The sequence below is a fragment of the Pseudoxanthomonas winnipegensis genome (assembly GCF_004283755.1).
GTDB lineage: Bacteria > Pseudomonadota > Gammaproteobacteria > Xanthomonadales > Xanthomonadaceae > Pseudoxanthomonas_A > Pseudoxanthomonas_A winnipegensis.
The window spans coordinates 341,630-390,212 of sequence record NZ_SHMH01000006.1 but is presented as its reverse complement, the minus strand read 5'-3'; the positions used below and the strand labels follow the sequence as shown (position 1 = coordinate 390,212).

Genomic DNA, 48,583 nt, shown 5'->3' with positions numbered 1-48,583 from the left:
ACTACATCGAGATGTTCTACAACCCGATTCGCCGGCATGGTTCCGCTGGCGGCATGTCACCGGTAGAGTTCGAAAAGCGCTACGCGCAGAGCGGCGACTGAGTGTCTATGGAACTCTGGTCGGTCCACCCCAGCCTTACCCAGACCTTGGTCAACGGACACGCTGTAGGCACTGGAGATTGGTTCGTGTTGAGCCAGGTCCAGACCGTGGGCCGCAGCGTTAGCTACTCACTGCTACCTTCTGAAATCGTCAGCCAAGTGGTAGTGCACAAAACCTCCGAAGCCAAGCTGGTGGAAGGCGGTGCCGCCGGCTCTGTCGACATCATTACCCGCAAGCCACTGGATTTCGATAAGCCGTTCACGGCCGAACTTTCGGTGGGCACGGTGTACTCAGACTTGCCGGATAACAAAAAACCGCAACTCGATGCCTTGCTGAACTGGAAGAATGACAGCGGCAACTTCGGCATCCTGTTTCAGCCGTTCTATGAGAAGCGCAGCCTGCGGCGCGATGGCCAAGAAGTCGTCGGTGGTTATGCAGCTGTGCCGGGAACGACTTCTGTGGACGTCAATGGGGATGGCACTCCTGAAACAATTCCATCGGCTGTCTCGCAGGCCAATCCTGGCCTAGTCGGACTGCTGTATCCGAACGAAATCGGTTCTGTACTGTTTGAGCAGCAGAGGGAACGCAAGGGCGCGACTGTAGATATCCAATGGAAGGCCAGCGACACACTGAGCTTCAACCTAAACGGGTTCTACAGCAAGCTCAAGGCTGACAATTACAATCGCAATTACATGATGTGGGCAAGCCACGCGTTAGCTAACGGCGCGACGTTCTCTGATGCCACGGTGAAGAATGGCGTCATTACGTCCGGCAAGCTCAACGGCGACGGTGTCGCAAACATTTATAACGGCGCGGCGTTTGCGAATGATGGCGCTTACGGCATCTACGACATGATCTCGCGCCCAGGTGCAAGTTCGCAGACTAATTACATCACCTTGGATGCGGATTGGCAGGCCACCGAAGCACTGGGCTTCAAGTTTCAGGCCGGCACAAGCGAGGGTATCGGCAAGAGCCCGACCCAAGACGTGATCGAGACCGGCACCCAGTACGGTTCGGGCGCTAGTTGGGCCATGAACGGCATTGGCAAGCCCATCGACTGGTCGATGGGCAACGACTATGGCAACCCCGCCTCGTCCATCCCTGCAGCAGGCTGGATCTTTGGAGGGCAGGACATCGAGGTGAAGGACAAAGAAGACTGGTTCTCCGCGGACGGTACCTTCACCTTCACCGACGGCGCACTGGCCTCGCTGGACTTCGGCGTGCGCTATACCGATCACAACCGCCACAACGACTACGAAATCGCCCAGGGTCCGAACTGGGCAACGCCCTGGAACGATCCTAGCTCGTACCCGACCAGCGCCTCGCAGTACCCGGGCAATTTTGGCAACGCACTGGGCGGCAACACGCCGTCAGGTATCTGGTACTACACTCCCGAGCAGTTGGCAGCCTTCAACGCGCAGTACGCTAACCGCAACTATCCGGAACGTTTCTACTTCTCCGACGTCTACGGCGTGAAGGAGAAGAACGCGGCCGCTTACATCCAGGCCAACTTCCAAGGTGACTCCTGGAGCGGCAACGTAGGCGTGCGCTATGTGCACACTGATGGCGACATCCGGTACAACCAGGCCCTTGCGGTCAACTCAGGCCTCCCCGGCGCGGTTACCGGCTCTGCCTTCGGCGATTACCTTCCCGTCAAGGTAGAAAACAATTACGGCAAGTTCCTGCCCAGTGCCAACATCAAGTTCGACCTGGCCGACGATTTGGTGCTTCGCTTCGCCGGCTCACAGACGCTGACGCGTCCGGATTACTCGGCCCTCGCCGGCTCGCTGTCGCTGGATGATCTGACTCACACCGGCAGCGGCGGCAATCCGGAGCTGAAGCCACTGGTGTCCAGCAACTTCGATACCTCCATCGAGTGGTACTTCATGCCGCGCGGACTGCTCGCCGCCAGCGCCTTCTACATGAAGATGAAGGACTACGTGGACGTTGGCGGCTCGACGGTCATCCAGTACAAAGACCAGCAGGCCAGCCATGCCGCCGGCACCGACGTGTATTCCAACTACACGGTCACCGTCCCGGTCAACACCGATGCAAAAGTCAAAGGCATCGAGCTGACCTACCAGCAGCCGATCGGCGAGCACTTCGGAGTCAACGCTAACTACACCTACACTGACGGAGACACCGATACAGATACGCCGATGTTCGGCACCTCGAAGAACACCTACAACGTGGCCGGCTACTTCGAGAACGACACCTTCAGCGCGCGTGTGTCGTACAGCTACCGCGACAAGTTCTACGCTGGCGCCAGCCGTGCCACGCCGTTCTATCAGGACGACTTCGGCGCGCTGTCTGCATCGCTGGGTTGGAAAGTCACCGATCACTTGTCGGTTAGCCTCGATGGTCTGAATCTCAACAACCCGAAGTACAAGTACTACACCGACACCACGGCCGGCTTCCTGCCCTACGCGGTGTACTCCAACGGGCGCCAGTACTACCTCAACCTGCGCGCCAAGTTCTGATCGGCGCCAAGTTGTTGCATGCTTGACCCTTGAACGGGCCCGGACATGTCCGGGCCCGTTCACTTTTCGGCGGATCGCGCCCCGGCGCGGTCCCATGTCACGCACGAGGTGTTCAGAAGATGTCCCTGCCCCGCCGTCTTGGTCCTGTCCTGCGCACCGCCGCCCTGCTGCTGGCCCTGGTCGCGCCCGCCGCGCTGGCCGCGCCGCTGCCGCTGATTCCCGCCCCGCAGTCGGCCGTGGCCGGCCAGGGCCGCTTCGCCCTGGGCGCCGGCATGCGGGTCGGTGCGCAGGGCGAGCCCGCGCGCCAGGCGGCCGAGCAGTTCATCGACCTGCTGCACAACAGCGGCGGCCCGGCGCTGGAACTGGCCGAGGAAGGCGAGGCGGCGCAGGCCCCGATCCAGTTCGTGCTCGATCCGGCCGCCGGCCCGGCCGAGGGCTACCGCCTGCAGGTCACGCCCGAGCGCATCAGCATCCGTGCCGCCGACGGCGCCGGCCTGTTCTACGGCGGCGTCAGCCTGTGGCAGCTGCTGCCGGCCGGCAAGGGCGCCACCGGCCTGGCCGCGGTGGACATCACCGATGCGCCGCGGCTGAAGTGGCGCGGGCTGATGCTCGATTCGGTGCGCCATTTCCAGAGCGTGGAAGAGGTCGAACGCCTGCTCGATGCGATGGCGGTGCACAAGCTCAACACCTTCCACTGGCACCTGGCCGACGACCAGGGCTGGCGCATCCAGATCGACCAGTACCCGCTGCTGACCCAGGTCGGCGGCTGCCGCATCCCGCTGGGCGAGGCGGGCGTGGGCGAGGACGGTCAGCCGATCCAGGAATGCGCCTTCTACACCAAGGAGCAGATCCGCGCGGTGGTGCGCTACGCCGCCAAGCGCCACATCACCGTGGTGCCGGAGATCGACATCCCCGGCCACGCCACCGCCGCCATCGCCGCGTATCCGGAGCTGGGCGTCGACCGGCCGCAGCTGCAGGTCGCCAACGGCGCGGGCGTATATCCCAACCTGTTCAACGCCGACGAGGCCACGCTGACCTTCCTGGAGAACGTGCTGGGCGAGATGCTGCCGCTGTTCCCGGGCACCTTCTTCCACATCGGCGGCGACGAGGCGGTCAAGGATCGCTGGAAGGCCTCCAGGCACATGCAGGCGCGCATCAAGCAGCTGGGCCTGAAGGACGAGGAAGCCCTGCAGGGCTGGATGATCGATCGCCTGGGCACCTGGCTGGCCCAGCACGGCAAGCGCATCATCGGCTGGGACGAGATCCTGCTGGGCGGCCCGCTGCCCGAGGGCGCGGCGGTGATGTCCTGGCGCGGCACCGAGGGCGGCATCGAAGCGGCGCGCAAGGGCCACGACGTGGTCATGACCCCGGCCTCGCACCTGTACCTGGACTACCTGCAGACCGCCTCGCCGGCCGAGCCGCCGGGCCGGCCGCTGCAGATCCCGCTGCAGAAGCTGTACGCCTTCGACCCGGTGCCGGCCGAGCTGGACGCCAGCCAGCGCCAGCACATCATCGGCGTGCAGGCCAATGTCTGGACCGAGCACATGCACAACTTCGCGCGCGTCGAGCACGCGGTGTTCCCGCGCCTGGCCGCGCTGGCCGAGGTCGCCTGGTCGCCGCAGGCCAGCCGCAACTTCGAAGACTTCAAGGCGCGCCTGCTCAACCTGCTGGCGCATTACCGCGCGCTGCACATCGGCTACGCGCGCACGCCGTTCCAGGTGCTGTTCGACACCCAGGCCAACGACGCCGGCACCCAGGCCACGGTGGCCCTGTCCGACCCGCTGGGCTATCCCGACATCCGCTACACCCTGGACGGCAGCGCGCCGGCGGCCGACTCGCCGGCCTATACCGCGCCGCTGACCGTGCCGGTGCCGACCACCGTGCAGGCGGCGGTGTTCTTCGACGGCAAGCCGCTGGCGCCGCCGACCGTGCTGGGGCTGACCACCGAGGCCCTGCGCACGCGCAGCGACGAGCAGCTGGCCATGTGCACCGACCAGCTGATGCTGCGGCTGGAGGACGACGGCCCGCGCGAAGGCGCGCGCGCGATCTTCAACGTGGACATCTTCAACCCGTGCTGGCTGTGGAAGGGCGCTCCGCTGAGCGGCATCGGCAAGGTGACGGTGCGCGCCGGACGCATGCCGTACTTCTTCGAGCTGGCCCACGACGAGTCCAAGCGCAGGTTCAAGCCGGCCAGGACACCCTACGGCGAGCTGGTGATCCGCAACGGCTGCGACGGCCCGACCCTGGCCAGCCTGCCGCTGCCCAAGTCGCCGGCGGCCGACGGCTTCCTGACCCTGGAGGCGCCGCTGACCAACGCGCCGGCCAAGGCCGACCTGTGCGTCTACTTCACCGGCGACACGCGTCCGGAGATGTGGGTGCTGGATCGGATCACGCTGCAGCCCGCCGCGCCTTAAGGCGGCGGCGCTGACGCTGCGGCGGAGCGAGCTCCGGGCGAACCCTTCGCCCCGGTAGGGTTTCCGAACCGCCGAGGCAACGGTGCTCGGCGGGAGCGACTGTGCCCAAAATCTCGCCTGTAGAGCGGAGCTTGCTCCGCTGGGGTCTTCCCCGCGAACCGAACGAAGAGCAGCGGAGCAAGCTCCGCTCTACAGGTGGGAGCCGCCATGGCGGCGAGGGGCTTTCTCGGGAAAGCCTCATCGCCGCCATGGCGGCTCCCACCGAGCCTTGCCTTTTAGTTACCGGCGCGGGAACAAGCGCAGCAGCAGATCGCGCGCCGGCGTCCTGGCGACGAGCAGGCCCAGCGCCACGCCCAGCGCATCGGCCAGTGCATCGAAGGCATCTGGCGTGCGATCGACGGTGAACCAGCCCTGCAGGAACTCGATCAGCACCCCCAGCATCACCAGGCCCGCCCCGGCGCGCAGCAGCGCGCGCCGCGTGGCGAACAGCTGCACCGCGCACACGCCCAGCACGAAGAACGCGCTCGCATGCTGCAGCTTGTCCACGCCCGGCGCGACCTGGGGAATGTCATCGCCCGGCAGCAGGCAGGTGGTCACCACCACCGCCATCGCCAACACCCACAGCCCGACCCAGAAGGCCGGCCAGCGCAGCGGCTTCAGGGCCGGCGCGCTCACAGGCGCCACGTCAGATCGCCGGTGAGGAAGGCCGCGTCGAAGTTGCAGTCGCGCGCGAAGCCCATGCACTGGAAGCGCTCGCCCATCTCGTTGGGCAGGGTGAGCTTCTTGAACGCATTGCGCAGGCGCAGCGCGCCGGCCTCGTCGGCCTGCGCCTCGGCCTCGGCCAGGCGGTCCATCAGGCCGTTGCCGAGCAGGAAGCCGGCCTGCGTGGCATAGCCGGCCAGTTCGAAGCCGGCCCCGGTGCCGGCCTCGGCCAGCGCGGTGAAGTCCACCGACGCGGTCAGGTCCTGCAAGCCGGGCCAGCGGAAGACATCGCCATGCATGCGGTGCCGATAGAACGCCCGCAGCGTACCGCTGCTGCGCTGGTCCAGGTAGTACTCCTTGCGCGGATAGCCGTAGTCGCAGAACAGCATCGCGCCGGACTTCAGGCCGCCGATCACCGCCTGCACCCAGTACGGCAGCTGCGGCAGCAGCTCTGAGCGGTAGCCGTCCTCGAACAGCACATCGCGATAGCGCTCCACGTGACGCACCGCTGCGGCCAGCAGCGGATCGGCCGGCCGGTCGGTGGTGACGAAGGCGCCCTGCCCGTCCAGCGCCACATGCTCCTCGAACACCTCACCCTCGCGCAGCACGAAGCGCGGCGTGGGCAGCGCATCGATCACTTCGTTGGCGAACACCACCCCGTTCCAGTCCTCGCCCGGCGGACCGTCCAGCCATTCCACGCAGTCGAATACCGGCGGGATCAGGCGCTTGCCCAGGCGTTCGCGCTGGCGCTGGCGCAGGTCGGCGCTGGGCTCCAGGATCCAGTACTTGTCCGGCATCGCGTCCAGCTGCAGCAGGCGCTTGAGCATGACCTCGGCGAACGCGCCACTGCCGCCGCCGATCTCCAGGAAGCAGGCCTGCGGCCCCAGCTGCTGCAGCACCGGCGCCAGCGCCCCGGACACGGCCGCGGCGAACAGCGGCCCCAGCTCCGGCGCGGTGACGAAGTCGCCGGCCTCGCCGAACTTGGCCGCCCCGGCGCTGTAATAGCCCAGCCCCGGCGTGTACAGGCAGCGCTCCATGAAGCGCGAGAACGGGATCGAACCGCCGGAAGCGGCGATTTCGCCGCGGATCAGCGCGGCCAGCTGCTCACTGTGCGCCAGGGCGTCGGCATCGGGCGTCGGCAGGTCGGTCATGCTTAAGGGGAGGGCCTGATGGGAGAGATCGGCCATGGTACCTGCCCGGTCCTGAGGGCTCGCCCACAGGCGGGCCGATGCTGTCCGCAGTTCGTCCGCCTGCGACCTGGTCGTTGCTGGGGTGCGCTCCGGGCACAGCCGCGCATCCGTCACGGTGCTGTCTTGACGTTGCTGACTGCGACGCGCAACGGCGGATGGGTGCCTGCGCCGACGCAGATCGAGGCGATCGCCCGTCGCATCAGGCGTGGAGATGCCCGTGAAGACCGCGACCTGCGCATGAAACGCACTGGTTCCTCGTGCAACCACCGCGCAGCCCTAGCCAGCACCGGCGGGGCTGCCTATGATCGTGAAGCCTATTTCCCCGGTTTCCCCATGACCTATTGCGTCGGCATCGAAGTGGACGAAGGCCTGGTCTTCGCAGCGGACACCCGCACCAGCGCATCGTTCGACGATGTGCGCGTCTACCGCAAGATGCATGTGTTCGAGTATCCGGGCGACCGGGTGTTCGTGCTGCTCTCGGCCGGCAACCTGGCCACGACCCAGCTGACCATCTCGCGGCTCAAGCGCGACGCCGAGGATCCGGACTGCACGCGTAGCCTGCGCACGTTCAAGCATCTGTTCGAGGTGGCCGAGTACGTGGGCGAGGTGCTGGTGGCCAGCCAGGCCGCGGTGACCGACCAGGCCCAGCAGAGCGGCGTCAGCGTGCAGTCCACGCTGGTGCTGGGCGGGCAGATCGCCGGCGAGCGTCCGGGCCTGTACATGGTCTATCCGCTGGGCAACTGCATCGCCACCTCGCCCGAGACGCCCTACCTGCAGATCGGCGAGTCCAAGTATGGCAAGCCGATCCTGGACCGCATCCTGCGCCCCGGCACCACGCTGGAGGACGCGGCGCGCTGCGCGCTGGTCTCGCTGGATTCGACCATCCGCTCCAATCTGTCGGTGGGCATGCCGCTGGACATGGCGATCATCCGCGCCGGCGATCTGCGGATCAGCCAGCAGCTGCGCCTGGAAGCCGACACGCCGCTGTACGCCGAGATCCACGACACTTGGTCGCGCAAGCTTGAAAACGCCGTGCGCACGCTGCCGCGCTTCCCCTGGGAGCCCCCGCGCGCAGGCGACGAGGCCGATGAACGCGGCCCCGCGCCGGTCACCGCCCCGCCGCGGCGCATGGCGGCGCGCCTGGATCCGGGCGACGAGGCCGGGCAGCAGTAAGCCTAGCGAACTGAGTCGAAGCAGCGCACTCGCGCTGCATTCACTCCTCAGTTGTAGAAGTAACCCTCGACGATGGCCTGATGCAGATCGCTCAGGCGCGTCTGGATATCGTCCATGAAGGCGGCCGGATTCTGCGCGGCCAGCCACACCGGGTCGGCGTTGCGGGTCATGCCGACCACGCGGTTGAGATGACGGTCCACGCTCGGGCGCGGCGGCATGGTCGGCAGCACGTGCTGGGCGCGGGTCAGGCAGAACTGCACGCTGCGCGGGAATTCGGTGTTCTGCAGCAGGAAGCGCAGCGCATGCTCGCCGGTGACGCGCTGGCGGATATGGCGGCGATACATCTGGTAGGCGGCCAGCGAGCGCAGCACCGCCATCCACTGCATGTTGCGGAAGGCCTCGCGGTCTTCCTCGGTGCGCGGCGTGATCAGGCCCGAGGCGCCGGCATCGATGATGCGCGTGGTCATGTCGGCCTGTTCGATACCGGTGCCCAGGCGCAGGAACTGGTAACCGATGTCGCGGCTGACGTTGGCCGACAGCAGGCCGGACACCTTCAGGCAGCCATCGACGGTGCGGTTGATGAACTCCTCGCGGTAGCGCCGCTGCAGCGCGCGCTCGCCGCTGGCCCCGACGTACAGGTGCAGGTCGTTGACCGCCTCCCACACCTCCTGCGGCAGCGCATCGCGGATGCCGCGCAGGATCTCGCGCGCCTGGGTCAGGGTGACGCGCAGCGAGGACGGATTGAGCTCGTCCAGCAGCAAAAAGCGCACCACCTCGGCATCGGCCACATCGGTGCCGGCGTCGGGATGCAACGCGTTGAACACCTCGCCGGCGCCGACGGTGTCGATCATCGGCCGCCAGGTGAAGCGCACCGAGCGCGGCAGGTCCAGCTGCAGCATGCTGCCCACGCCGACCAGGCGCGCGGTGTTCTCCGCGCGGCGGATGTAGCGGCTGAACCAGTACAGGTTGTCTGCGACGCGCGAGAGCATCAGGCGTCCCCCTCCTCGTCGACCACCCAGGTGTCCTTGGCGCCGCCGCCCTGCGAGGAATTGACCACCAGCGACCCGGGCGTCATCGCCACGCGCGTCAATCCGCCGGTGGTCACGTAGGTGTCCTGGCGCGAGAGGATGAAAGGGCGCAGGTCCAGGTGTCGCGGCGAGGGGCCTTCGTCGGTGACGATCGGCGCGGTGGACAGGTTGAGCGTGGGCTGGGCCATGTAGTTGCGTGGATCGTCCTGGATCAGCCCGCGGAACTTCTCGCGCTCGGCCGCGCTGGCGCGTGGGCCGATCAGCATGCCGTAGCCGCCGGACTCGTTGGCCGGCTTGACCACCAGCTGATCCAGGTGCTCGAGCACGTACTTGCGATCGGCCGCGTCGTGGCACAGATAGCTGGGCACGTTGGGCAGGATCGGCTCCTGGTCCAGGTAGTACTTGATCATCTTGGGCACGTAGGCGAAGACCACCTTGTCGTCGGCCACGCCGGCGCCCGGGGCATTGGCCAGCGCCACCCTGCCGGCGCGCCAGCTGCGGATCAGGCCCGGCACGCCCAGCATCGAATCGGGGTGGAACACCTCCGGATCGATGAACAGATCGTCCACGCGCCGGTAGATCACGTCCACGCGCTGCGGGCCGTACACGGTGCGCATGTAGGTGCAGTCGTCGTCGGCGACGAACAGGTCCGAGCCCTCGACCAGCTCGATGCCCATGGCCTGGGCCAGATAGGCGTGTTCGAAGTAGGCGCTGTTGAACACGCCCGGCGTCAGCAGTGCGATCACCGGCGCATCGCCCGGGCGCGGCGACAGCGCGGCCAGGGTCTCGTAGAGCTGGCTGGGGTATTCGTCCACCGGCAGGATCGAGCTGGTCTCGAACAGCTCCGGGAACACGCGCTTGGCCACCATGCGGTTCTCCAGCATGTAGCTCACGCCGGAGGGGATGCGCAGGTTGTCCTCCAGCGCGTACAGCGTGCCGTCGGCATCGCGCACCAGGTCCGAGCCGCAGATGTGCGCCCACACGCCAAGCGGCGGGGTGATGCCCACGCACTGCGGACGGAAGTTGACAGAGTCGGCCAGCAGCATCGCCGGGAACACCTTGTCCTTGACGATCTGCTGCTTGCCGTAGATGTCGCCGATGAACAGGTTCAGCGCCTGCATGCGCTGCTTGAGGCCGGCTTCGGTGACCTCCCACTCGCGGCGCGGGATGATGCGCGGGATCAGGTCGAAGGGCAGCGTGCGGTCGACGTTGCGGCCATCGGAATAGACGGTGAAGGTGATGCCCATGACCCGGGCGGTGACGTCGGCGGCCAGCTGGCGCTCGGCCAGTTCGCGCCCCGAAAGCCCCTCCAGGTACTCGACCAGCCGGCGCGCGGCGGGGCGCGGCTGGCCATCGGCCTGGATCAGCTCGTCAAACGTGGAAGTCCGATACTTCGCCCAGTCCATTCGCTCCGTTCCGATGCCCTTGCAGCCAGCGGAAAGCGGTCGCGACAGGGTTCTTCGGCAACATGCCCGCAAACCATGACCGGCGTCAAGCAATGCCAGCGGCGCGCGCGGCAGCCCGGCGCCGCGGCCGGCGATGCCACAATCGCGGTTCGTCCTCGCCGCGATGACCGCCATGTCCGACCAACCCCGCGTCGCCCTGATCACCGGTGCCGCCAAGCGCATCGGCGCGGCCATCGCCCGCGCCCTGCACGCCGACGGCTACGCGCTGGGTCTGCACTACCGCGCCTCGGCGCCGCAGATGCAGGCGCTGGTCGATGAGCTGGAAGCCGTGCGCCCGGGTAGCACGCTGATGCTGCAGGCCGAGCTGGCCGACACCGAGCGGCTGCCGGCACTGGTCGAAGACACGGTGCGGCGGTTCGGCCGGCTCGACGCCCTGGTCAACAACGCCTCGGCCTACTACGCCACGCCGATCGGCACGGCCACGCCGGCGCAGTGGGACGCGCTGTTCGCCTCCAATGCGCGCGCGCCGTTCTTCCTCTCCCAGGCGGCCGCGCCGCACCTGGCCGCCAGCGGCGGTGCGATCGTGAGCATCGCCGACATCTATGCCCAACGCCCGCTGCCGGAGCACACGCTGTACTGCATGGCCAAGGCCGCGCTGGTGATGATGACCCAGTCGCTGGCGCGCGAACTGGGTCCGCGCGTGCGGGTCAACGCGATCGCGCCGGGCAACATCCTGTGGTCGGAGAACCCGACCAAGGCCGAGACCGAGGCCCTGCTGCGCGAGCGCGTGCCGCTGCAGCGCCAGGGCGCGCCGGAGGACATCGTCTCGGCGGTGCGCTGGCTGCTGGACGGCAACGCCTACATCAACGGCCAGGTGGTGGCGATCGACGGCGGGCGCTCGGTGTTCGTGTAGCGCGAAGCGTGGGAGCAACCGTCCCCCGGACCAAGTCGCCACCTCGTTGTAGAGCGGAGCTTGCTCCGCTGCTCTTCGGCCAGATCATCGGGAAAGCCCCAGCGGAGCAAGCTCCGCTCTACAGGGGGGAACCGCGCAGCTGATCCAGCACGTCCTGCATCAGGTCCAGGAACAGCGCATGGCCCAGCTTGCGGTCGTCGCGTTGTAGAGCGGAGCTTGCTCCGCTGCGCTTCGGCCGGATCATCGCGAAAGCCCCAGCGGAGCGAGCTCCGCTCTACAGGTGGGAGCCGCGCAGCTGATCCAGCACGTCCTGCATCAGGTCCAGGAACAGCGCATGGCCCAACTTGCGGTCGTCGCGCCACAGCACGATGCCGTGGCCGTCGCATTCGCAGGCCAGATCGATGTCGATCACGCAGTCGGCCGCATTCGGCGTGCGGCCCAGCGCGGCCTCGATCTGCTTGAGCCGCGCCGGCAGCGCCTCGCGCGTCAGCGCCGTGGCCAGTACCACGGCCTGGTTGTGGAAATGGCGCGCATCGCCGGCGCTGATGCTGGGCCCGCTGACCCGGCGCGAGGCCGCCTCGATCAGGCCCTCGACCGCCAGCGATTCGATCGCCCGTTCCAGCACCAGCGGCGAGGCCAGGCTGGTGCCGAGCAGCAGCACGTAGCGGTGGGTCTTCATGCGGCGTGGCGCACGATGCGCACGCCCACGCCGCGCGCGGCCGGCACGGCCTGCGGCTTGGTCACGCGCAGGGCGACGGTGCGGATCGGAAACGCGCGCAGCAGCTGCGCGGCGATGGTCTCGGCCAGCGCCTCGACCAGCGCGAAGGCCGAGCCGGTGCAGAGCTGCTCGATGGTCTGCGCCACCACCGCGTAGTCGACCGTGTCGCCCAGCGCATCGCTGCTTCCGGCCGCGCGCGTGTCCATGGTCATCTCCACATCGAACACCAGCGGCTGCGGGCCGTTTCGCTCGAAGTCGTACACGCCGATCAAGGCCTGAGTCCGCAGCCCGTCGATGAAGACCACATCGTCCATCGCGCTCATGCGTCCACGCGCCCGCCGGCCATGCGCGCCAGCCGCAGCTGGAACAGCACCTTGGTCACCAGCAGGCGTTCCTCGATGGGCTTGAGCACCAAGTCGTTGGCGCCGTCGCGCAGCAGCTCGGCCTGGTTGTCGCGGTTGCTGTCGCCGGTCATCACCAGGATGGGCAGGCGCCGCTTGCCGTAGCCGAAATCCACGCGCACACGCTGGACGATGTCCACCCCGCTCAGCTCGCCCTTCAGGGTCACATCGGTCAGCACCACGTCGAAGCGGATATCGGACAGGCCCAGCGACTCGGCGGTCAGCAGGCCGAAGGCATCCTCGGCGCGCAGCACGTGGACCACCTTCAGCCCATGCCGCTCGAGCATGCGCGTGGTGGTCTCGGCCACCACGCGGCTGTCCTCGACGTAGAGCACGGTCGAGCCGGGCACCGGCTCGGGCTGCACGTAGCCGTGGATGAAAGCGGCCAGCGCCTCGTGGCCCAGCGCCTTGTCGAAGTAGTCGGTGACGAATTCGGTGAAGCGGCGCTCCTCCAGATGCTGCTGCGCCTCGCCGGAGACCACGATCACCGGCACATAGGCCTGGCCGGCGGATTCGCGCACCGCGCGCGCCACCTCCAGGCCGCTGCCGCTCTTGAGCGATAGCGCGGTGGTGACCAGGTCGACCGGCCCCTTGGCCAGCGCCTCGCGCGCCTCGGCCAGGGTCGCGCAGCCGACCACCTCGACCTGCGGCAGGTCGCGCTTGAGCACATCGGCGATCAGCTTGCGCACCATCTTGGAGCCGTCCACCACCATGACCCGTGGCGCGTCGCTGATCAGGTGCCGCAAGTCTTGGGGGGCCATAAGCGCGGGGGCGGTCAGGTGTCGGTCGGGCGGGTCTGGCGCAGGTAGTGCCCGGTCACCCACCAGGCCCCCAACCAGCCGATGATCAAGGCCGCCACCAATACCAGACCAGCGCGCGCCGGGTCCAGCCCGTCCAGCGCGAAGCGGCTGCCATAGCTTTGCGCCAGCGCCTCCAGCGGCGCGCGCAGGGCGGCCCCGGCCACCAGCACCAGGCCCAGCGCCAGCACCCCGGCGCCCAGGCCGTACCAGGCGCCCAGATAGATAAAGGGCCGACGGATGAAGCCGTCGCTGGCGCCCAGCAGCTGCAGCACGCCGATCTCCTCGCGCCGCGACTGGATGTCCAGGCGCACGGTGTTGCCCACCACCAGCGCCGCGCCCAGGCCGAACAGCGCCGCCAGCACCCACACCAGGCGCGTGCCGAAGCGCAGCCAGCCGTCCAGGCGCTGGCGCCAGACCGCGTCGTGCTGGACCACGTCGGCCTCGGGCAGCTGCTCCAGCGCCTGGGCCAGCGGCGCGTCGTCGCCGCTGGGGATTACCACCAGCTGCGCCGGCAGCGGGTTCTCGTCCAGCGCATCGATGGCCGCGTCCAGCCCGCTGAGCTTGCGGAAGTCGGCCAGGCCCTGTTCGGGCGTGCGCAGGTCCACGCGGGCCACGTCCGGGCGCGCACGGACCTCGTCGGCCAGCGCGCGGGCGCGCTCGGGCGAGGTGTCACGCTTGAGGAACACGTCCACCTGGCGCGAGGCCTGCACGCTGCCGGCGAAGTGCTGCACGTTGCCCAGCGCCAGCCACAGGCCCAGCGGCAGGGCCAGGGCCACCGCCATCACGCCGATGGTCAGGGCCGTGGACCAGGGCCGGCGCAGCGCGCGGCCCAGGCTGGAGACGAAGCTGTACAGGTGCTGGTCCAGCCAGATGCCCACGCCCGAGCGCGGGCCGTCGACGCGGCGGTTGGGTTCGATCTTCGGGCCCGGTTGGTCGCTCATGCGCGCCCCCCTGCGAAACTTGCGGACATCATGTCGGTCACTCGGCCAGGTCGTCGGGGCTGATGTCGTCCATCAGCCGGCCATGGTCCAGGATCAGCACGCGCTTGCGCATGCGCTTGATCAGCGCCAGGTCGTGGCTGACCACCAGCACCGAGGTGCCGCGCTCGGGCATGGAGGCGAACAGCGACATGATCTCCGCGGCCAGGGTCGGGTCGAGGTTGCCGGTCGGTTCGTCGGCGACCAGCAGGCGCGGCTCGGACACGATCGCCCGGGCGATGCCCACGCGCTGCTGCTCGCCGGCCGAGAGCTGGGTCGGCAGCGCGCGCTCACGGTGGCCCAGGCCCAGGCGGGTCAGCACCTCGCGCACGCGCTTGCCGATGTCGCCGCGGCGGTCGCCGCGCAGGATCAGCGGCAGGGCCACGTTCTCGGCCACGGTGCGGTCGGTGAGCAGGCGATGGTCCTGATGCACCGCGCCGACGTGGCGCCGGTGCAGCGGGATCTGGCGGCCGCGCACCTTGAGCAGGTTGCGCCCGTCGAACACCACCGCGCCGCGGCTGGGCCGCTCGCTCAGGTGCACCAGCCGCAGCAGCGTGCTCTTGCCGGCGCCGGAGTGGCCGGTCACGAACAGCATCTCGCCCTCGCCCACCTCGAAGCTGACATCGGACAAGGCCTCGTGGCCCCCGGGATAGAGCTTGCTGACGTTTTCGAAGCGCAGGACGGTCATGGCGCGATTATGCCCGCGCGACGCGAAGAACGAGTGCGTGACCCGTGGAGCGGGAAGCGGAGCGAGGAACGCGTGGCGGCGAAGCGGCCGCAGCGCCGATGCGTTGGCGCTGCTCCGCCCGCGTCCCTCTACCGTCAGCCGCCGACCAGCGACTTGATCTTGCGGCCCAGGCGGGTCAGGAACGAGTCGTTACCGGCGGACGACGCGGCGGCCGGGGCCGGCTTGGCCTTGGCGACGGGCGCGGCGGCCGACGGCTCGGGCTTGGCGCGCGGCGCGCGCGGGCCAGCGGCGCCGTTGCCGGAGCTGGCCGAGGGCGGCGTCGCGCCTTCGGCGCCTTCGACCGGACGGCCGTGGCGGCGACGACGGCGCTTGCGCGGGCGCTTCTCGCCCTGCGGCGCGTTCGGATCGTGCGGCGCCTCGGCGTCTGCGACGGCGGTCGGCACGGCGCGCGGCGCCTCGGCCACCGGCGTGTCGGCGACCGGCGCGACAGCCGCCTCGCCTGCGACCGGCTCGCTGCGCGGACGGCGCGGCGGACGCGGGCCGCGGCTGCCGGCGCCATCGCGGGCGCCGGGGCGGCCGCCCTCACGCGAACCGCTGCGCCCACCGCCGCCGGAGCCTGAACGCCCGCCACCGCGGCGCGCCTCGTCGGCGGCCTTCTGCTCGCGCGCCTCACGGAAGATCGCGCTGACGCTCTCGGCTTCCTCGCCCTCCTCGCCTGGCGGCAGCGGCGCGCGCTCGGGGCGCGGCAGCGCGGTCAGCAGCTCGGCGGTGACCGGCTCGACCGGGATCTTCTGCTCGATGTAGGCCTCGATGTCCGGCAGGCTCATCGCATAGCGCTCGCAGGCGAAGCTGATCGCATCGCCCTCGGCGCCCAGGCGCGCGGTGCGGCCGATGCGGTGCACGTAGTCCTCGGCGTCGAACGGCAGGTCGTAGTTGTAGACGTGGCTGACGCCATCGATGTGCAGGCCGCGCGCGGCCACGTCGGTGGCGACCAGCAGCTCGAGCTGGCCGGCCTGGAAGCGCTTGAGCAGGGTCTCGCGCTTCTTCTGCGGCACATCGCCTGACAGCACGCCGACGCGGTAGCCGGCGCGCTCCAGCGCCCGGGCCACGCGCTCGACGAAAGCCTTGGTGTTGACGAACACCATGGTGCGCGCGCCCTCGCTGCGCGACAGCAGGCCCAGCAGCAGCGGGATCTTCTCGTCGTCGGCCGGCAGGTACATGCGCTGGCGCACGCGCGCGGCGGTGACCGTCTCGGCCTCGACGACCAGCTTCTCCGGCTCGTTCATGTGCTCGTAGGCCAGCTCCAGCACGCGATGGCTGAGCGTGGCGCTGAACAGCAGCGTCTGGCGCGTGGTGCGCTCGGGCATGCGCCGCAGCAGGAAGCGGATGTCCTTGATGAAGCCCAGGTCGAACATGCGGTCGGCCTCGTCCATCACGCACACCTCGCAGGCATGCAGGGACACGACCTTGTGCTGCTTGACGTAGTCGATCAGGCGGCCCGGGGTGGCGATGATGATGTCCACGCCCTGCTGCAGCAGCTCGCGCTGCTTGTCGTAGTCCACCCCGCCGTAGACCAGCGCGAAGCGCAGGCCCAGCGACGAGCCGAACTTGACCGCGTCCTTGTGGATCTGGATGGCCAGCTCGCGGGTGGGCGCCATGATCAGCGCGCGCGGATCCTCCGGCTTGCGGTCGGCCAGGGCCGGCCGGGTCAGCAGGCGGTTCATCACCGCCACCAGGAAGGCCAGCGTCTTGCCGGTGCCGGTCTGGGCCTGGCCGGCCACGTCGCGCCCGGCCAGCGCCACCGGCAGGGTCAGCGCCTGGATCGGCGTGCAGCGGGAGAAACCGGCCGCTTCCAGCCCGGCCAGCAGGTCCGGATGCAGGGGAAAGGAGTTGAAGGTGACGTCGGTAAGAGGCTTGTCGCTCATGAATTCTCTTTACGCCGGGGCACGGGCCGACGGCGGGATGAAGGGGGCGGAGAAGTCCGCTTGCATCGCCGGCAACCCGGTCGCACACTGGCGCCCTCGATGCCGGGTGGCGCGGCCGCCCCCTAGAGCATGCAGGGCTTGATCGGGCCGCGAAACACCCCATTTTACCGCATCCGGCGGCCATCTTCCGGCCCCGCACCGCGAAACCTCCCACGGAGACCCCCTGATGAGCGACAAGGTGACCCACGTCGGCGACGCCGATTTCGACGCTGCCGTACTGCAGTCCGATGAACCCGTTCTGGTCGATTTCTGGGCCGAATGGTGCGGTCCGTGCAAGATGATCGCCCCGGTCCTGGACGAGCTGGCCAACGCCTACGAGGGCCGCCTGAAGGTGGTCAAGCTCAACGTCGACGACAACCGCGCCACGGCCATCAAGTACCACGTGCGCAACATCCCGCTGCTGCTGCTGTTCAAGGACGGCCAGGTCCAGGCCACCCAGGTCGGCGCCGTCGGCAAGGGTCAGCTGACCCAGATGATCGACAAGGCCATCGGCGCCCAGGCCGCCTGATGCCCCGCCCCGCGGCCTCCCGCGGGGCCTGAATCCGCTGCAAACCGACGCCGGGACGCGCTTGAAGCCGTTCCGGCGCGGTGTTAAGGTCAAGATATCCGGCGCTTGGGGTTCTCGCGCCGCACCCCTTCTGCAACACCACCCACCGTCACTCCAACAGCCGCCCGCGCCCTTTGTGCCGCCGGCAGGCTCGCAACCTCTTAAGCGAGGAATCGCCCTTTGTCCGACAGTAACGAAACCGGCGTCGCCACCGCCGAGAAGCGCGTGCGCAAGCCGCGCGTGAGCAAGACCCCCAAGCCCGACGCCATCGCCCAGCCCGATCTGGCCCTGGACAGCGCACCGCCTGCGCCCAGGCCCGCCCCGGCGCCGGAAGCCAGCGCGCCCGCCCCGGCAGCGCCGCCCGCCGCCCCGGCTGAAGCCAGCGCGCCGCGTAACGAAGGCGGCGGCGACGGCGCCCCGAGCGAGTCCCGGCAGGCCCCGCAGGGCCAGAGTGGTGAGGCCAACGGCAACGGCCAGCACAACAATCCGCAGCGCTTCCAGAACAACAACCAGAACAATCAGAACAACCAGAACGGCCAGCAGCAGGGCCAGGGCAACAACCGGCGCGAGCGCTTCCGCAACCGCCGCGACCGCGAGCGGGGCCGCAACGACCGCTACAACGACGGTCTGCCGCAGGACGCCGCCAGCGAGACCTTCGTGCCCCGTCCGCACCCGCAGGTGCCCGAGGGCTTCCCGCAGTACTCGCTGAGCGATCTGAAGAAGATGCCGGCGCACAAGCTGATCGAGATCGCCGACCAGCTGCAGATCCAGGAAGGCGTGGCCCGCGCCCGCAAGCAGGACGTGATCTTCGCCCTGCTCAAGGTGCTGACCCGCCATGGCGAGGGCGTGGCCGCCGACGGCGTGCTGGAGATCCTGCCCGACGGCTTCGGCTTCCTGCGCGCGGCCGAGGCCAGCTACCTGGCCGGCCCGGACGACACCTACATCTCGCCCAGCCAGATCCGCCGCTTCAATCTGCGCACCGGCGACCATATCTCCGGACGCATCCGCTGGCCCAAGGACGGCGAGCGCTACTTCGCGCTGAACATCGTCGACACCATCAACGGCGAGCCGATCGAGGCCAGCAAGGGCAAGGTGCTGTTCGAGAACCTCACCCCCCTGTTCCCGCGCAAGCGCTTCCACCTGGAGCGCGGCAACGGTTCGTCCGAGGACATCGCCGGCCGCATCCTCGACCTGATGGCCCCGCAGGGCAAGGGCCAGCGCTCGCTGATCGTCTCCCCGCCCAAGGCGGGCAAGACGATGATGATGCAGCAGATCGCCACGGCCATCACCACCAACCATCCCGACGTGCACCTGATCGTGCTGCTGATCGACGAGCGTCCGGAAGAAGTGACCGAAATGCAGCGCACCGTGCGCGGCGAGGTCATCAGCTCGACCTTCGACGAGCCCGCCGCCCGCCACGTGCAGGTCGCCGAGATGGTGATCGAGCGCGCCAAGCGCCTGGTCGAGCACAAGAAGGACGTGGTGATCCTGCTCGACTCGATCACCCGCCTGGCCCGCGCCTACAACAACGTGGTGCCGTCCTCGGGCAAGGTGCTTACCGGCGGCGTGGACGCCAACGCCCTGCACCGCCCCAAGCGCTTCTTCGGCGCGGCGCGCAACGTGGAGGAAGGCGGCAGCCTGACCATCATCGCCACCGCCCTGGTCGACACCGGCAGCGCGATGGACAAGGTGATCTACGAAGAGTTCAAGGGCACGGGCAACTCGGAAATCCACCTGGATCGCCGCATCACCGAGAAGCGCGTCTACCCGGCCATCGCGGTCAACCTCTCCGGCACCCGCCGCGAGGACCTGCTGATCGAACCGGAGTTGCTGCAGAAGATCTGGATCCTGCGCAAGCTGCTGCACCCGATGGACGAAATCGCCGCGATGGAGTTCATGCTGGACAAGATGAAGAACACCAAGTCCAACGACGAGTTCTTCAGCTCGATGAAGCGCTGAACCGCGCTTCTCGCAGCACAGCGAAAAGCCCCGCATTGCGGGGCTTTTTTTTCTCGCTGATGCGCGGGAACGACTCCAGACTGCGGAGTCGGTAAAGCTGGCTTCGGTGAGCAGCCTCGACCCGGCCGGGCGCGGCTCCGCGAGCGTGCAGATCAGGACTTCTTTCAACGAAGCCATCGAGCGAGCGCTCTGGCCCCTCCCTTTCGCCGCAGGCGGAGAGGAGGGCCGGGGTGGGGTGCCGTTGCTTCGGCGGCTTGTCCGGTAAAGCCCCGACCCCTCCCCATCCCTCCCCTGCGCTGCGCGCAAGGGAGGGGGCCTCAAGTCGATGACTTCCCGTTACTGGTCGCGTTGTGCGCGCGGACAGGTTCGACGCCCCTGCAGACCGAAGCCTCGTGACATGACGTGCGAGGCAGCGGGCTGGCGGGCGGTGTCCGCGACTAGCGAGGCAGGACGCTGAGCGCCCGAGTCAGGGCAGGATGCCCTGATCGAGGGATAAGCGGACACCGCCCGCCGGACCGCTGCCCTTCCGAAGGCGCACCGCCCGAATGCAAAGTGACTCAGGATTGCGAGAAAACCTGCTCTTCATGCTCCGAGCGAAAGTCCATGGGTTCCCGCGTTCGCGGGAACGACGATGGCGTGTAAGTCAGGGCAGATGACCCGACCGGAGGAAAGCGGACACCGCCCGCCAGAGCGGTGCCCACACGACGCAGTGACGCGCCCGCGCTAGCCCTGGCCGAGATCGGTGCGCAGGCGGATCGCGCCTTCGCCGACGGGGGCGAGCGTGCCGGACTGGGCGGCATCGACGTCCTGGGCACGGGCCAGCTCGGGGCGCAGCCACGGCGCCGGCATGTGCGGACCGGGGATGTAGGGCTCCCAGGTGCCGTAGCCGGGACGCTGGCGCGCGAGCGAATAGTCGATCGGCACGCGCGAGGTCCAGCCGCCCTCGGGATGCTTGGGATCGTTGGCGGACGGCGTGAACTGCCAGGCCCGCGTGGCGGCGATGGCCGACTGCTCCAGCACCTTGCGCCAGCGCGCCATCTCGCGCCCGTTGGCCAGCACGCGCAGATTGGTCTGCTCGGCGAACGCCTGCTGTACCTTGCCGTCCGCGCCGACCTTGATCAGCAGAAAGACCGTGCCCGACACGTTGGACGCCGCGGCCACCGCCGGATAGGCCGGCGGCGGCATCTTCTGCTGCTTGAGCCAGGTCGCATCGACCTCCTCGTCCTGGTCGCCGGTGAAGGAGGCGCTGCGGATGCTCAGCACGTAGTTGCCGTCCTCACGCTTGTACGCGACCAGGCGGATGCGCATGCGCGAGCGCACCTCCGCCGGCTTGCCCGCGACCAGGATCGGCTCGAACTCCCAGCTCGGCACCGCACGGTCGATCAGCTGCGTCACGTCGCCCGACAGCTTGTCCGGCCGATCAATCTGGAACGCCTTGACCTTGCCGTCGCTGGCGATGCGGATGTCGCCGGTCACGACGAGGCTGGATTCCAGCGTCTGCCTGACTTCGCCACGGGTCTGCGCGAACGCGGCATTCCCCACGGTCGCAAGCAGCGCACTGCACAAGAAGGCCGCGAGTCTGACGGCGATGCGCATGGTCGATCCCTGTCCACGATGAGGTGCCGAGCTTGCCGCCCCGGCGCAGCGGCGGCAAGTGCCATCCGGCCCGCCGGCGCCATGACAGTGCAGCCCACGCGCGCGGCCGGTCCGACGCGCGCGGCGGCGCATAATGGAAGGGGCGCAAAGGGAGTTTCGATGAACGACGGCGGTCTGCAACTTGCGCTGGTGTTCCTGCTGGCCGGCGTGGTGGCCGTGCCGGTGTTCAAGCGCCTCGGGCTGGGCGCGGTACTGGCCTATCTGGTCGCAGGCGCGCTGCTGGGCCCGCATGGCTTCGGCTTCGTGCGCGATGCCGAGCGCATCCTCAACGCCTCGGAAGTCGGCGTGGTCATGCTGCTGTTCGTGATCGGCCTGGAGCTCTCGCCCTCGCGGCTGAAGGTGATGCGCAAGCCGGTGTTCGGCACCGGCGGGCTGCAGGTGCTGCTGACCACGCTGGTGCTCGGCGCGCTGTGTCTGTGCCTGGGCCTGAGCTGGAAGAAGGCGCTGGTGATCGGCATGGGCCTGGCGCTATCCTCCACCGCAGTCAGCTTGCAGCTGCTGGCCGAACGCAAGGCCCTGGCCACCGACTACGGCCGCACCGGCTTTGCGGTGCTGCTGTTCCAGGACCTGGCCGCGATCCCGCTGCTGGTGGCGATCCCGCTGCTGGGCGGGGCCAAGAACCAGACCCTGAGCTGGGCCACCGGCCTGGAGGCGATCGGCGCGATCGTGCTGGTGGCGCTGTTCGGCCGGCTGGCGCTGCGGCATCTGTTCCGCATCGTGGCGCGCACCCGGATGCCCGAGGTGTTCACCGCCAGCGCGCTGCTGGTGGTGCTGGGCACCGCCTGGCTGATGCAGCTGGCCGGGCTGAGCGCCGGCCTGGGCGCGTTCCTGGCCGGCGTGCTGCTGTCCGACTCCGAGTTCCGCCACGAGCTGGAATCGCAGATCGAGCCGTTCAAGAGCCTGCTGCTGGGCCTGTTCTTCATCGCCGTGGGCATGTCCATCGACATCGACCGCGTCCGCGCAGAGCCGCAGATCATCGCCGCCGGCGTGCTGACCCTGCTGCTGGTCAAGGCCGGGGTGCTGCTGGCGCTGGGCCGCTGGCAGGTGCGCCTGAGCTGGCGCGCGGCGCTGAAGCTGGGCGCGGTGCTGTGGCTGGGCGGCGAGTTCGCCTTCGTGGTGTTCAACCAGGCCGCGCAGGCGGACCTGCTGAGCGGGCAGCAGCGCGACCGGCTGGTGGCGATGGTCGGCCTGTCGATGGCCGCCACACCGCTGCTGCTGATCGCGGCCAGCCGCTGGCTGGACCACGCGCCGGCCGCGCCCAAGCGCGCCTTCGAGGAGGTCGAGGACCTGCAGCCGCGCGTGCTGATCGCCGGCATGGGCCGCTTCGGCCAGATCGTCGCGCGCCTGCTCACCGCCCAGCGCGTGTCCTTCGTCGCGCTCGAACACAGCGCCGAGCAGGTGGACACCCTGCGCCGCTTCGGCAATGCACGGCTGTTCTACGGCGATCCCACCCGGCCCGACCTGCTGCGCGCGGCCGGCGCGCAGCACTGCAAGGTGTTCGTGGTGGCCATGGACGATCCGGACACCAACATCCGCTGCACACGCCTGATCCGGCGCATGTATCCGGCCGCCACGGTGCTCAGCCGGGCGCGCAACCGCCAGCACGCCTGGCGGCTGATGGACCTGAGCGCCGAGCCCTTCCGCGAGACCTTCGGCTCCAGCCTGGAGATGGGCGAGCGCGTGCTGACCGCACTGGGCGTGGACGAGGAGGAAGCCGCGCGGCAGGCGCAGCGCTTCCGCGCGCACGACGAGAAGCTGCTGCGCGAGCAGTATCTGGTCTACGACGACGACGCGGCGCTGATCCAGACCGCGCGCGACGCGCGCCGCGACCTGGAAAAGCTGGTCGCCGCCGACACGGCGCCGCCAGCGACAGCGGACGCCCAGACAGCTACGACGACGGAAAAACCGGCGGCCAGCGACTGAGGCCGCGCCGGCGCTCAGCCTAGGCGCGCGCCGTTGGGCACCGGGCGCTCCAGCGTGGTGATCACCACGCCCTCCTCGGTGTAGGCGCCGGTCAGCAGGAACTGCGACCGGAACGGGCCGATCTGTTTCTCGGGAAAGTTCAGCACCGCCACGATCTGTCTGCCGACCAGGTCCTCGGGCGCATACAGGCTGACGATCTGCGCGCTGGTCTTGCGCTGACCGTAGGGGCCGAAGTCGGCCCAGACCTTGTAGGCCGGCCGGCGCGCCTCGGGAAAGGGCTCGACTTTCAGGATGGTGCCGGCCACCAGCAGCACCTTCTCGAAATCGGCCCAGGTGATGGGGGCGGCATCGGCGGCGGGCGCGTCTGACATCGGCGAGGATCCAGAGCAGGACGAAGCGGTGCGCCGCCTTCAGCGCGGGTCGCGCAGGAAGCGCGCGATCGGCGCGCCGGCGCCAGGCACCACGGTCGGCGCCAGTTCGCCGGCCACATCGACGAAGCCGCGCATGATCGCGATATCGCGCGGGATGCGGTTCAGCGCATCGCGCTGGGCCGGATCGGCCCCGGCGCGCAGCAGGCGCTGGACCACGCGCAGCAGGCCGTGCAGCGCGGCCAGGTGCAGCGGGCCGAAGCCGCGCGGATCGCGTACGTCGAGCGCGACGTTCTCGTCGAGCAGGCGCTCCAGGCCGGCCAGGATCACGTCCTCGTCGCAGGCGGTGCCCGGCTCGGCGCGCGCGCCCAGCAACAGCAGCAGCGGGGTGACCGTGCCGCCGTCGGGCCCGTCGGGCTGCGCGCCGGCCAGCAGCAAGGTGTCCAGCAGCGCCAGCAGGCGCGGCCGGTCGCGGGCGATGAAGCCGAACAGCCCCGCGCAGTGGAGCGCGGTCAGGCCCTGCGCATCGACCGCGTGCACGTCGGCCCCGGCGGTGAGCAGGCGCGCGGCGACGTCGGGCAGGCCCAGCGCGGCGGCCAGCATCAGCACGCTGACCTCGCCGGGCAGGCGATATTCGATGCTGGCGCCGGTATCGAGCAGGGCGCCGACGATCGCGGTCTGGCGCATGCTCACCGCCGCCGACAGCGGCGTGGCGCCGGTGCGCGCGGGGCGCTGCGGATCGGCGCCGCGCGCCAGCAGCAGGTCGACCACCGCGCCGTGGCCGCCGCCGGCCGCGCGCAGCAGCGCGCTGCAGCCCTGCGCATCCTGCGCGTCCACGTCGAAGCCCAGGTCCAGCAGGCGGCGCACCGCGTCGGCGTCGCCGGCCTTGGCCGCGGCCGGCAGGTCGGCCGGCTGCAGCGCGCGGCGTGGCAGCGGCCACACGCGCCAGTCCAGCCAGTCGGCCAGGTCGCGGCGGCCGGCCGACAGGGCCACGCCCAGCGGGGTCTGGCCGTCGGCGGCGCGCGCGTCGGGCGAGGCGCCGGCCGCGATCAGGCGCCGGACCATCGCCACATTGCCCAGCGCGGTCGCCAGGTGCAGGGCCGACATGCCGCGCGCGTCGCGGGCCTCGCGGTCCACGCCGAGGGCGAGCAAGGCCTCGACCAGCGCCGGCCAGTCCAGCCGCACGGCCAGGGGCAGCGCGCGGTCGCCGCCGGGCGCGGGGGCGAAGGGATCGGCGCCGCGGGCCAGCAGCTCCAGCGCCAGTGCGGCCACCTCCGGCCGGGTGCGCGCATCGGAGGCCAGGCAGGCGGCCAGGAAGCGCGCCAGCCCGGCGCTGCCGGCGGGCGAGAGGCCGGCGTCGAGCAGGACCCGGATCACCGGCAGCGCCGCCGGCCCGCGCGCCATCGCCGCCAGCAGCGGCAGGTCGCCGCGCACGTCGGGCTGTTCGCCCGAGGCGCCGTGGCGCAGCAGCCAGGCCACCGCGTCGGCCTGCGCCTGCAGGGCCGGGGCATGCAGCAGGCTGCCCAGTTCCTGCGGCGAGCACAGCCGCACCAGCGCGTCCAGGCCGCGCCGTTCGCCACGCTCCAGCGCCTCGCGCAGCAGGCCCAGCGGCGCCTGGTCCGGCGGCGGGGCGTGGGTGTCGGCCGCCGAGACGGCGGTCGGCAACGGGTAGTCGGGATCGAGCTGGGAGACCAGGGCCCAGCGCCCGGCCGCGGCGGCCAGGTCGGCGGCGCGGTGGCCGGCCAGGTCGCGCCGTTCGGGGTCCACGCCCAGCTCCAGCAGGCGCTTGACCACCGCGGGCACGACCTGCTCGGCGGTGCTGGCCAGCAGCAGCGCGTTGCGGCCGCGGGCATCGACCGCCGCCAGGTCGGCGCCGGCGCCGGCCAGGGTGTCCAGCGCGGCGACCCGGCCGCTGCGCGCGGCCTCCAGCCACGGCGTGGCGCCGGCCTCGTCGCGCGCATCGACGCTGGCGCCGGCCGCGAGCAGCGCGGCCAGGATCTCGGCATGGCCGGCCAGGGCGGCCTCGTGCAGGGCGCTGCGGCCGTGCGCGCCGCGCGCGTCGACCTTGGCCTTGTGCTTGAGCAGCAGCTGCACGCCGGCCGCGTCGTCTTCCTCGGTGGCGGCGGCGGCCAGCAGCACCGGCTGCCCGCCGGCGGGTTCGGGGCGGGCGCCGCGTTCGAGCAGGAACTTGGCCAGGCGCCAGTTACCGGCGACGCAGGCGATGCCCAGCGGGGTGATGCCGTCGTGGTTCAGGGCGTCCAGCTCGGCGGCGGCGTCGCGCAGCAGCGCGGCCACGCCGGGGTCGGAACTGCGCGCGGCGTGGTGCAGGGCGGTGTTGCCTTCGCGGTCGGCCTGGCGCGGGTCGGCGCCGTTGGTCAGCAGCGTGGTGACCGCGTCGGGGCGGCCGTGCCAGCTGTCGCGGGTCGCCGCCAGCAGCGGGGTCATGCCGGCATGGGCCTGGTTGAGGTCGATGCCCTTGGCGATCAGGGTGCGCAGCAGGCGCAGGTCGGGCAGCACCGCGGCCAGCACGGCCAGGCTGCGCTGGTCGCGCGCGTCCGGCGGCGGCAGGGCGCGCGGGTTGGCGCCGGCCTCGATCAGCTCCAGCGCGCGCTCGACACGGCCGCTGCGCGCGGCCTCGTACAGCGCCGCCTCCTGGGCCGGACCCGCCGCGGCGGGTGCCGGCGTGGCGCGCGGCGCGGCGGCCGGTGCCGGGGCGGCCGTGGGGCGCGCGGCAGGCGCAGGCGCCGGGGCGAAGGACGGCGGCGTCTTCTGCGCCGGCCGGGCGGCCGGCTTGGCCGGCATGTCCAGCACCGGCAGGCCGCCGGCGCGGGTGGCGCGCTGCAGGCCGGCGTGCAGCAGCGGCAGGGCCAGCGCGTAGACGATCGCGCCGGCCGCGCGCAGGGTGCTGGGCCACAGCGCCGGCCAGGCCAGGCTCAGCCCGCCGCCGATGGCCAGCGCCACGGCCGCGGCCACGCCCAGCCCGCGCCAGTCGCCGACGTCGCGGTCGGCCATCGCCCGCCACTGGCGCGACAGCGCGCCGCCCTCGCGTTCGACCGCCAGCCACAGCGGCCAGGCCCGCCACACGCCGATCAGGCAGACGCCGACCACCGCACTCAGGCCCAGCGCGGCGCCCAGCGAGCCGCCGCTGCGCAGCGCCTGCAGCGGCCAGGCCAGCAGCGCGGCGGCGAGGGCGAAACCCGCGCCCCACACCACCAGCAGCGGCAGCAGATCGCGCCTGAGGAAATCGCGCCGCGCCGGCGCGCGGGTGCGCGCCTGCCAGGACACCGCCAGGGCCAGCGCCGGCTGGGCCAGCAGCGCGCCCACCGCGGCAATCGGTCCGCCGAAGAAGGTCAGTGCGGCCAGGGCAAGGCCGGCGAGCAGCGCCACCAGCGCCGCACGGATCGGCGGACGGACAGGATCAGGCATCGGGCATCGGATCCTGGATCGCCGCCAACGGCGGGAACTGCAGGTGGAAGCCCTGGCTGGCCAGGTTCTGCCGCACCACCGCGATGTCCTCGCGCGCCAGCTTGCGCTCGGGGGTCAGGGTCACTTCCAGCACGAAGGCCAGCTCGCCCAGCTGGGCGCGCACCGGCGCGGGCAGACGGGCGAAGTCGTCGCGCGCTGCCAGGTACAGGTACGTGTCGGCCTTGCGCAGGCTCTTGTAGACGAACGCATGCATCCGGTTGCGCGCGAATCCGATTGATCAGGAAAGTCGTAACGATTGTGCGGCAAAGCCCGCAGTGGCGAAACCCGAACCTGAAACGCCACCTGCGCGTGCACACGGTCACGCCGAGGCCGCTGGCTATACTCGAACGCCATCGACTGACACAAAGCTCTGGATGCCGTCCCCGTCCCGCATGAGGCCCCTGGCGATCACGGCCTATACCGCCACCACCGCCCTGGGCCATGGCCGCCAGGCGCAGGCGCAAGGCCTGGAAGCGCGCCGCAGCGGCCTGCGGCGCAACGACTTCGGTCCGACGCCGCGCCTGGACTGCTGGATCGGCCGCGTCGACGGCGTCGAGGACGTCGTGCTGCCGCCTGAGCTGGCGCAGTGGGACTGCCGCAACAACCGCCTGGCCTGGCTGGCCCTGGGCCAGGACGGCGTGCTCGACGCGGTGCAGGCCGCAGCAGGCCGCTATGGCGCGGCGCGCGTGGCGGTGGTGATCGGCACCTCGACCTCCAGCATCGGCGCCAGCGAGGAGGCCTATACGCGCCTGGAGCAGGATGCCGAAGGCGAGCGCTTCCCCGACGGCCTGGCGCGCCCGATCGTGCACACGCCGCACTCGCTGGGCGACTTCGTCCAGCACGCCACCGGCCTGGCCGGGCCCTGCGTGACCGTGGCCACGGCGTGTTCGTCCAGCGCCAAGGTCTTCGCCCAGGCCGCGCGGCTGATCCAGGCCGGGCTGGCCGATGCGGCGCTGGTGGGCGGCGTGGACACGCTGTGCGGCAGCGTGCTGTACGGCTTCAACGCCCTGCAGCTGGTGTCGAAGAATCCGTGCATGCCTTTCGATGCCCACCGCGACGGGCTGTCGCTGGGCGAGGCCGGCGGCTTCGCCCTGATCGAACGCGCGGACCAGGCGCAGGCCGGCCTGCAGCTGCGCGGCTACGGCGAATCCAGCGATGCCCACCACATGTCCGCCCCGCATCCGGAAGGCCTGGGCGCGCAGCTGGCGATGGCCGACGCGCTGGCCCGCGCCGGCATCGAGCCCGGGCAGCTGGACTATCTGAACCTGCATGGCACCTCCACGCCGGCCAACGACACGGTCGAGGCGATCGCGGTGGCCAAGCTGTTCCCCGATGGGCTGCACGCGGCCTCGACCAAGGCCTGGACCGGGCACACGCTGGGCGCGGCGGGCATCGTCGAGTCGGTGTTCGCGCTGATCGCGCTGGACACCGGCTATCTCCCCGGCACCCTTAACGCCCACACGCCCGATCCGGCGTGCGGTCCCCAGATCCGTTTCGCGCCCGAGCGGCGCCCGGTGCAGTACGCCATGAACAACTCCTTCGGCTTCGGCGGCAACAACTGCGCGCTGGTCTTTGGCCGCGCATGAGCGCCCCGGTCCTGAATGCCCGCGTGGCCGGCATCGGCTTCTGGTGCCGCGGCCTGGCGTCCTGGGACGCCGCCCAGGCCTATGCCCGCGGCGGCGCGCTGCCGCCCGACGCGCCGGCCAAGCCGGCCCCGCAGCTGCTCGCGCCCAACGAACGCCGCCGCGCCCCGGAGACGGTGGCCGTGGCCCTGGAAGTGGCGCTGGCCGCGTGCCAGGCCGCCGGCCGCGACCCGTCCGCCCTGCCCTCGGTGTTCACCTCGACCCACGGCGATCTGGCGATCACCGACTACATGTGCCGCCAGCTTGCCAGCGACCCGACCGGCATCTCGCCGATCCGCTTCCACAACTCGGTGCACAACGCCGCGGCCGGCTACTGGACCATCGGCGCCGGCACGCATGCACCGGCCACCGCGATCAGCGCCTTCCACGGCAGCTTCGCCCAGGGCCTGCTCGAAGCGCTGACCCAGCTGGCCACCGGCACGCCGGAGGTGCTGCTGGTGGGCTACGACAGCCAGTCGGTGGGGCCGCTGGGGCGCATCTCGCACAGCCAGGGGCTGCTGGGCGCCGCATTGGTGCTCAGTGCGCAGGGCGAAGGCCTCGCCCTGCGCGCCGCGCTGGGCACCGGCGGCGCCGACCGCGCGCCGGCCGGCCCGCTGGAAACCCTCGCCGCCGGCAACGCGATGGCGCCGATGCTGCCGCTGTTCGACGCCCTGGCGCAGGGCGCCGCGCACTGCCACCTCGACGCCGGCCACGGCGCGGTGCTGCAGGTGGAGATCGCCCGATGAGCGCGCTGACCATGGACGATGTGGCGGTGGTGATCCCCGCGCTCAACGAGCGGCTGCGCATCCGCGAAGTGGTCGAGGACGCGCTGGCGGTGTGCCCGCGGGTGATCGTGGTCGACGACGGCTCCGACGATGGCACCAGCGACTGCCTGGACGGCCTGCCGGTGACGCTGATCCGCCATCCGCGGCGCCTGGGCAAGGGCGCGGCGCTGCGCAGCGGCTTCGCCGAAGCCGCGCGCCAGGGCGCGCAGGGCGTGCTGACCATGGACGGCGACGGCCAGCACCGGGCCAGCGACTTCCCGCGCATGCTCGAGGCGGCCAACGCCTACCCCGGCTGGGTGGTCAACGGCGCACGCCTGCGCAAGCGCGCCAGCCAGCCGATCATCCGCCGCATCGGCAACGACTTCGGCGACTGGGGCATCGCCTGGGGCTGCGGCTTCCGCCTGGTCGACACGCAGAGCGGCCAGCGCTTCTATCCGCGCAGCGTGTTCACGCTGGACGGGGTGGAAGGCGAAGGCTTCGTGTTCGAGGCGCAGATGCTGATCAGTGCCGCGCGCCGTGCCGGTGCGCGCGTGGTGTCGGTGCCGATCGAGACGCGCTACGCCGGCACCGAGCCGGGCACCTTCCGCAAGAGCCATTTCCGCCTGGTGCGCGACCTGTGCAGGATCACCACGCACGTGGTCGGCCAGGTGCTGCGCCATGGCCGGCTGCTGTCGGTCTATCGCGGCATCCGCGCCACCCGCCCGGTCATCCACGACCCACACGGCGAGTTTGCTAGGGTGCCGGCTCCCTCCCCGGCGGCGGACGCCTGAAGATGAATGCGCGGACCGATGTGGCCATCCTCGGCGGCGGCCTGGCCGGACTGACCCTGGCCCTGCAGCTCAAGGCGCGCGATCCGGCCCTGGCGATCAGCGTGATCGAGCGCCGCGCCCATCCGGTGCGCGAAGGCGCGTTCAAGGTGGGCGAGTCGACCGTGGAGATCGGCGCGCACTATTTCAGCGACGTGCTCGGCCTGCGCGCGCATCTGGATGCCGAGCATCTGCGCAAGTTCGGTTTCCGCTTCTTCTTCTCCGAGGGCCAGTGGCGGATCGACCAGTGCACCGAACTGGGCGTGAGCCAGCTGCTGCCCACCCCGTCCTGGCAGATCGACCGCGGCCGCTTCGAGAACTTCCTCGGCGAGCGCGCGCGTGCGCTGGGCGTGAACTTTATCGATGGCGCGAGCGTGCGCGGCGTGGACCTGGCCTCCGGTGAGGCCGATCACGGCGTGCGCTTCGAACGCGACGGCGCGGCGGCCACGCTGGACGCGCGCTGGGTGGTCGATGCCAGCGGCCGCGCCGGCCTGCTCAAGCGCAAGCTCGGCCTGGCCCAGCCCAATGCGCACTATGCCAATGCGGTGTGGTGGCGCGTGGAAGGCTTCATCGATCCCAACGACTGGTCCGACGATCCGGCCTGGCTGGCGCGCTGCACGCCGCCGGACCGCTGGCGCTCGACCAACCACATGTGCGGACCGGGCTATTGGTTCTGGCTGATCCCGCTGTCCTGCGGCGCGCATTCGCTGGGCATCGTCTGCGATGCCGACGCGCATCCGCTGGAGACGATGAACACCCACGCCAAGGCGATGGACTGGCTGCGCACGCACCAGCCGCGCGTGGCCGCCGCGCTGGAGCAACCCGAGCATGCGCTGATGGACTTCATGTTCCTGCGCGACTTCTCCTACGGCTGCAAGCAGGTGTTCTCCGGCGACCGCTGGGCGCTGACCGGCGAGGCCGGCGTGTTCCTGGACCCGTTCTATTCGCCGGGCAGCGACTTCATCGCCATCGCCAACGGCTACATCACCGACCTGGTCGCGCGCGATCGCGCCGGGGAAGGGATCGCACCGTACGCGGGCATCTACAACCAGCTCTACAGCGGCTTCTACGAGAACACCCTGACCCTCTACCAGGGCCAGTACCCGCTGTTCGGCGATGCGCAGGTGATGCCGGTCAAGGTGATCTGGGACTACACCTACTATTGGTCGCTGCTGGCGCCGCTGTACTTCGCCGGACGCCTGACCGATGTGCCGCTGCTGGGGCGGCTGCGGCCGCTGTTCCAGCGCGGGCGCGCGCTCAATCTGGCCGTGCAGGCCTTGCTGGCCGAATGGGGCCGGCGCAACGCGCCCCACCCGGCTCCGCTGACCGACGGTCGCCTGCTGGACCAGTACGCGATCGACTGGTTCTTCGAACTCAATCGCGCCTTGAACGACACGCTCGACCCCGACGCCCTCACCGCACGCCTGGCATCCAACGTCGCGCGCATGGAATGGCTGGCCGGCGAGATCCTGGCCCGCGCCAATGCGGCGCATGTGGACCTCGACAACCATGGCCTGGCGGCCTTGCTGGCCGGCACCGCGCCGCCCATCGCGTCGCTGGAGCCCGCCTGGTACGCAGAGGCGGCATAACCCCCGCTGTGGGTTGTGGGTGTGCTGGGTGGAAGAGCGGAACTTGCTCCGCTAGGCCTTGCCGACGATCCGGTCGGAACGCAGCGGAGCAAGCTCCGCTCTACAAGGGGCCGCGGCGTGACCTGAGAGACAGTTGCTCCCACAAAAGCAGAGCGCTTCGCCCTCCTGTTTGCCCTGCTTGAGGCCGAGAGCCCATCGGCGGCCTTTCCTATGCCATCCCGCCATTGACGCCGATCACCTGGCCGTTGATGTAGCCGGCGGCGTCCGAGCAGAGAAAGGCCACCAGCGCAGCGACTTCCTCGGGCTTGCCGGCGCGGGCGGCGGGGACCAGTTGCTTGATCGCCTCGGGCGGGAACTGCGCGCCGATCATCGCGCCCTCGATCACGCCGGGCGCGACCACGTTGGCGGTGATGCCGCGGCTGGCCATCTCGCGGGCCAGCGACTTGGTGGCGCCGTGCAGGGCCGACTTGGCCGCGGCGTAGTTGACCTGGCCGCGGTTGCCGATCACCGCCGCGACCGAAGACACGCTGATGACGCGGCCCCAGCGCGTGCGCGCCATCGGCAGCAGCAAGGGCTGGGTGACGTGGAAGAAGCCGTGCAGCGAGACATCGATGACGCGATGCCACTGCTGCGCGCTCATGCCGGCCATCGGCGCGTCGTCATGGATGCCGGCGTTGTTGACCACCACCTGCACCGGGCCAGCTTCCAGCAGGGTGGCGATGGCCGTGGCGCAGGCATCGGCGTCGGCCAGGTCGAAGGCCACGACCTGCGCGCGTCCGCCGGATTCGGCGATGCGTTGCGCCACAGCCTGGGCGCGCGCCAGGTTGCCGTTTGCATGCACGATCACCTCGAAGCCTGCCGCGCCCAGCGCGGTGCAGATCGCCCCGCCCAGGTCGCCACTGCCGCCGGTCACCAGCGCGCGCCGCGCCGGCTTTGAAGTCGTCGATGAAGTCATGGGCGCATGGTAACAATGCGCTGCATGCGGTTTGGGGGGAGTACCTGTCTCTTCACACCACGTCGCGACCTCCTTGTAGAGCGGAGCTTGTGGCAATCCCCTTTTGGGGACTCCGCTGGGGCCTTCCTCACGAAACGAACGAAGAGCAGCGGAGTCCCCAAAAGGGGATTGCCACAAGCTCCGCTCTACAGCGATTTGGGAGGCTGTTGCTTCTCCCAAGGCCACCGCCCCACCCCTCGCGTCAGCCCAGCATCACCGAGGCGCGGCCTTCGGCCAGCAGGGTGCCGGCGTGCAGGATGCGGAAACCGTACTGCTGGCTGTCGGGCGTGTGCATCAGCAGCTCGGCATGGCCTTCCAGCGCCTGCTCGAGGCCATCGAGCGTGTCCACGTGCAACTGCACGCCGCGCAGCGCCACCAGCATGCCCGGTCGCACCGGCGCGCCGCTGGCCTGGCCGAGCAGGCCGCCGTGCACGGCCATGGCCTGGGCGCCGTATTCGCACAGGTGCACCGCGTGCAGCCGACCATGCCGGCGCAGCGGATGGTCGGGCGCGCGATGGCCGTGGCTGCGCAGGACCAGTGCCGTGTCGCTCCAGTCCAGCACTTCCTCCCACAGGCACATCAGGCCCTGGTGCGGCACCAGCCGTGCGATCTCCGCGCGCGTGCGCGGCAGGGCAACCTCAGCCATGCGCGGCTGCCTGCGCGCCCGGCGCATCGTCGCCGCGCGCGTGCTCGCGCGAGACCAGCAGCGCCAGCACGAAGTTGAACACCACGCCCATCGCCACGGTCGAACCGATCGCCCGCAGCACCGGGATGCTGGACAGGCCCAGCAGCACGAACACCAGCAGCGTCATCAGGCTGCACACGATCAGCGCGTGCAGGGTGCGGCGCTGGTCGGCCGCATCGTCGCCGGCATGGTCGAAGAACAGCGCGTAGTCCAGGCCCAGCCCGGCGCCGAGGATCAGCGAGATCAGGTGGAACAGGTTGAGCTCCACGCCCGCGCCGCGCAGCACCGCCAGGATCAGCAGCACGCTCAGGCCCATCGGCAGCAGCACGCGCACGATGCGGCGGCGCTCGCGCAGCGACACGCTGACGGCGATGGCCAGCAGCACCGCGGCCACGCCCATGGCCACCAGCACGCGGTGGTAGGTGAGCACCAGCGTGCGCGAGGCCTCGCGCAGGTCCATCAGCTGCGCGCCCGTGCCGGCCAGCGCGGCGGTGAGCGCGGCCGGATCGCGCAGGCCGCTGAGCGAGACCAGGGCGGTGGTGTGGCCTTCGCCTTCCAGCAGCAGGCCCTGCACGCCCGTGGCCAGCGGCGTGTCGGCGAGGTCCGGCGCGTCCAGCGGCCTGGCGGTGCGCGCCTGCTCCAGGTCGGCCAGGAACGGGGCGAAGACATCGCTGCGGAACGGCAGCCCGGCGGTGGCCTGTTCCAGCATCGCGCGCGCCGCTTCCGGCGCGGGCAGCTGCGCCTGGCGCTTGCGCTGGGTCGCGATGGTCGGCAGGTAGCGTGCGGCCATGTCGTAGCTGGCCAGGTTGCCGGCGGCGACCTGCGCGTCCAGGCGCGTGCGCAGGGCGGACGAGGCGGCCAGCGCGGCCTGCCGGTCGGGCGCCTGCAGGCTCAGCACGTACATCACGTCCGGCGCGCCCAGCTCGCTGCGCAGCTCCCCGTCCTGCATCAGCGACTCGCGCGGCACCGGGGTCAGCTTGGACAGGTCGTCCTGCCAGAACGGGGTCGGGCTGGCGACGATCACCACCGCCGCGACCACGGCCAGGCCCAGCAGCGACCAGCGCGGCCGCGGCAGGCGATCGATCAGCACGAACAGCCGCGCCATCAGGCGCGAGTCGGCATAGTCGCGCGGCGAGGGATCGATCAGCGCCGGCAGCAGCAGGCGTGTCAGCAGCGCCGCGCCGCCCAGCCCGCAGATGGTGAACACCGCCAGCTGACGCAGGCCTTCGACGCCGGAGAAGAAGAAGGTCACATACGCGATGCAGGTGGACACCACGCCGGTGGCCAGCGTCGGCCACAGATGGCGCGCGTTGGCGTAGGGCGAGAGCCCCGGACGCTGATGGCTGAACAGATGGATCGGATAGTCCTGCACCACGCCGATCAGGGTGAAGCCGAAGGCCAGCGTGATGCCGTGCACCTGCTCGAAGCACAGCATCACCGCGACCATGCCCACCAGGCCGGCGCTGGCCAGCGGCAATACGCCCAGCAGCGGGATCTTCCAGCTGCGGTAGGCGATCAGCAGCAGCAGGATCAGCCCGCCGGTGTCGAGCATGCCGATCCACTGGGTCTCGTTCTGCGTGCGCGTGCTGATCTCCACCGAGAACGCGCCCGGCCCGGTCAGCAGCAGCTGGCTGGTGCTGCCCTTGGCCACCGCCTCGAACGCGGCGCGGATGCCGCCCACCGCCTGCTGCTGGCCGCTGGGATCGAAGCCGCCGGCCACCGTCTCCACCACCAGCAGCGCGCGCTTGCCGGCCTTGTCGAACCACACCCCGTCGATCAGCTGCGGCGTGCTGGCCGGCTGCAGGCGCTGGGCCACGTACAGCAGTTCGAGCGTGGGATCGCGCGGCAGCATCGGCTCGATCATCTCGGCCGCCGGCGAGCCCAGGTCCTGCACGCGCTCGGCCAGTTCGGCGTGCAGCGTGGCCGCGTCCAGCGGATGGGCGTCGTAGCGGTCGGTCAGCAGGAAGCGGTACGGCAGCCACTTGGCCGGGATCGCATCGCCCGGCGACACGTCGCCGTTGGCGACCATCGAGATCGCCTCGCGCTGGCTGGCCAGGCGCGCGCGCAGCGCCTTGGACTGCGCCGCCAGCGTGGCCTGATCGCTGCCGGACATGGCCAGCAGCAGCAGGCGCGAACCGGGGCCTTCGCCCAGCTCGTCCAGCAGCAGCTTCTGCGCGGGGGTACGCGCCTCGGGCATGAACTTGCGCAGGTCGCCGGACAGCTTGAGCGTGCTGCCGATCCACGCGCCGAGCGCGAGCAGGAGCGCCAGCCAGAGCAGCGCCAGGCCGGTGCGCGCGACGGGCGGCAGACTCACCCGGCGTGGCCGCGGCACAGCGCGGTCAGGGCCGCGCCGTCATCCACGCCCTGAGCCGCATGCGCCGCGCCGGCCAGCAGCGTGCGCTGGGCCTGGCCCTTGGCGTCGGTGGTCTCGATGCAGCGCAGCTCGGCGCCTTGCCCGTAGAGCTGGATGCCGCGCACCGGCACCTTGGCCGCGGTGGCGTCCTTGGGGTCCAGGCGCAGCTGCCAGGCCTGGCGCGTGCCGGTGGCGCTGAGCGCGTAATGCTGCTCGAGCTGGCTGGCGTCGCCGCTCAGCAGGGCGCCGAAGCCTTTTTGCAGATCGGCCAGCTCCGGCGCGCGCGCCAGCGAGAAGGTGCGCGTGGCCTTGCCGTCGCGCTCCAGCGTGGCGGTCTGGCCCTTCAGCGTGATCTTCTCGTGGTAGGGCGCGGTGACCTCGCGCACCAGGGTGGTGTCGGCCTGGCGCGCGTAGCGGCCTTCCACGCGCAGCGGCGCCTTGAGCAGGGCCGAGCCGCGCAGCTCGACGAACGGGGTGGAGATATCGTCGCTGCGGGCGATCTTGGACAGGATCCAGGCCGGATCGACCGCGTCAGGCGACGCGGCGGACAGAGGTGCGGCGCTGCACAGCAGCGTCAGCGTCAGCGCCCGGAGCCACAGCGGCAGGATCCGGGTCGGGCTTGGTGTTCCAGAAATCATAGAAGTTGAACCAGTTGTAGGGCGCGGCGCACACATGATGCTCCAGCCGCGCGGCATAACCACGGATGAGTGCGCCCAGGGTCGCGGCGCGGTTGCGGCGCGGCACCTCCAGGCCTTCGCTGAAGGTCTCGAACGCCAGCGTGTAGCGCGCGCGGCCCTGGTACAGGCCGAAGGCCAGCACCACCGGCACCTTGAGCACCGCGCCGATCAGCCACGGCGAGGTCGGGAACTGCGCCTGCGCGCCGAGGAACTGCGCCGGCAGGCACGGGTCCTCAGGCCGCGCGCGGTCGACCAGCAGCGCGACCAGGTGGCCTTCGTCGGTGGCGTGCTTGATCGCCATGACGATCGAGGTGCTGTCCTGGCTGGCGTCGATGATGCAGTCGGCCAGGCGCGGGTTGAGCGCGGCCAGCATCTCGGTCATCGCCGGCGCCTGGGCCTTGTCCAGGACCACCTTGACCTGCACGTCCGGGCGCTCCTGGGCCAGCACGCGCAGCGCGTCGAAGCTGCCCAGGTGCGAGCCGAAGATCAGCACGCCGCGACCCTTGTCCATCTGCGCATGCAGCTGGTCCAGACCGGTGACGCCAACCTCGAACTCGCCCATGCGCCCGCTCAGCAGGAACACCCGGTCCAGGATCACCGAGGCGAAGGTATGGATGTGGCGGGCGACATCGCGCCAGCGCACCGGGCGATGGAGCACGCGCGCCAGGTAGGCGCGCGAGGCGCGGCGCTCGGGCCCGCGCACGGCCATGAAGTACAGCGTGATCGGCCACAGCAGTGCGCGCGCCAGGCCGCGCCCGCCGTGGCAGGCGATGGCGCGCAGCACGCGCAGGGCCAGACGGTTGCCGCCCTCGGGGCGTTGCTTCCAGGCCGTGCTCATGCGGCCACCACCTCGCCGCTGGCCAGCACGGTGTCCGCGCGCAGCACGCGGAACTTCCAGCGCGGCGCGGCGCCGTCCAGCTCCACCCGCGCGGTCTGGTCCGGCAGCAGCGGCTGGACGAACTTCACCTGCGGCAGGCGCAGCGCGCCGGGCAACGGGCCGTGCGCGGCGGCGATCGCCTCCAGCACATGGTCCAGCAGCACCACGCCGGGCACGATCGGCTGGCCTGGGAAATGGCCCGGCAGGGCCGGGTGGTCGGACGCGACGGCGAATTCCATGCCCTGGCTCAGATCCGCGGTTCCAGCATCGTGCGCACGGCGTCGTGGACACGCTGTGTGAGCGCCTGGCGGTCCAGCGGGTCGCCGGGCTGGTGCGGGTCGATCGGCGTGCCGATGCGAACGCGGATGGTGCCGGGCCGCACGCGGAACAGGCCCTGCGGCGGCAGCACCTTGCCGCAGCCGTCCAGCGCCACCGGGATCACCGGCACGCCGGCGTCGATGGCGGCCTGCAGCAGCCCGGCCTTGAACGGCGCCAGCTCGCCGGTGCGGCTGCGCGTGCCCTCGGGGAACAGGCACAGGGTCTGCCCGGCGGCCAGCAGCGCGGCGGCCTGGCGACGCACGATCGCCCCGGCGCGGCGGCTGTCGCGGTCCAGGAACAGCATGCCGGTGGCGCGCGCGTACCAGTTCACGAACGGCACCTTGCGCATCTCGTCCTTGAGCAGGAAGCGCAGCGGCACCGGCACGGCCATGTACAGCGCGCAGATGTCGATCACCGACTGGTGATTGGAGACGATCAGATGCGGGCGCGACCAGTCGATGTCCTGCCCGCCTTCGACCACCAGTCTGGCGCCCGCCCCGGCCACCAGCACCGGCGCCCACACGCGCGGGGCCATGCGCAGCAGGCGCGCGACCGGCACGCCCAGCACGTAGAGCAGCAGCACCAGGCTGCACAGGGTGGCCGTCCAGAGCAGCGTGAACGCCAGTTGCAGCAGGTTCCAGGCGCCCCAGGCCAGTTGGCCCAGGGACCTCGACGGCTGCACGTCCATGTTCTCTGTCGAAATGCTCATGCCCGACAGGATACCCGGCCGCCGCGCACTTGGGCGGCGGGATTTTGCGATTTTTTAACGCCGCTCCGGACCGCGCCCTTGGGCCGCGCGCAGCCGCCTTCAGCGCAGCACATCGCGCCAGAAGCCCGGCCCCAGCCGCGCCAGCTGGCGCACGAAGTCGACGAAGTTGCGGTACGGCCGCACCGGGAACCAGCGCGCGCGCAGCAGGTACTCGCCCAGGAAGAACCCACCGATCACCCCATAGCCGAGCAGGTTGGCGAACAGCGAGGCGTGCGCGTCGGAGATCGGCCAGGGCGAGGGCCGGCCCAGCTGCGCCAGCACGCCGCCGGGCACCGCGCACAGCGCCAGCACCAGGTTGGCGAGGGTCATGCCGGCCAGCAGCGCGGTCCAGGCCTGGGTCAGGCGCCGGGTGTAGCGGCGCTGGTCGTCGCTGAGCGGCTGCCCGGCCTGCGCGTACAGGCCCTCGACGATGCGCCCGATCAGCGGCACGCGCCCGGCGCGCAGGCTGCGGCCGAAGAACCAGGCCACCCAGCCGGTGAACACCACCGGCGGGGCTGTCAGCAGCAGCAGCGCGTGCGGCGAGCGCCACAGCGGCACCAGGGCGGCCAGCAGCAGCGCGCCCAGCGCCCAGGCCCACCAGCGCCTCCGGGCGATCGGTTCGATCAGCAGCATCAGTACCAGCGCCGCGCCGGCCAGCACGGCCAGGTCGCTGCGGCCGCTGGCATTGGCCCAGTGCGCCAGCGGCGAATAGACCACGGCCAGCACCAGCGCCGCGCCGATCGCCCAGGGCGCGGCGTCGGCCGGCGCGCCCGGCTCAGGCGCGCGCATGGAGGACCGGGCGGACCGGGACCTCAGACGGTCCGGTTGGCCTGGACATGGGCCGACAGCGCGCGCAGCGAGGCGAAGATGCGCTGGTTGTCCTCGTTGTCCGAGCGCAGCTGGAAGCCGTACTTCTTGCCGATCGCCAAGGCCAGTTCCAGCGCGTCGATCGAGTCCAGGCCCAGGCCGGTGTTGAACAGCGGCGCCTCCGGGTCGATCGCGCCGGCGTCCACGTCCTCCAGGTTCAGACTCTCGACCAGCAGCTGGGCCAGTTCGTGTTCTTCGGGCGTTTGCGCGGACATGCGGCAGCGGTTTCCAGGGCGTTGAAGGTGCGACACGATGGTGCAAAGGACGGCCGCGCGCAACCTTCGGGCAATGTGGCCGCGCAGGCTATGATGACGCCCTTGTCAGGACTGCCACACGCGAAGGTTCGCGCCGCATGACCCCCGCCACCGCTGCCCAGCCCGCCGCCGATCCCGGCGCCGCCGCGGCCCTGGCCACCGCCCCGACCGCGGCGCCCGATGCCACGCCCGACGTGCTGATCGTCGGCGGCGGCCCGGCCGGCAGCACCGCGGCCATCCTGCTGGCCCGCGCCGGCTGGCGCGTGACCCTGCTGGAGAAGGACCACCATCCGCGCTTCCACATCGGCGAATCGCTGCTGCCGATGACCATGCCGCTGCTGGAACGGCTGGGCGTGCTGGAGGACATGCGCGCGATCGGCACGCTCAAGCTCGGCGCGGACTTCCCCGACGAGCAGGGCGGCTACAACACCTTCAAGTTCGCCCGCGCGCTGGACGCCAAGAGTCCGTTCGCCCTGCAGGTGCCGCGCGCGGACTTCGACCGGATCCTGTTCGACAAGGCCCGTAGCGAAGGCGTGGACGCGCACGAGGGCACGGCGGTGACCGGCGTGGCCTTCGAGGGCGAGCAACCGGTGGTGCGGGTGCGCCAACGCGGCGCCGAGCTGACCCTGCGCCCGCAATGGCTGCTGGACGCCAGCGGCCGCGACGCCTTCCTCGGCGGCCGGCTCAAGCTCAAGCGCAAGAACCCGCGCCACCAGTCGGCCGCGGTGTTCAGCCACTTCCGCGGCGTGGCCCGGCGGCCCGGCGAGGACGCGGGCAACATCAGCATCTACCGCCATGCGCACGGCTGGATGTGGCTGATCCCGCTGCCGGACGATGTGATGAGCGTGGGCGCGGTGTGCTTCCCCGACTACCTCAAGACCCGCAGCGGCGATCTGGAAGGCTTCCTGCGCCAGACCCTGGCGCTGAACGACGAGGTCGCCCAGCGCATGGCCGGCGCCCAGCGCGTGGCCCCGGTCCACGCCACCGGCAACTACGCCTACGAATGCACGCGCATGAGCGGCCCGCGCTGGCTGCTGCTGGGCGATGCCTATGCCTTCGTCGACCCGATGTTCTCCTCTGGCGTGTTCCTGGCCATGCACAGCGCCGAACAGGGCGCGGCGATGGTCGATGCCGCGCTGCGCGCGCCGCGGCAGGCCACGCGCCTGCGCCGCCGGCTGCAGCGGCGGCTGGACGCCGGCCTGGACGAGTTCAAGTGGTTCATCTACCGCTTCACCTCGCCGACCATGCGCCACCTGTTCGCCAACCCGCGCGATGTGCTGGAGGTCGAATCGGCGGTGGTGGCGATGCTGGCCGGCGACGTGTTCGACAGCCCGCGCGTGCTGCGCCGGCTGCGCGTGTTCCGCCTGATCTACGCCGCGCACGTGGCGATCATGGTGCCGGCCGCCCTGCGCGCCTGGCGCAGGCGGCGGCGCCAGCTGGCCGAGGGCTTTACCGGCGACACACTGCAGGCCGATTAAACTGATCGCGTGAACTCGCTCTCCGCTTCCGTGCCCCTCGATGCGTCCACCTTGACGGTGGACTACCTCCACGACACCACGCCGCAGGCGCTGCTGGCCGACGACCGCGTGCTGGCGGTGTTCGGCTTCGGCCCCGAGGCGCCCGTCGACGACGATCCGCGCTACCTGCGCGTGCCGCTGGCGCCCTACGGCGCGGCGCCGCTGGAGGTCTGGCGCAGCACCCGCCCGGTCGTGCGCGGGCGCGACGGGGCGATCGCCTGGGCCAGCGACGGGACCCTGCAGTTCGGCGCGATCCAGATCGACGAGGTCGACGGCGACATCGAGACCGCCGCCGTCCAGGCCTATGCGCAGCTGTCCGGCTTCGTGCCCGACAGCGCCACCCCGCACCTGCTGCGCGTGTGGAACTACCTGGACGACATCACCGAAGGCGAAGGCGACGCCGAGCGCTACCGCCACTTCTGCGTGGGTCGCGCGCGTGGCCTGGGCCGCTTCGACACCGCGCAGCTGCCGGCGGCCACCGCGATCGGGCGCGTCGACGGCCGCCGCACCCTGCAGGTGTACTGGCTGGCCAGCCGCGAGCCGGGCACGCCGGTGGAGAACCCGCGCCAGGTCAGCGCCTATCGCTATCCGCGCCAGTACGGCCCGCAGCCGCCGAGCTTCGCCCGCGCCATGCTGCCGCCGCCGTCGGTGCACACCCCGCTGCTGTTGTCCGGTACCGCCTCGGTGGTCGGCCACCAGAGCCTGCACGGCGACTCCACCGCCGCGCAGCTGGAGGAGACCTTCGCCAACTTCGACAGCCTGCTGGCCAGCGCGCGCCGGCACCGGCCGACACTACCGGCCCAGTTCGACGCCAGCACCCGACTGAAGGTCTACGTGCGCGACGCCGCCGAGCTGCCCCTGGCCGCCGACCTGCTCGCCCAGCGCCTGCCGGCCTCGGTGCCGCGCCTGATCCTGCACGCGGCCGTGTGCCGCCGCGACCTGCGCATCGAGATCGACGGCGTCCACGGCTGAGCGCGCCATCGCCGCCACTGGCCGAAGAGCTACCAGAGTTCTCCCACCTGTAGAGCGGAGCTTGCTCCGCTGGGGCTTTCCCGCGAACCGAACGGAAAGCAGCGGAGCAAGCTCCGCTCTACACCGAGGCTGCGACCGGGTCAGGAGTCGCGTGGACTTTCGACCCAAACCCATCTCACGAAACGCACGAGGCAGCGGGCCGGCGGGCGGTGGCCGCGACTAACGAGGCAGGAAGCCGAGCGCCCGAATCAGGGCAGGATGCCCTGATTGAGGGAAAAGCGGACGCCGCCCGCCAGACCGCTACCCTTCCGAAGCGGGCAAGCGCAGCGCCCAGACCCATCGATCAGTAGAAGCGCCTTTTAGAGCACGCCTGCAAAGGTCAATCACCGCAAAGCTTCGGCGTGACATCAGGTACGCCGCCATCGGGCGAGAACGGCAGACCGCCTTCCTCGGGCGCGGGCGCGCTCCAGTCCTGCTGCCACTGACGTGCCAGGGCATCGGCCTGCGCGAGCTGGGCATCGGACATGTTGCCGCGCAGCCAATCGATGTTGCGCTGGAGCGCGCCGGCGCGGAACCGCTGCATCGGCGCCTGCGCCTGCGCGGACTGCGTGCTGGCCAGCGCCTGCTGCGCCCGCAGATAGAGCGCCAGCGACTTGCTCGGATCCGGCGTCACCACCTGCGCCAGATACGTGCGCCGGCCGGTATCGCGCTGCGGCGAATACGCACCGGCCAGCGCCATCGTGGCCTGGAGGCTGCCGCGCTCGGCCGCCTGCAGCGCCAGCCCTTCGGCCTCGTTGCGATAGATCTGCAGCTGCGGCAGCACCTGCAGCGTGTCGCGTGTCCGGAACGCATTGCCGACCGCGTACTGCGTCAGCGCCGGCAGACTGCCGCCCAGCGCCGCATCGCGCCACAGGCCCGCACGCTGGGCCGGCGACATCGCCGGCACCCCCTCGCAGCCTTCCGAATCCTGCAGCAGCTGCTGGCCGCGCGCGAGTGACGTGCGCTCCATGTTCTCCTGCGCCCGGGCGCGCCGCGCGGGCTCCATGCCCTCCAGCATGCGCTGCTGCTGCCGCGTCATGTCGTCGAACTGCGCCAGCTGCAGGCGCACGCGCTCGCACTGCTCCAGCTCGGCCGCGAGCCGGCAGGCCGCGCGCGCATCGCCGTTGCCGGCGCGCCGCTTGAGATCGTCGAACACCAGCCGCAGCGGAGTGCCCGTCGCCGGCAGCGGCGTGGTGCTGGCCGGCAGCGCGCTGACGGTCGGCGTGGAGACGGCGGGCACGGCAGTGTCGGGCGCGGCCACGGCGGCCTGCGTCGGCTCGGGCCTGGCGCGCAACGCCCACCACCCCAGCCCCGCGAGCGCCGCGGCGAGCGCGACACCGACGATCACCGCAGCCGGTTTCATGTCGCCTCCCCGAGCAGGCGCAGCACCTCGGCGCGCGGCAGCTTGCCGGTGTCGGTGCGCGGCAGCGCCTCGACGAAGCGCACCCGCCGCGGCAGGAACACCGGATCCATCGCCCCGCGCAGCGCGGCCAGCAGATCGCCCTCGGACAGGCCCAGCGCCACCACCAGCGCGGCGATGCGGCGCACCTTGCCGGGGCTGTCGAGCTGCACCATCACGCCATCGCGCACGCCGGGCACCGCGCGCAGGCGGCGGGTCAGGTCGGCCAGCGAGGCGCGCTTGCCGGCGATCTCCAGCAGGTCGGCCTGGCGCCCGTGCACGATGAAGCGCCCGTCGCCGAGCACTTCGGTCAGATCGGCCAGCGCCACCGGCTGGCGCAGATGCGGCGCGGCGATCAGCGTGCCGTCCGGCTGCGGCTGCACGCTCACCCCGGGCAGCGGGGTCCAGGCGCGTTCCATGGCGGTGCGGCGCCTGGCGAAGATGCAGGTCTCGGTCGAGCCGAAGATCTCGCGCACCTGGCCGCCGAAGCGCGCCTCGGCCTGGCGCGCCAGCGCCTGTTCCAGCGGCGCGGTCGCCGACACGCAGCCGGCGATGGCCGGCAGCGACACGCCCGACTCGACCAGGGCGCGCAGGTGCACCGGCGTGGTGATCAGCATGCGCGGCGCGGGCACGTCGGCCAGCGCGCGCGCCACATCCTGCGGGAAGAACGGGCGCGCCCCGTGCAGCACCGCCTCGGTCAGCAGCGGCACCATCACCGACTGCTCCAGGCCGAACATGTGCTGGGCCGGCACGGTGGCGACGATGCTCGGCCGCGCGCCGTCCCACAGGTCGGCCATCGCCGCGACCAGCTGCGCGGTGCTGGCGCGGAACTGCGCCAGCGTCTTGGGGAAGGCCTTCGGCGCGCCGGTGCTGCCTGAGGTGAAGGCCACGGCGAACACCGCGTCCTCATCGACCTCGGGCACCGGGCCGTCGGCCTCGTCCAGCACCTCGGGCAGGCGCCAGTAGTGCGGCGGCGCGACGGCCAGCGCCTGATCGCCCAGGGCGTAGGTGGCCGGCTGCCGCGCCATCACCTCGTCCACCACCGCCGGCGCGCGCGAGGGCGGCAGCAGGGTGACCTGCCCGCGCAGCGCCACCGCGCACAGGGCGACCATGAAGCGGTAGCGGTCCTCGCACAGGTTGACCGCGTGGGTGCCGGCCGGCAGCCGCGCCGCCAGCGCACGCACCTGCGCGTGGAAGGTGTTCAGCGCGATGTCGCGCCCGCCCGCGTGGGCGATCACCCGCTCGGGCGTTCCGGCCCCCAGCGCGCAGCGTCCTGCCGGGCGGGGCAGGGTTTCGATGACAGCCGACATGGCGTGGTGTGAGGTCCTCGTGCGTGACGCGCGCAGCCTGCCGGGCGCGTCCTGATGCGTCCTTGAATCAGTACTCCAGCAGGCGCAGCGCGGCATCGCGCGGCAGCTTGCCGGTCTCCCCGCGCGGCAGCGCGGCGACGAAGCGGATGCGCCGCGGCAGGAACACCGGGTCCATCGCCGTGCGCAGCTGCGCGAGCAGCTCGGTCTCGTTCATGCCCGGGGCGACCACCAGCGCGGCGATGCGGGCCACGCCCATCTCGTCCGGCGCCAGTTGCAGCACCGCGCCGTCGCGCACGCCGGGCACGGCCTGCAGGCGGCGGGTGAGATCGCCCAGCGAGGCGCGCTTGCCGGCGATCTCCAGCAGGTCGGCCTGGCGCCCGCGCAGGTGGAAGCGGCCGTCGGGCTCGACCTCCATCAGGTCGGCCAGCGGCACCGGCTGCGGCAGGTGGCGCGCGTGCACCAGCGTGCCGTCCGGCTGCGGCTGCACCCAGACGCCGGGCAGCGGCGTCCAGGCCGTGTCCAGCGCGGTGCGGCGCTTGGCGAAGATGCAGGTCTCGGTCGAGCCGAAGGTCTCGCGCAGCTCGCCGCCGAAGCGCGCCTCGGCCGCCTGCGCCAGCGCCTGCTCCAGCGGCGCGGTGGCCGAGACATAGCCGGCGATGGGCGGCAGCGACACGCCCGACTCGACCAGCGCACGCAGGTGCACGGGCGTGGTCACCAGCACGCGCGGGGCCGGCATCTGCGCCAGCGCGCTGGCCACGTCCTGCGGGAAGAACGGCTTGCCGCCGTGCACGCAGGCATCGCTCATCAGCGGCATCACCACCGACATCTCCATGCCGTACATGTGCTGCGGCGGCACGGTGGCCACCAGGCTGGGCGTGGCCTGGCCCCACAGGTCGGCCACGGCGCTGAGGTTCTGCGCGTTGCTGGTGCGGAAGGCCGCCAGGGTCTTGGGGAAGGGCTTGGGCGCGCCGGTGCTGCCGGAGGTGAAGCCGATGCAGACCACCGCGTCCTCGGGCACTTCCGGCACCGGGCCATCGAGATGGCTCAACGTCTCGGGCAGGCGCCAGTAGCCGGCCGGGGCCGGGTCGATGGGCAGGTCGCCCAGCGCGTAGGTGTCGGCATGGCGGTCCATCACGTCGGCCACCACCGCCGGCGCGCGCGAGGACAGCAGCAGGGTCACCTGCCCGCGCAGGGCCACGGCGCAGAACGCCACCAGGAAGCGGTAGCGGTCCTCGCACAGATTGACCGCGTGGCGCCCGGCCGGCAGCTGCGCGGCCAGCGCCCGCACGTGGCCGTGGAAGGTGGCCAGATCGATGGCCGCACCGCCGCTGCGGGCGATGATCCGCGTGGGCGCCCCGAGGCCCAGCGGGCACAGGCCGGCGCGCTGCGGCGCGGATTCGACGACGGCTGACATCAAGACATTCCCCTGGCTGCATCCCGGTCCTGGTCGCCGGGCGAACGGTACTGTCGCCGCTGGGGCCCGCCCGGGCAAGTCGCCGTGACCTTGGTCCGATGCGCCCCGCGCGATGCCGCTGCTACCCTTCGCGGCTCTTTGTCGTCGAGAAGCGCCTGTTCATGCGCCTGCCCGTTGCCGTCCTGTCCTGCCTGCTGCTGTCGCCCGCCGCGCTGGCGCAATCGCCCACGCCGCTGACCATCGAACAGGTCATGGCCGACCTGGACTGGATCGGCCCGCCGGTCGAGGCGCCGCGCTGGACCTGGGACAGCCACGGGGTGGAATACGACCTCAAGCGCAACGGCTCGCCGATCCGCGACACCTTCCGCCAGGAGCTCGGCGCCAGCGCCGCCACGCGCGTGTCCGACGACGCGCGCGACACCCTGGGCGCCCCGGATGCCATCTACGACGCCAAACGCCAGCGCCAGGCCTTCATCCGCAACGGCGATGTGTTCGTGCGCAACCTGCGCAGCGGCGCGCTGACCCAGCTCACGCGCACGCTGGAGGACGAAAGCCAGCCGCAGTTCGCCAGCGACGGCGCGCTGGTGTGGCGGGTCGGCCAGCAGTGGTTCCGCTGGAACGGCACCGCCGTGGCCCAGGCCGCCCAGGCCAAGGCCGAGGACGATCCGGACAAGGCGCCCGAGGCCGATGTCCTGCGCGAGCAGCAGCTGCGCACCCTGTCCACCCTGGCCCGCGACCGCGAGCAGCGCGAGGCGCTGCGCCGCCAGGAGGCCGCCTGGCGCAAGGCCGACCCCAGCCGCGCGCCGGCGCCGGTCTACCTGGGCAAGGACGTGCAGATCAGTCAGACCGCGCTGTCCCCGGACGGGCGCTGGCTGCTGGTGGTCACGCAGAAGAAGGGCGCCGACGCCGGCCAGGCCGGCGAGGTCCCGCATTACGTCACCGAATCCGGCTACGCCGAGCAGCAGGAGGCGCGCACGCTGGTGGGGCGCAACTCGCCGATCCCGCAGGCGCTGTGGCTGGCCGACATGGCCAGCGGCACGGTCAAGCCGCTGAGCCTGGACACCCTGCCCGGCATCGCCAGCGACCCGCTGGCCGAACTGCGCAAGGCCGCCGGCAAGGAGCCGCTGAAGGGCAACCGCGCCGTGCGCGTGGAAAGCGACGGCGACGCCAGCGGCGCGGCGATCCACTGGAGCGCCGACTCGCGCAACGTCGCCCTGCTGCTGCGCGCCACCGACAACAAGGACCGCTGGATCGCCAGCGTGGACCTGGACAACGCGCGCCTGCAGGTGCGCGACCGCCTCACCGACCCGGCCTGGATCAACTGGAGCTTCAACGAGTTCGGCTGGCTGCCGGACAACCAGACCCTGTGGCTGCTGTCCGAGGCCAGCGGCCATTCCCAGCTCTATACCCAGCGCGGCAGCGAGAGGACCAGGGCACTGACCAGCGGCGCGTGGGAGGTGTCCTCGCCGCAGGTGGCGGCCGATGGCGAGGGCTTCTTCTTCCTGTGCAACCGCGCCGCGCCGGGCCGCTACGAGGTCTGCCGGACCGAGCTGAAGACCGGCAAGGTCGCCGAGGTCACCGCGCTGGACGGCGGGGTGGAGGCCTTCAGCCAGTCGCCGGACGGGCGCTCGCTGCTGGTGCAGTACTCGGCCAGCTACCTGCCCAGCCAGCTGGCGGTGGTGCCGGCCGGCGGCGGCCAGGCCAAGGTGCTGACCGACACGCGCACGCCGGCGTTCAAGGCGATGAACTGGATCCAGCCGCAGCTGGTGCAGGTGCCCTCGCGCCACGGCGCCGGCGCGATCTGGGGCAAGTTCTACGCACCGGCGCAACTGGTGCCGGGCAAGCGCTATCCGGTGGTGATGTTCGTCCACGGCGCCGGCTATCTGCAGAACGCCATCGCCGGCTATCCGCCCTACCCGCGCGAGCAGATGTTCCACAACCTGCTGGTGCAGCGCGGTTATCTGGTGCTGGACCTGGACTACCGCGGCAGCGCCGGCTACGGCCGCGACTGGCGCACGGCCATCTACCGCAACATGGGCCACCCGGAGCTGGACGATTACCTGGACGGCCTGGAATGGCTGGTGCGCGAGCACCAGGGCGACCGCGACCGCGCCGGCATCTACGGCGGCAGCTACGGCGGCTTTCTGACCTATATGGCGCTGTTCCGCGCGCCGGGCACGTTCAAGGCCGGCGCCGCGCTGCGCCCGGTGGCCGACTGGATGCAGTACAACCACGAGTACACGTCCAATATCCTCAACACGCCGGACATCGACCCGCAGGCCTATCGCGTCTCCTCGCCGATCGAGTACGCCGCCGGCCTGCAGGACCGCCTGCTGATCGCGCACGGCGTGATCGACGACAACGTGTTCTTCAAGGACTCCATCGACATGACCCAGAAGTTGATCGAGCTGCACAAGGACAACTGGTCCATCGCGCCCTACCCGCTGGAGCGCCATGGCTTCACC

The 48,583-nt window shown here is 71.0% G+C and carries 41 protein-coding genes (1 of these 41 only partly in view); 14 read left to right on the top strand and 27 right to left on the bottom strand.

Annotated features, from left to right (window positions below; genetic code table 11):
* The first annotated feature begins 107 nt into the window (after positions 1-107).
* Complete coding sequence (locus EAT51_RS13925; protein WP_130561748.1) at positions 108-2,579, top strand: TonB-dependent receptor; 2,472 nt, start codon at positions 108-110, stop codon at positions 2,577-2,579.
* 119 nt (positions 2,580-2,698) lie between these two features.
* A complete protein-coding gene (locus EAT51_RS13920) occupies positions 2,699-4,993 on the top strand; it encodes a beta-N-acetylhexosaminidase (protein WP_130521692.1) in 2,295 nt (764 codons plus the stop codon).
* Between the two features lie 279 nt (positions 4,994-5,272).
* Here EAT51_RS13920 and EAT51_RS13915 read toward each other — a convergent pair whose 3' ends face one another.
* Positions 5,273-5,677 (bottom strand): VanZ family protein, encoded by a 405-nt coding sequence (locus tag EAT51_RS13915; protein WP_130521691.1) that lies wholly within the window; start codon positions 5,675-5,677, stop codon positions 5,273-5,275.
* Positions 5,665-6,846, bottom strand: coding sequence for a class I SAM-dependent methyltransferase (locus tag EAT51_RS13910; RefSeq protein ID WP_130521690.1), 1,182 nt, complete (start codon positions 6,844-6,846; stop codon positions 5,665-5,667). The genes EAT51_RS13915 and EAT51_RS13910 overlap by 13 nt, the downstream gene beginning before the upstream one ends.
* 372 nt (positions 6,847-7,218) lie before the next feature.
* Here EAT51_RS13910 and EAT51_RS13905 point away from each other — a divergent pair, with 372 nt between their 5' ends.
* On the top strand, positions 7,219-8,058 hold the full coding sequence (locus tag EAT51_RS13905) for a proteasome-type protease (protein WP_130521689.1): 840 nt from the start codon (positions 7,219-7,221) through the stop codon (positions 8,056-8,058).
* Between the two features lie 47 nt (positions 8,059-8,105).
* On the opposite strand, the gene EAT51_RS13900 is transcribed toward EAT51_RS13905, so the two are convergent.
* Entirely contained in the window at positions 8,106-9,047 is a 942-nt protein-coding gene (locus EAT51_RS13900) for an alpha-E domain-containing protein (protein WP_130521688.1), read from the bottom strand.
* The gene (locus EAT51_RS13895; protein WP_130521687.1) at positions 9,047-10,492 is read right to left on the bottom strand and encodes a circularly permuted type 2 ATP-grasp protein; all 1,446 of its coding nucleotides are present in this window, start codon (positions 10,490-10,492) and stop codon (positions 9,047-9,049) included. Before EAT51_RS13895 ends, EAT51_RS13900 begins: the two co-directional genes overlap by 1 nt.
* A 163-nt stretch (positions 10,493-10,655) precedes the next feature.
* Between EAT51_RS13895 and EAT51_RS13890 the strand changes: the two genes are divergently transcribed.
* A complete protein-coding gene (locus EAT51_RS13890) occupies positions 10,656-11,405 on the top strand; it encodes a pteridine reductase (RefSeq protein ID WP_425477750.1) in 750 nt (249 codons plus the stop codon).
* Positions 11,406-11,523: 118 nt separating this feature from the next.
* Here the strand turns inward: EAT51_RS13890 and EAT51_RS20810 are convergent, their stop codons facing one another.
* From EAT51_RS20810 to rhlB, 7 genes are all read right to left on the bottom strand, one after another.
* Positions 11,524-11,649, bottom strand: a complete 126-nt coding sequence (locus EAT51_RS20810; RefSeq protein ID WP_265937034.1) for a hypothetical protein — start codon at positions 11,647-11,649, stop codon at positions 11,524-11,526.
* Between the two features lie 30 nt (positions 11,650-11,679).
* Positions 11,680-12,084: a 2-amino-4-hydroxy-6-hydroxymethyldihydropteridine diphosphokinase gene (locus EAT51_RS13885; protein WP_130521685.1), complete on the bottom strand. Its 405-nt coding sequence runs from the start codon at positions 12,082-12,084 to the stop codon at positions 11,680-11,682.
* Positions 12,081-12,446, bottom strand: coding sequence for a dihydroneopterin aldolase (gene folB, locus EAT51_RS13880; protein ID WP_205953645.1), 366 nt, complete (start codon positions 12,444-12,446; stop codon positions 12,081-12,083). The genes EAT51_RS13885 and folB overlap by 4 nt, the downstream gene beginning before the upstream one ends.
* Entirely contained in the window at positions 12,443-13,285 is an 843-nt protein-coding gene (locus EAT51_RS13875; protein ID WP_130521684.1) for a response regulator, read from the bottom strand. Before EAT51_RS13875 ends, folB begins: the two co-directional genes overlap by 4 nt.
* Positions 13,286-13,299: 14 nt before the next feature.
* The gene (ftsX, locus tag EAT51_RS13870; protein ID WP_130521683.1) at positions 13,300-14,265 is read right to left on the bottom strand and encodes a permease-like cell division protein FtsX; all 966 of its coding nucleotides are present in this window, start codon (positions 14,263-14,265) and stop codon (positions 13,300-13,302) included.
* 37 nt (positions 14,266-14,302) lie between these two features.
* Positions 14,303-14,989: a cell division ATP-binding protein FtsE gene (ftsE, locus tag EAT51_RS13865; RefSeq protein ID WP_130521682.1), complete on the bottom strand. Its 687-nt coding sequence runs from the start codon at positions 14,987-14,989 to the stop codon at positions 14,303-14,305.
* 134 nt (positions 14,990-15,123) lie between these two features.
* A complete protein-coding gene (rhlB, locus tag EAT51_RS13860) occupies positions 15,124-16,914 on the bottom strand; it encodes an ATP-dependent RNA helicase RhlB (protein WP_130561747.1) in 1,791 nt (596 codons plus the stop codon).
* Positions 16,915-17,140: 226 nt separating this feature from the next.
* Between rhlB and trxA the strand changes: the two genes are divergently transcribed.
* Both trxA and rho read left to right on the top strand, forming a co-directional pair.
* Positions 17,141-17,482: a thioredoxin TrxA gene (trxA, locus tag EAT51_RS13855; RefSeq protein WP_130521680.1), complete on the top strand. Its 342-nt coding sequence runs from the start codon at positions 17,141-17,143 to the stop codon at positions 17,480-17,482.
* 219 nt (positions 17,483-17,701) lie between these two features.
* On the top strand, positions 17,702-19,480 hold the full coding sequence (gene rho / locus EAT51_RS13850; RefSeq protein ID WP_130521679.1) for a transcription termination factor Rho: 1,779 nt from the start codon (positions 17,702-17,704) through the stop codon (positions 19,478-19,480).
* Between the two features lie 723 nt (positions 19,481-20,203).
* On the opposite strand, the gene EAT51_RS13845 is transcribed toward rho, so the two are convergent.
* Entirely contained in the window at positions 20,204-21,076 is an 873-nt protein-coding gene (locus EAT51_RS13845; protein WP_130521678.1) for an energy transducer TonB family protein, read from the bottom strand.
* Between the two features lie 159 nt (positions 21,077-21,235).
* Here EAT51_RS13845 and EAT51_RS13840 point away from each other — a divergent pair, with 159 nt between their 5' ends.
* Positions 21,236-23,059 (top strand): monovalent cation:proton antiporter-2 (CPA2) family protein, encoded by a 1,824-nt coding sequence (locus EAT51_RS13840; RefSeq protein ID WP_130521677.1) that lies wholly within the window; start codon positions 21,236-21,238, stop codon positions 23,057-23,059.
* A 14-nt stretch (positions 23,060-23,073) separates the two neighbouring features.
* On the opposite strand, the gene EAT51_RS13835 is transcribed toward EAT51_RS13840, so the two are convergent.
* From EAT51_RS13835 to EAT51_RS13825, 3 genes are read right to left on the bottom strand one after another with little or no spacing between them, the layout of a single operon-like run.
* On the bottom strand, positions 23,074-23,430 hold the full coding sequence (locus EAT51_RS13835) for a tRNA-binding protein (protein WP_130521676.1): 357 nt from the start codon (positions 23,428-23,430) through the stop codon (positions 23,074-23,076).
* Positions 23,431-23,469: 39 nt separating this feature from the next.
* Positions 23,470-26,853 carry an ankyrin repeat domain-containing protein gene (locus EAT51_RS13830; protein ID WP_130521675.1) on the bottom strand — a complete coding sequence of 1,128 codons (3,384 nt, stop codon included), beginning with the start codon at positions 26,851-26,853 and terminating at the stop codon, positions 23,470-23,472.
* Complete coding sequence (locus EAT51_RS13825; RefSeq protein WP_130521674.1) at positions 26,846-27,106, bottom strand: YcgL domain-containing protein; 261 nt, start codon at positions 27,104-27,106, stop codon at positions 26,846-26,848. Before EAT51_RS13825 ends, EAT51_RS13830 begins: the two co-directional genes overlap by 8 nt.
* A 178-nt stretch (positions 27,107-27,284) precedes the next feature.
* On the opposite strand from EAT51_RS13825, the gene EAT51_RS13820 reads away from it, so the two are divergent.
* From EAT51_RS13820 to EAT51_RS13805, 4 genes are read left to right on the top strand one after another with little or no spacing between them, the layout of a single operon-like run.
* Entirely contained in the window at positions 27,285-28,478 is a 1,194-nt protein-coding gene (locus EAT51_RS13820) for a beta-ketoacyl-[acyl-carrier-protein] synthase family protein (protein WP_130521736.1), read from the top strand.
* Positions 28,475-29,260, top strand: a complete 786-nt coding sequence (locus EAT51_RS13815) for a beta-ketoacyl synthase chain length factor (RefSeq protein ID WP_130561746.1) — start codon at positions 28,475-28,477, stop codon at positions 29,258-29,260. The genes EAT51_RS13820 and EAT51_RS13815 overlap by 4 nt, the downstream gene beginning before the upstream one ends.
* Positions 29,257-30,069, top strand: coding sequence for a glycosyltransferase family 2 protein (locus tag EAT51_RS13810; RefSeq protein ID WP_130521672.1), 813 nt, complete (start codon positions 29,257-29,259; stop codon positions 30,067-30,069). The genes EAT51_RS13815 and EAT51_RS13810 overlap by 4 nt, the downstream gene beginning before the upstream one ends.
* Before the next feature lie 2 nt (positions 30,070-30,071).
* Complete coding sequence (locus EAT51_RS13805; RefSeq protein ID WP_130521671.1) at positions 30,072-31,694, top strand: NAD(P)/FAD-dependent oxidoreductase; 1,623 nt, start codon at positions 30,072-30,074, stop codon at positions 31,692-31,694.
* A gap of 208 nt (positions 31,695-31,902) precedes the next feature.
* Here the strand turns inward: EAT51_RS13805 and fabG are convergent, their stop codons facing one another.
* The 9 genes from fabG to EAT51_RS13760 form a co-directional block, all read right to left on the bottom strand.
* On the bottom strand, positions 31,903-32,649 hold the full coding sequence (gene fabG, locus EAT51_RS13800) for a 3-oxoacyl-ACP reductase FabG (protein WP_130521670.1): 747 nt from the start codon (positions 32,647-32,649) through the stop codon (positions 31,903-31,905).
* A gap of 241 nt (positions 32,650-32,890) precedes the next feature.
* Entirely contained in the window at positions 32,891-33,334 is a 444-nt protein-coding gene (locus EAT51_RS13795; RefSeq protein WP_130521825.1) for a hotdog family protein, read from the bottom strand.
* On the bottom strand, positions 33,327-35,687 hold the full coding sequence (locus EAT51_RS13790) for an MMPL family transporter (protein WP_165422024.1): 2,361 nt from the start codon (positions 35,685-35,687) through the stop codon (positions 33,327-33,329). The genes EAT51_RS13795 and EAT51_RS13790 overlap by 8 nt, the downstream gene beginning before the upstream one ends.
* Positions 35,684-36,364, bottom strand: coding sequence for a LolA-related protein (locus EAT51_RS13785; protein ID WP_130521824.1), 681 nt, complete (start codon positions 36,362-36,364; stop codon positions 35,684-35,686). Before EAT51_RS13785 ends, EAT51_RS13790 begins: the two co-directional genes overlap by 4 nt.
* On the bottom strand, positions 36,258-37,241 hold the full coding sequence (locus tag EAT51_RS13780; protein ID WP_130521823.1) for a lysophospholipid acyltransferase family protein: 984 nt from the start codon (positions 37,239-37,241) through the stop codon (positions 36,258-36,260). The genes EAT51_RS13785 and EAT51_RS13780 overlap by 107 nt, the downstream gene beginning before the upstream one ends.
* Positions 37,238-37,519: an ApeI family dehydratase gene (locus EAT51_RS13775; protein WP_130521822.1), complete on the bottom strand. Its 282-nt coding sequence runs from the start codon at positions 37,517-37,519 to the stop codon at positions 37,238-37,240. The genes EAT51_RS13780 and EAT51_RS13775 overlap by 4 nt, the downstream gene beginning before the upstream one ends.
* Positions 37,520-37,527: 8 nt before the next feature.
* Positions 37,528-38,280 carry a lysophospholipid acyltransferase family protein gene (locus tag EAT51_RS13770; RefSeq protein ID WP_425478262.1) on the bottom strand — a complete coding sequence of 251 codons (753 nt, stop codon included), beginning with the start codon at positions 38,278-38,280 and terminating at the stop codon, positions 37,528-37,530.
* A gap of 126 nt (positions 38,281-38,406) precedes the next feature.
* Positions 38,407-39,135: a COG4648 family protein gene (locus tag EAT51_RS13765; protein ID WP_165422025.1), complete on the bottom strand. Its 729-nt coding sequence runs from the start codon at positions 39,133-39,135 to the stop codon at positions 38,407-38,409.
* A gap of 23 nt (positions 39,136-39,158) precedes the next feature.
* Positions 39,159-39,428, bottom strand: coding sequence for a phosphopantetheine-binding protein (locus tag EAT51_RS13760; protein WP_130521821.1), 270 nt, complete (start codon positions 39,426-39,428; stop codon positions 39,159-39,161).
* 137 nt (positions 39,429-39,565) lie between these two features.
* On the opposite strand from EAT51_RS13760, the gene EAT51_RS13750 reads away from it, so the two are divergent.
* Complete coding sequence (locus EAT51_RS13750; RefSeq protein WP_205953650.1) at positions 39,566-40,945, top strand: NAD(P)/FAD-dependent oxidoreductase; 1,380 nt, start codon at positions 39,566-39,568, stop codon at positions 40,943-40,945.
* A gap of 9 nt (positions 40,946-40,954) precedes the next feature.
* Positions 40,955-41,956: a chorismate transformation FkbO/Hyg5 family protein gene (locus EAT51_RS13745; RefSeq protein ID WP_165422026.1), complete on the top strand. Its 1,002-nt coding sequence runs from the start codon at positions 40,955-40,957 to the stop codon at positions 41,954-41,956.
* A 379-nt stretch (positions 41,957-42,335) separates the two neighbouring features.
* Here EAT51_RS13745 and EAT51_RS13740 read toward each other — a convergent pair whose 3' ends face one another.
* The 3 genes from EAT51_RS13740 to EAT51_RS13730 form a co-directional block, all read right to left on the bottom strand.
* Positions 42,336-43,358: a hypothetical protein gene (locus EAT51_RS13740; RefSeq protein ID WP_130521820.1), complete on the bottom strand. Its 1,023-nt coding sequence runs from the start codon at positions 43,356-43,358 to the stop codon at positions 42,336-42,338.
* Complete coding sequence (locus EAT51_RS13735; RefSeq protein ID WP_425478263.1) at positions 43,355-44,692, bottom strand: AMP-binding protein; 1,338 nt, start codon at positions 44,690-44,692, stop codon at positions 43,355-43,357. The genes EAT51_RS13740 and EAT51_RS13735 overlap by 4 nt, the downstream gene beginning before the upstream one ends.
* Before the next feature lie 79 nt (positions 44,693-44,771).
* A complete protein-coding gene (locus EAT51_RS13730) occupies positions 44,772-46,118 on the bottom strand; it encodes an AMP-binding protein (RefSeq protein WP_130561745.1) in 1,347 nt (448 codons plus the stop codon).
* A gap of 161 nt (positions 46,119-46,279) precedes the next feature.
* Here EAT51_RS13730 and EAT51_RS13725 point away from each other — a divergent pair, with 161 nt between their 5' ends.
* A protein-coding gene (locus EAT51_RS13725) for a S9 family peptidase (protein ID WP_130521817.1) crosses the window boundary here: on the top strand, positions 46,280-48,583 show its 5' portion. Its footprint extends 75 nt past the window's final position; 2,304 of the gene's 2,379 nt are visible here — the first part of the coding sequence; its start codon is at positions 46,280-46,282; its stop codon lies off the right edge, out of view.

What these genes read in the sequence shown, in the direction of transcription:
- EAT51_RS13925 (WP_130561748.1), top strand. Translation starts at nt 108, where the DNA reads ATGGAACTCTGGTCGGTCCACCCCAGCCTTACCCAGACCTTGGTCAAC.
- EAT51_RS13920 (WP_130521692.1), top strand. Translation starts at nt 2,699, where the DNA reads ATGTCCCTGCCCCGCCGTCTTGGTCCTGTCCTGCGCACCGCCGCCCTG.
- EAT51_RS13910 (WP_130521690.1), bottom strand. Translation starts at nt 6,846, where the DNA reads ATGACCGACCTGCCGACGCCCGATGCCGACGCCCTGGCGCACAGTGAG.
- EAT51_RS13905 (WP_130521689.1), top strand. Translation starts at nt 7,219, where the DNA reads ATGACCTATTGCGTCGGCATCGAAGTGGACGAAGGCCTGGTCTTCGCA.
- EAT51_RS13900 (WP_130521688.1), bottom strand. Translation starts at nt 9,047, where the DNA reads ATGCTCTCGCGCGTCGCAGACAACCTGTACTGGTTCAGCCGCTACATC.
- EAT51_RS13895 (WP_130521687.1), bottom strand. Translation starts at nt 10,492, where the DNA reads ATGGACTGGGCGAAGTATCGGACTTCCACGTTTGACGAGCTGATCCAG.
- EAT51_RS13890 (WP_425477750.1), top strand. Translation starts at nt 10,656, where the DNA reads ATGACCGCCATGTCCGACCAACCCCGCGTCGCCCTGATCACCGGTGCC.
- EAT51_RS20810 (WP_265937034.1), bottom strand. Translation starts at nt 11,649, where the DNA reads ATGATCCGGCCGAAGCGCAGCGGAGCAAGCTCCGCTCTACAACGCGAC.
- EAT51_RS13885 (WP_130521685.1), bottom strand. Translation starts at nt 12,084, where the DNA reads ATGAAGACCCACCGCTACGTGCTGCTGCTCGGCACCAGCCTGGCCTCG.
- folB (WP_205953645.1), bottom strand. Translation starts at nt 12,446, where the DNA reads ATGAGCGCGATGGACGATGTGGTCTTCATCGACGGGCTGCGGACTCAG.
- EAT51_RS13875 (WP_130521684.1), bottom strand. Translation starts at nt 13,285, where the DNA reads ATGGCCCCCCAAGACTTGCGGCACCTGATCAGCGACGCGCCACGGGTC.
- ftsX (WP_130521683.1), bottom strand. Translation starts at nt 14,265, where the DNA reads ATGAGCGACCAACCGGGCCCGAAGATCGAACCCAACCGCCGCGTCGAC.
- ftsE (WP_130521682.1), bottom strand. Translation starts at nt 14,989, where the DNA reads ATGACCGTCCTGCGCTTCGAAAACGTCAGCAAGCTCTATCCCGGGGGC.
- rhlB (WP_130561747.1), bottom strand. Translation starts at nt 16,914, where the DNA reads ATGAGCGACAAGCCTCTTACCGACGTCACCTTCAACTCCTTTCCCCTG.
- trxA (WP_130521680.1), top strand. Translation starts at nt 17,141, where the DNA reads ATGAGCGACAAGGTGACCCACGTCGGCGACGCCGATTTCGACGCTGCC.
- EAT51_RS13845 (WP_130521678.1), bottom strand. Translation starts at nt 21,076, where the DNA reads ATGCGCATCGCCGTCAGACTCGCGGCCTTCTTGTGCAGTGCGCTGCTT.
- EAT51_RS13840 (WP_130521677.1), top strand. Translation starts at nt 21,236, where the DNA reads ATGAACGACGGCGGTCTGCAACTTGCGCTGGTGTTCCTGCTGGCCGGC.
- EAT51_RS13835 (WP_130521676.1), bottom strand. Translation starts at nt 23,430, where the DNA reads ATGTCAGACGCGCCCGCCGCCGATGCCGCCCCCATCACCTGGGCCGAT.
- EAT51_RS13830 (WP_130521675.1), bottom strand. Translation starts at nt 26,853, where the DNA reads ATGCCTGATCCTGTCCGTCCGCCGATCCGTGCGGCGCTGGTGGCGCTG.
- EAT51_RS13825 (WP_130521674.1), bottom strand. Translation starts at nt 27,106, where the DNA reads ATGCATGCGTTCGTCTACAAGAGCCTGCGCAAGGCCGACACGTACCTG.
- EAT51_RS13820 (WP_130521736.1), top strand. Translation starts at nt 27,285, where the DNA reads ATGAGGCCCCTGGCGATCACGGCCTATACCGCCACCACCGCCCTGGGC.
- EAT51_RS13815 (WP_130561746.1), top strand. Translation starts at nt 28,475, where the DNA reads ATGAGCGCCCCGGTCCTGAATGCCCGCGTGGCCGGCATCGGCTTCTGG.
- EAT51_RS13810 (WP_130521672.1), top strand. Translation starts at nt 29,257, where the DNA reads ATGAGCGCGCTGACCATGGACGATGTGGCGGTGGTGATCCCCGCGCTC.
- EAT51_RS13805 (WP_130521671.1), top strand. Translation starts at nt 30,072, where the DNA reads ATGAATGCGCGGACCGATGTGGCCATCCTCGGCGGCGGCCTGGCCGGA.
- fabG (WP_130521670.1), bottom strand. Translation starts at nt 32,649, where the DNA reads ATGACTTCATCGACGACTTCAAAGCCGGCGCGGCGCGCGCTGGTGACC.
- EAT51_RS13795 (WP_130521825.1), bottom strand. Translation starts at nt 33,334, where the DNA reads ATGGCTGAGGTTGCCCTGCCGCGCACGCGCGCGGAGATCGCACGGCTG.
- EAT51_RS13785 (WP_130521824.1), bottom strand. Translation starts at nt 36,364, where the DNA reads ATGATTTCTGGAACACCAAGCCCGACCCGGATCCTGCCGCTGTGGCTC.
- EAT51_RS13780 (WP_130521823.1), bottom strand. Translation starts at nt 37,241, where the DNA reads ATGAGCACGGCCTGGAAGCAACGCCCCGAGGGCGGCAACCGTCTGGCC.
- EAT51_RS13775 (WP_130521822.1), bottom strand. Translation starts at nt 37,519, where the DNA reads ATGGAATTCGCCGTCGCGTCCGACCACCCGGCCCTGCCGGGCCATTTC.
- EAT51_RS13765 (WP_165422025.1), bottom strand. Translation starts at nt 39,135, where the DNA reads ATGCGCGCGCCTGAGCCGGGCGCGCCGGCCGACGCCGCGCCCTGGGCG.
- EAT51_RS13760 (WP_130521821.1), bottom strand. Translation starts at nt 39,428, where the DNA reads ATGTCCGCGCAAACGCCCGAAGAACACGAACTGGCCCAGCTGCTGGTC.
- EAT51_RS13750 (WP_205953650.1), top strand. Translation starts at nt 39,566, where the DNA reads ATGACCCCCGCCACCGCTGCCCAGCCCGCCGCCGATCCCGGCGCCGCC.
- EAT51_RS13740 (WP_130521820.1), bottom strand. Translation starts at nt 43,358, where the DNA reads ATGAAACCGGCTGCGGTGATCGTCGGTGTCGCGCTCGCCGCGGCGCTC.
- EAT51_RS13730 (WP_130561745.1), bottom strand. Translation starts at nt 46,118, where the DNA reads ATGTCAGCCGTCGTCGAATCCGCGCCGCAGCGCGCCGGCCTGTGCCCG.